A 57671-nucleotide genomic window follows, 5' to 3' on the forward strand; every position below is an offset into this window, starting at 1 on the left:
TTGCTGGAAGAGGACAAATCCTCTCAGGATGGTATTGCTTTAAAAAGAATGAAAGCTGCTCTTTCTACTCAATACTTAAGAAAAGTGATTGGTTTTTAAACTTTGATGAAATCGCCCTGGTATTTAGGCCTTATACATTTTGAGTTCATATTTAAATCATAATAAGTTGTTATACTAAGAATAGATAGATATTTTTTTATTGGAATAATTATGTTTTTTGATGAAAATGAAATTGAACTCGAAGATTTTTCGATAAAGCATTTAAGAAAAAAATTAAAATCAATGAAAGGTACTAAAGCATCCAAAAAATCTATTGCGCAATCAATATTGAAAATACTTCCGTTTTTTAACAAGTTTATTGATTCTGCAGAGGGGGCCGGGAGTACTATTACAAGTATGGTACAAATCCAAGGGCATCTCACTCATGCTTCAGAAGCAGCAGGTAGTGCTTTTCTAATCATTAGGGTAGTGAATGCTGCAATTGATTTTATTAGGATTCCATGTATTTATATCGCTGCCTATATAGCGAATCAAGAATCACCGATTACCTTGTCACGTAATGCCCGTTTTTTATATTCAGCAGTGCTTTTAGGTCTTACTATAACCGCTTTAGCATTTCCTCCTTCAGCCCCTATTATTGCCTTAGTGCTCTCAATCGCTGCATTGGGTTTAAGTGTCGTCACTCTAGCCAAGCTATATTACAAACGTTATGAAGTAAAAGATCAGTTAGCACAAATAGAAAAAGATATTGATATCAAAAAAAATCGAATAGCGGCTCTAATTGATAGCCTAGAACAATTAGAGGGCGAAGCAAAAAAGGCGAAGCTTGAAGGGCAAAGAGAGAACTTTAATAACTTGAAAGACAAAATCAAAACGGAACGACATGAAATTCAGGAACAGTTAAACGAGTTGCAAAAATTATATGATAATCAGGAGATTGGTAAGGAAAAATTGGCAAAGCTGGGTACTATAGCTACTTTGGATAAAACAGCAGGTGTTGCGTTCACTTCGCTGGCATTAATTGGTGCTATAGTCAGTTTAGTATTCCCTCCAGCAGGACTGCCAATAATTGCTGCCGCTGCTTCTTTGGCGGCCATCTATGTAATTGGACGTGTTACCTATCCTATATTTAAGTTTCTTGCAGAAAAAATAGTTAATGCTAGTACCCCAAAAACAGAGTTCGCAAAAAAAGATGAGGATCAAGGAGCGAAAGACGATTTGACTGAAAATGAAATTGAAATTGAAACTTCAGCTAGTAAGGTTAAACGAGATATGGATAAAATAATGGAAGATGCAGAACGATTAAAAAAAATTGTGGCCAAATTTCCAATTACTAATACTCACGCAGAATCAGAAGTAACGATACCAGCTCCCACTTTAAAAACCACAAGTGCTAAAAAGAAAAAGAGTGATGAGGAATTACAAGAAGAGGATGAACATCCATCAATGTGATAAGAATGATTTTAGAAAGTTAGATATGGCGCAATTGTTCACGTGCACGTCCCCTTCGGTGGAGTTAACAACTGTGGCCTCTAAGTCAATCTCGCTATTCTGAGGCGTTTTCTATGAAGGATCTCCTGTTTTAAAGATTATTAAAATACCGCGCCATTTGCTGGAGATCCCTCGCTGCACTTGAGGGCTGAAGTATCGTCACTTTTTGTACCTTTTTTCGAGTCACTAATGGGCAAATTGTTTATATCTGGATTCCCGCCTGCGCGGGAATGACATCAATTTAGGGCGTGGTTCCACGTATCAAACGGGGTTAATCGGCGGGAGAGCATGTTCATTTTGTTTTTTACTCGGATTATTTTTTTTCAGTTGCTGAACACTGCGCCATAATTCATCGCCTCGCCACAAGGTTTTTTCTTTATTTTTGTATAAAACTTGAGAAAGGGTTTGAACTTGTTTTTTGAACGTTGCGTCAGTCGTAAGGCGTGTTAAATCAGTTAAATTTAATATGAGGGCATCTGGCCAGTAAAGGTTGGCCCACTTTAATAAGGCATCTCGTGTTTGTTGGGGATTGGCTTGTGCACACGCTTTATGAAGATTATTTAATGCGGTTTTGTATTGACCTTTCCCGGTATTTTTATTGCGTTTTTGCCATCCCCATAAACCTAAAGTAACAATCCACGCAAATGCAAAAAGTGCGGCGACTATCCAAGCCCTATCGAATTTTGGTCTAGAAGAAACAGGCTCGCTCACTTCTTTTGTTGGTTGAGTGATATGCTGATTTTGAGATACGGCAGGTTGGGGGGTATTTGTTGCAGGTGCGGTGTTTGCTGGAGTTACTTCAAAGGTTTTTGCAGGTAAGGTAGCTATTTCTTCCTTTCCTGTTTCTGTATTGAACCAAGGGAGTTTTAGTTCAGGAATTGTTATTTTTCCTGCTTTATTGAATAAATAGGTCACTTTGATTTCTGTGCGGCCAATCAATTCACCATATGTAACTCGGTTTTTATCTTTACCTTTCTCCGGATAAACATTAACCCCGTCTGGTTCTGCAAAATTGAGTGTAGGTAAAAGTTGCGCTGGAATTCCTACTCCTTCAAGAATTACAGTACGAATTAAGGTGTTGCCTTGAGCAATAGTTTTTTCGGAGTTTTCATATTCTTCCATTAACTTAACTTGTTTTGCTGGCAGCCATATTTTACCTGAATATTCTTTAGGAATTGGTTGTACGTCGAGGCTAATGGTTTTGTCCTGGGCTTTTACTCGCACCGGATTAAAATCATAGATCAATGCAGTAAATACAGGTGATTTTATTTTTAAAGTACCACTCTTTTGTGGAAAAACGGCATAATTTTGTTCTTCTACAAGATAAGTCACATTATTTTTTTGGATCTGGGAGCGTTTTTCCTCACCCAAAGGGATGAGCAGAGCATTTTCTACTTGCGGTCCTCTATAATCCGCATCTAAAAGATGTTTTGAGTTGTATAAAGTTACTTTATAAATAATTTGCTGATTCACATAAGGTTTTTTTTTGTCCACTCCGGTGGTTAAATAAAGATCTTGATTCTTTTGATTGGCAGAATCGTTGCTGGATGTATTTTGCGATGTTGTACCTGTGGTTACTTCAATTGTCACAGGTTTTGAATAGTCTCTACCAATTTTAATCGCGGGAATTGTTACTTTACCTTCTTTTTGTGGCTTTAAAGTAATAGTCCACTCACTAGATGATTGTGCTTGGCCATTAATAATCGAATAATTCATACGACGTTCAGTGCCAAGAATCATAAAATTCTTTTGTAGCGGGGTTAGATCTGGAATGCCCCCATTTTGTAAATTATCTTGAGTTAAAATTAACCTGAATGAATCATCAATGCTTACTTGAGAAGAATCAACTTGCACTTGTACTTCAGCATTGACCAATGCACTGAATAAACAAAAGAAACCAATAATTATTATTTTTTTCATTGATACCACCCGCGTTCTCTTCGTAAATGGTCACGTAAGAATTTTTCTCGCATTAACCCGCCTGGATCATCTGGAATCAAGCGCAACCATTGTTCTTTGGCTTGTTGTTTTTCTCGTTCTGCTTCAGATTGAGCTTCGTTATTCTGTTGATCTTTGTTCTGTTGATCTTTGTTCTGTTGATCTTTGTTCTGTTGATCTTTGTTTTGTTGATCTTTGTTCTGTTGATCTTTGTTCTGTTGATCTTTGTTCTGTTGATCTTTGTTTTGTTGATCTTTGTTTTGTTGATCTTTGTTTTGCTGATCTTTGTTTTGTTGATCTTTGTTTTGCTGATCTTTGTTTTGCTGATCTTTGTTTTGCTGATCTTTGTTTTGTTGATCTTTGTTTTGTTGAGCTTTGTTTTGTTGATCTTTGTTTTGCTGATCTTTGTTTTGTTGATCTTTGTTTTGCTGATCTTTGTTTTGTTGATCTTTGTTTTGGTTTTTATCTTTATCTTTTTTCAAAAGATCTTCAACTAACTTACGATTATAAATGGCATCCTGATTTGCTGAATTGATTGCCAATGCCTTGTCATAGGCTTTAATTGCTTCTTCATATTGTCCCATATGAGCCAGTGCGTTGCCTTGGTTATAATAGCCTTGTTCATTTTTTAAATCCCGATATAACTCGGCAGCTTTTTGATAATCGCCTGCACGATAGGCTGCGGCTGCAGCCCAATCGCTACGTGTAAAGGTTTCCTTGGCTTGTTTAAATTGATTTTTTTCCATCAACGCTTGCCCTTGTTGATCCGAGGTAGACCATAAGTCTTGCCAACTAAAGGCATGGGTAGCTAAAGACAAAAATGAGGTGAATAAAAGAATAATAAAACGTATCATACAGCGATCCTCTGTATCCAACCACGTCGAAACACAGGCAAAAGTAACAGCAGCGCAGGTATTAAAAACCAACGTCCTTCATCACGCCAAAGGGGAATATCTTCATTTTTACTTAGGGCATATTCATTGTTATCACTGGATTTAAGCCACTGATCCAAGTCACTAGAATCAGAAGAGTATTTTACCAATTGTCCATTACCTGCATCAGCAAAACGCGAAAAAAGAGGATTCAAATTCTTATCTGCTTTGACTGGCATAATAGATGAGTAAATACCTGAGTCAGCTAATTTTTTCGCTAGGGCGATTGATGCACTGGAAGGGGCATCAGCCGTTAATACTAAAATTTGACCCTGGTTATAACCCGCTTGTTTGATTAAATTACTGGCTTCATTCAAGGCGCTATCAAGGTTTTGTCCAGCTACTGGCATGATATCTGGAGTTAATGACGAAAGTAAGGAGGAAATAGTATGCCCATCATCAGTCAGCGGAGAGACAACAAAGGGCTCACTAGTAAAGACAACAAGGCCAAATTGACCAACATCTTTGTGGGCAAATAAATCATGCAATTTAAATTTGGCACGACTTAGACGATTGGGTGTTAAGTCATTAGCCATCATATTGTCAGACATATCCAAAACTAGAACTCTAGGTTGTATTGGTTTATAGGTTGCTACAGGCAGCTTATACCAGACCGGACCGGCAATACTAAAAATCATAAACAGAATACTTAAAAACAAACAAAGCAGGGAGCCCACACGTTGTCCTTGCCCTTTTTTTTGTAGTAGATGATGAAGCAAATGTTGATCGCACACTTCCGACCAAGCATGTAATTTAGGTTTTTGCCGCCATAAAACCAAAACTAATCCTATCAAAGGTAAAATCATTAACAGCCACCAGGGCCTTAAAAAATGAAAAGTTGCAATCATGGCTTTAAGGCCTCCCGATCTGTCATCGTAGCTCGTATGTTTAATCTCAAATCTGCTTTTCTCAACAGCCAAGAGAAACACAGCAATAATGCAAAGCCGACAAACCAAGGGTAATATTCCTTTTGGGGACGCACTGTAGCCTGTTCTTGATTTATAGTTTCCAACTGATTAATTGTTTTATAAATTGAATTTAATGTTTCAGTATCTGTAGCGCGGAAATAGCGCCCCTCAGTCATGTCAGACATTTTTCTTAGGGTTTCTTCATCCAAATCTGCTGAAGCATTTTGCATTATAAAATCACCGACTAAGGCTCTTGAATCGGCTTCGGATCCTAAACCTATTGTATAGATTTTGATTCCTTCTTCTTTGGCCAATTCAGCCGCTTTTAACGGAGCAAGTACACCAGAGTTATTTGCTCCATCGGTCAATAAAATAAGAATTCTTCCTTTTTTGGGTACATGATTTAACCGTTTTACAGCAAGGCCAACGGCATCACCAATCGAGGTTGTTTTACCAGCAAGCCCTGCAGTAGCATCTTCAAGTCGTAAGAGAATGCTATGTCGATCATAGGTAAGAGGGGTCTGTAAATAAGCACGAGTACCAAAGAGAATTAACCCAATTTTGTCCCCAGTTCGTTCTTGTACAAATTGTTCAGCAGCATTTTTTACAACACTTAAACGGCTTACGGGGCGTCCATGTAAGAGCATATCGGGAATTTCCATACTGCCAGATAAATCTAAAGCCATCATAATGTTAAAACCCTCACGAGAGATGGGTTTGGGAGCGCCAATCCAGCGAGGGCCTGCTAAAGCAACGACCAATAATAACCATATTATGGCTGGGATGAGCAATGAATATTGGGCAGAAACAGAACGCTTTTCTTGATCTGCGATGTGAATCATGGCAGCAAAGAAAGGTACTTTCAACGCAGCAGGCGATTGTACTTTGGCTCTTGGCATCAAAAACCAGAAGATTAAAGGTAAAGGAATGAGTATTAAAACCCAAGGGTTAACTAATTCGAACATGGCACCCCTCTTTGTTTAATCCAAAGTTGCGCCGCATGGAATAATGGTTTGAGATCCATGATTTCTCTTGTTTTAAAAGGGGCATCGAGTAGTAAGTCCTTTACCAAATTGAAATCAATATTTTTACTGGTTTCATTTAAAAATTTAAGCCATTCTTCCCCATGTAAACTCGCAACTTGTTCTCTTGGATAATAGACAAGGGCGACTCGGCGTAATAATTCTGAGATATGTGCACTGGTCAGGGCGCCATTTTGTTCTTTCTCATATTGGCTTTGATAGTTATCTAATAAAAGCAGGGCTTGCTTTTTAGCGAGAGCATTTCGATGTTTTTTATAAATACCATAAGCGAATGTCATTGCTAAAAATAAGATAAGGCCAATCAAAATATACCACCCAGGAGCAACCGGCCACCAACCAATTGGGGTGGGTAGATGAATGTCTTTTAACTGCGTCAGAGGATCAGTATTAGCCACGAGACCTCCTGGGAAACGTCTGGCGCACTAAAGGAGCCAAATCGACATCGGCTGTAACCTGAACATACTGAATGTATAAGCGTCGCAATTGAGCTTGCAAGAGCTCTATACGTTGCTGACAATACTGTTCATATGCTGTGCTCACGGATCGTAAGCTGGTATCAAGTATTATCTCTTGCTGTCCATTAGTTATGGCATATTGTTGTGGTTTAGGCGGAGAAAGCTCCACGCGGTCACAAATATGATAAGCCAGGATGTCATTATGATAGCGTAATCGATTTAAATGTTTTTCACACTCACTATCCATAGAATAGAAATCACTGATCAAAACCAGGATACTTCCTGGCCTAACTACGCGATGTAAGCGTACCAATGCATCACTAAGTCGCCTTGGTTGCGCTTCGCGTTGTTCATCAGTTTGATCGGTATAGCGACTTAAAGACGCTAATAAGGGAAGTACGCCCATGTCACGACTGCGTGGAGTAAATTCACTGTGATCCGTAGCCGAGAAGAATACTCCTCCTACTCTATCGCCTTCTTTTATTACAGTCCAGGCAAGAAGCGCTGCGAGTCGGGCAGCAATGACTGATTTAAATGCAATGCGCGTACCGAAAATCATCGAGGGGTTGAAATCCGTGAGAATTACCACCGGTCTTTCTCGTTCTTCCTGATAAATTTTGACGTGTGGCTTGCCGGTACGCGCAGTAACGCGCCACTCCATATGGCGTATTTCATCGCCTGCCTGATAATTTCTTACTTCGGCAAAATCCATTCCTCGACCACGTAATTGGGATAAATGATTTCCTGATCGTATTGCTTTACCTTCGGGCCGATAATGAATGGATTGCACATAACGTCTTAAGTCAATCAATTCATTTAATTCTGCAATAACGCCATTAGCCATAAAAACCTCGTGCACCTCATATGTCTCTGAAGATTGGGGCTAAATTCATCAGATTCAAGGCTATTATTTGTTGGGTCCAAGGCCCAACCTGCCTGTTTTCTACGGAACAGCAACTAAACGCAATAAGGAGTCAATAAAATCGTCGCTATTGATTCCTTCTGCTTCAGCTTCAAAGCTTAATAAAATTCGATGCCGTAATACATCATGGGCAATCACATGAATGTCATCCGGAGTAACATAGTCTCTCCCACAAAGCCATGCATGAGCTTTGGAGCAACGATCTAAAGCAATCGTAGCACGGGGACTTGCACCAAAACGCAACCAACGACCCAATTCTTCACTGTATACGCCAGGATTCCGAGTTGCTACTACTAATTGCACTAGATAATTTTCCAATGCATCGCTCGTATGAACATTCAGCACTTGTTTACGCGCTTCAAATAATGTTTTTTGTGAAAGTTTTTCCGTGCTAGCAGGTTTAGTAGCCATAGCCGCGCCTAAAGCTTCTTTGCGCGACAGGGCTAAAATATCATGCTCTATTTTGGCATCAGGATAACTAATTTTTACATACATCAAAAATCGATCCAATTGTGCTTCCGGTAAAGGATACGTTCCTTCCTGCTCAATTGGGTTTTGTGTTGCCATGACTAGAAATAATTCAGGTAGAGGATAGGTTTTACCTCCTATGGTAACTTGTCTTTCAGCCATTGCCTCAAGAAGTGCAGATTGTACTTTTGCTGGGGCACGGTTAATTTCATCTGCCAAAAGCAAGTGATGGAATATAGGGCCTGGTTGAAACACAAAGGAACCATTTTGTGGATGGTATACATCGGTACCGGTTAAATCACCAGGCAATAAATCAGGTGTAAACTGGATGCGATGAAAATTACCTTCAACACCATCTGACAGTTCTTTAACTGCTCGTGTTTTTGCTAATCCAGGTGCTCCTTCAACTAATAAATGGCCATCTGCAAGTAAGGCAATGAGTAAACGTGAAATTAATCCATCCTGACCCAAAATTTGCGAATTTAAGCGATGACTTAATTGTAATATTTGGCGTTGCACAGCATTTCCAGTCTTACTGTCTTCTACTTGCTCCATAATTTCTACCTTAATCTAAATAACATCAAACAGAGTTAAATAAAAAAACTTATCCTAGCGTGAATTGTATTCGCTGCCAAGTGCTCAAGTGTATTTTTGTGCAATAATTAATCATTTTCAGAGGTGAAGTAACCCAAGAATTCGAGCATGGGCGAAGTCGTAACACGGGTTCCATTGTGTTTCACCCAGACTACACTTATTGTTGATAATCCGGATGGAGCTCCAGGGGCATCATCGTTTGTAGCTTTTGATAAAGCGATAGAATCTCTTCACAAAATACCTGGAATTGCTGTTGGTTTTCCCATAAATCATAATCAGCTCCTTTAAGGAAAACCTGTTGCTTTGCCAGCGTCTTTAATAAAACGAGCTCCTGACGTGAAAATCCCAAGTGACTATTTAATTCAACCAGCTCCATGAGTTTTTTGTGTTCTTTGATTGGGCGGTGTTCATGCAAACAATAAGCTTTTAAGGTCAATAGAAAAGCTTGATACATCAATGAAGTAACAGGAGTCAATACTGCAAGTGGATCAGTTTGCCTGAATGTCCAGTCGGTGATTTGCTGCAATAGATAATCGGCAGCATAGGCATGTTGTGTCGCAATATTAAGCATTTCCAATGGGGATAAATAACGTTTGTCCATAAAGGATTTTTCCTATTTGATTCAGTGTCTTTTAGCGTGCACAGTCGAGCTCAACTGCTTTTTCTGGTTTAAAGTATGTTAAAATTGGCCCTCATTATATCTATGAATTAAATTGATGCACGCTTTTATTAACAGTTCTTTGCAAATAGGCTCTTTGACATTGTCCAATCGGTTAATCCAAGGCCCTTTAGCGGGTTATAGCTGTGCACCATTCAGAACATTATTTAATCATTATCGGGCACCAGCGTATTGTGTAACGGAGATGAGTTCCGCAACGGATATTCTTTATAAGCATACCGCAAATTCACGTTATATTTATCGGGCACCACAGGAGCAGATTCTTGCGTATCAGATTGCAGGTACAGAACCAGCTATTTTGGCGCAAGCAGCGCACCGATTACAGCAAAATGGCGCGGATATTATCGACATTAATTGTGGCTGTCCAAAACCTAAAATTCGTAAAAAAGGTGCAGGAAGTGCTTTGCTAGAAGAGCCAGATCACCTAGTGCGAATTGTTAAAGAAGTGCGCGCAGCGATTTTTATTCCCTTAACTATAAAAGTTCGCATTCAAGGTGATGCAAAGGATGTTCTGCTGGCGAAAAAAATTGAAGAAGCAGGAGCTGATGCGCTGATTGTACACGGTCGGCGTTGGATTGATGATTATGATGTTGCTTCTGACTTGCAACAAATCGCAAAAATAAAACAAAGCATTTCTATTCCGGTGATTGCTAATGGAGATATTAACAATATCCACAGCTTGCATAGGGCAATAGAGTTAAGTGATTGCGATGCTTATATGATCTCGCGTGCTGGTAGTGGTAAACCCTGGCTCTATCAAGAGTTATTGGAACAGCAAAGTATTACGATAACCCTGGCAGAAAAAATCAATCTGTTTATGACGCATTTACAAGGGTTGGCTGCACTGGAAGATGAGTATAAGGCGGTTTTACAAAGTAAGTCCTTGGTTCGTTATTATTTTGGCAAATTACTTGATGAGTCGTCATTAAATCGTTTTTACCTATTGGATTCTTTGGAGGCGATTCAATCTTTTCTGCGATCTTTGGTTCAAGGCCATTCTCATCCAGAATTCGCGTGATTAAATAAAAAATTAAATTAAATCACTATAATCTCGATTATAAATCCTGTAGGTATGAATAAATTAGCCAAGCAAGCTTCTGCCCCCGTCCACTTTGAGTATTTGTCCGGTAATGTAGGGGTTTTCGGCTAAGGCTAAAATCGCCTGGGCAATATATTCTGGATCCCCATGTTTTTTTAGCGGTGTTTTCTCGATAATTTGTTCTTGAATTTCTGGAGTCAACGTATTGGAATGTTCAGGCCAAATAATGGCGCCTGGAGCGACCGCATTGACCCTGATTTCAGGAGCAAATTCGCGTGCCAGGCTTTGGGTCTGCATTTCCAAAGCGGCTTTACTTTGGCAATAAACAGAGTATCCTTTCAATGGTTTTTCTGCATGGATGTCGCTTATATTTATAATGACCCCGGATTGCTTTGCCAATAAAGGGCGTGCTGCGAGACTCAGTAAGAACGGTGCTTTAACATGAATGTCAAAAAGAGCACGCCAATCTGTTTCAGCAAATGTAGTGAATTCAGTGCGGATGAATACAGAAGCATTATTGACTAATAAATCCAAACGCCCGACCCAATCCTGAATTGTAATCATCATTTCATCTGCTGCGCCTGGTTCAGATAATTCTCTCTGTAAAACAAAGGCACTATTAGGCCGTTGTTCATTTAAGCCTACGGCAAGGGCATGAGCCTCTGGCAATGATTGATGGCAATGAATCACTACTTTATATCCTGCTACATGTAGTTTTTTGACAACCGCGGCGCCGATGCGGCGCGCCCCACCGGTGACTAAAGCAACTTTCGCTTCTTGTTTGTTTGTCGGATTCAATGTATGGTTCCTATTCTCGATTATTCTGGGTGAAACGAAGTCCGTGCTTTGGGGCTTACATCCCGCGGACAAGCCGCGGGACCTAGAACCAAGATATGTTGCTTCGGTTTTTTACCCGACTAAAGTTTTTAAAGTATGACTATGAGTATAATACAAACCTTACACGCGCTACTGGCCGAACGCCAGGCTATTCCCTTCGTAGAATTCATGCAACTTGCATTGTACGCTCCTGGAGAAGGATATTATAGTTCCGGGTTGCAAAAATTAGGGAAGCATGGTGATTTTATTACCGCTCCTGAATTGACTCCTTTATTTGGTAAAGCGCTAGCGAATCAATGCCAGCAAGTATTAATGGAACTTGAGTCGCCGATGTTATTCGAGTTTGGTGCAGGTTCGGGCGCTCTTTGTGTTGCTATATTAGAACATTTGGCGGAACATAACGCGTTGCCAGAAACCTATTGCATTTTGGAGGTCAGCGCTAACTTACAACATCGTCAACGCGAGCTCATAGCACAAAAAATTCCTCATCTGGCTCATTTAGTTACCTGGCTCAATAGCTGGCCCGAAGTTCCTTTTAATGGAGTGGTTTTGGCAAACGAAGTCCTGGATGCTATGCCGGTACATCGATTCATGAAAACCGAGCAGGGCATTATGGAAAGTTATGTCGCTTTGAACGAACAGCAACAATTAACAGAACTATTTAAACCCTGTCAAAATCAACGTTTGCTGGATTACATTGATAATCGATTATCGCTACAAAATACCCCTTATCTTTCTGAAGTGAATCTTTTTATCGATGACTGGATCTTAAATAATTATCAGATGTTAAAACAAGGCGTGGTGTTTTTGATTGATTATGGATTTCCTCGTCATGAGTACTATCATCCTGATCGTAATCAGGGCACTTTAATGTGTCATTATCAACACCAAAGTCATCCGGATCCGTTTTTGCATCCAGGAGAGCAAGACATTACCGCACATGTGGATTTTACGCATGTAGCAGAAGCTGGGCAACAAGCCGGTTTTCACATTGCAGGTTTTACAAATCAAGCCTCTTTTTTGCTGGCCAACGGTTTGCTAAGCTTAATCAATACACTGGATAATGAATTGGAACAAGTACGGGCAAAACAAGCGATAAAGCAACTCACCCTTCCTAGTGAAATGGGGGAGTTATTTAAAGTAATCGCCTTAAGTAAAAATGTGGAAATTTCCTTAAATGGATTTCTATTAAATGATAAACGAGTGAGTTTATGAACATAAAAAGATACCTGACAACCGTGGAATTACAAAAAGAATCCATGAAATTTTCTGCTGGTCATACTACTATTTTTTCTGCAACGGAAAGAGAACCATTACACGGCCATATGTATGGAGTTTATTTGGCACTCACAACTTGGGTTGAAGAAAATGGGATGACCTTTGACTATCGCTATTATAAGGAGCGCGTCCATAAGTTATGTCGTTATTTGAATCAAACTTTTCTGATGCCGCAATTTTCTCCCTTTTTGGAATATGCAGAGGATGAGGAATACTATTACTTTACCTTTAATCATAAAAAGATTCCCTTTCTTAAAGAGGATGTGACTTTATTACCAGTGACAAATATTACGGTAGAGGAATTATCGCGTTGGTTTGTGCAAGAGCTGATTAAAGATAAAGCCGAATTGGATCGGCACCGTATAGAGCATGTGGTGGTCAAAGTTTTTTCAGCTCCAGGACAATCAGCCAATCATCAATGGCACAGAGCGCATGAATAAAAGCGAGCAAGACCCTTCTATAGACCATCCTCACTCATCAATGCCTACTGAAGTCTCCCTGGATATGATGGAGCACCATGATGATGGGGAGCCTACGACACAACACATTGAGCAAAATGGGAATACTGTGTATCAAGTTTGTATTCCCCATACCCATAGAGATTATTTTGATTATGTTGGTGAAAGACTTACTCCTCGCATTGGCACGCGCGTCTGGGTTCCATTTCGCAAACAAATACGTTTAGGTTTAGTAGTCGGCAAAAATAAATCCTCATACGATGTTGCCTCATTAAAAAGCATCAGCACAATTATTGATGACCAGCCATTAATTGATAAAGCAATGTTGACGTTATGCTCCTGGATTGCCAATTATTATCAGTCCCCTTTGTCTGAAGTATTGCCACTCGCCATACCTAAAAAATATCGATTAGGACTGCCTTGCCAATTACCTATGAGCGATTTTTATCAACTGGCATTACCTCTGGAAGAGGCCAAAAAGCTTATTCCGGCTCGAGCTCGCAAACAACAGGAGCTGATTGAATTTCTGAGTACCCAAAAAGAACCCGTTGCCAAATATTGTTTGACAGAAAAAGGATTTAATTCCACCCAACTCTGTAGCTTGCTTGCGGCTCAGGTTCTTTCTTTATCTCAGCAAATTATACTGCCAGAACAAGCTAATGCTTCCCCATCTTCTCCATTAATACTTAATGCTGAACAAGCTGAAGCTGTTGCTGCAATTAAGGAAGCACTCCATCAATATCAGTGTTTTTTATTACAAGGAGTTACAGGAAGCGGCAAAACAGAAGTTTATTTACATGTTATCGCTCAGGTACTTGAGCAACAAAAGCAAGTGTTAGTCCTGGTACCCGAGATTGGGTTAACTCCACAATTGGTGACGCGATTTACCTCACGCTTTAAACAGTCTGTTGCAGTGATTCACTCCAGCCTGAACGAATCAGAAAGACAAATTGCTTGGCAATTAGCAAAAGAAGGCAAGGTTAAAATAGTGATAGGAACTCGAGCGGCAATTTTTACACCTATGCCTGATTTAGGGTTAATTGTAATTGATGAAGAGCATGATGCATCATTAAAACAAATGGAGGGGGTGCGCTACTCAGCGCGTGATACGGCGTTAATGCGGGCACATTTAATGAACATACCCATCATTTTGGGCTCCGCGACTCCCAGTTTGGAGAGTATGTATAATGTGGCGCAAAAAAAATACACTTTGTTGCGCTTGACTCATAAGGCACTGTCGACAACTCCATTACATTATCAACTGATCGATCTGCGCTCACAAACACTTCAACATGGTTTGGCAACTCCAACCTTACATATTATCAAAGAGCATTTACTCAAACAAAATCAGGTTTTGGTATTTATTAATCGCCGAGGTTTCTCTCCTGTTCTTTTATGTCATCAATGTGGTTGGATGGTTGATTGTCGTGCTTGTGACAGTCATCTGACTCTGCATAAACAGTTAGGACAGATGATTTGTCATCATTGTGGATTGACCCAAAAAACTCCGGAACGATGTCATAATTGCCACAGTAAGGAATTAATTCCGGTTGGAGCCGGTACGCAACGTATACATGAGTTTTTAAGCACATATTTTCCAAATACGGAGGTTGTGCGAATTGATCGTGATGCAGTTCGCAAAAAAAATTCTCTTGATGAGCATTTGGACAAAATTCATACTGGTGAGGCACAGTTAATTGTTGGCACGCAAATGTTAGCTAAAGGTCACCATTTTCCGCGCCTTTCTCTGGTTGTGGTGCTCGATGCTGATGCGGGACTTTATAATCAAGATTTTCGGGCCCTGGAGCATTTGGGGCAATTGTTAATGCAAGTTTCGGGACGGGCCGGTCGAGAGGAACTCGCTGGCCAAGTTTTGATTCAAACCCACTTACCCAATCATCCCCTACTTAATTTATTGATTCAACAAGGATATGATCCATTTGCAGATGCATTATTAGCTACACGCCAAAAAGCACAACTGCCTCCTTTTCACTATTTGGCTGTAATTAGGGCGCAAGGAAAAGTAGCGGGCAGCGTATTAAAATTTTTGCATGCAGCTAAAGAGCATATCCTGACCCCATCCATTACTGTAATGGGACCAGCGCCTGCCCCTATGCCTCGAAAGGCCAATCAATACCGCATGCAGTTATTACTTAAATCTTCTTCCAGGAAAATACTGAAAAACTCTTTAACGCAATTGCGTGAATGGTTAACAGGTAATAAATTAGGTAATGGTGTGCGTTGGAATGTGGATGTCGACCCTATGGATTTATCATGATGGAGATAAAATGACTGATTTGAATATTGAAATACATAAAAAAGTTTTTTCCGTTGCTTGGGGCGATATGGATGCACTAGGCCATGTAAATAACGCCCGCTATTTTGATTATTTTCAAGAAGCACGCATTGAATGGTTAAGACAGTTGAATATTAGTATGACTGAAAAAACTGGTCCCGTAGTAATTCACGTTGCGTGTACCTTTTTAAAACCAGTGATTTATCCTGCAATAGTAACTTTGCGCTCGCGAATACATAGCCTTGGGAATTCAAGCATGATGATGGATCATGATCTGTATCAGGATGATGTCATCATGGCGCAAGGCAGCTGCAAAATTGTATGGGTGGATTATACGCAAAACAAATCTGTGCCTTTACCTGATGAGATCCGTAGACTTTTTTGAAAGCAAGTAAGCGGAGGAAAGGGAGCCTGGCAATAAAAGTAGGGATTTTTGTCATTCCCGCGAAGGCGGGAATCTATTCTTATAGTAGCACCATGCTTTTCTGGAGATGGGTTCCCGCCTTCGCGGGAACGACAGTTTTTTTTAAGGGAAGTGGGAACGGAGCGCGAAGTCTGGGTTTAACTGAACCTGAGATTTCCTGGGTTCCGCTTCGCTGATTCAGCTTACAATACATTTAAACCGCAATAGGCGCTTTGATTGCAGGATGGGATTGATAATTTACGAACTCGAAATCATCATAAACATATTCAAATAACGATTGCGGCTTGCGTTTGATATTCAGGGTGGGCAATGGTAATGGCTCCCTGGCTAATTGAGTGCGCGCCTGTTCCAAATGATTGAGATACAAATGGCAATCGCCACCGGTCCATATAAAATCACCTACATTAAGATTGCATTGCTGAGCAACCATGTGAGTGAGCAATGAATAAGATGCAATATTAAAAGGTACACCCAAAAATACATCAGCAGAGCGTTGATATAACTGACAAGAAAGGGTTTTATTTGCTACATAAAATTGGAATAGGGCATGACAGGGCATTAAAGCCATTTGATCCAGTTCCCCAACGTTCCACGCACTGACCAACAAGCGGCGTGAATCAGGATTGGTTTTTATTTGTTGTATGACGTCACTGAGTTGATCAATGGTGCGGCCATCGGGTATTGGCCAATTTCGCCACTGCTTGCCATAAATAGGCCCCAACTCCCCATTGCTATCAGCCCATTCGTCCCAAATAGTAACCCCGTTTTCATTTAAATAGGAGATGTTAGTATCTCCTTTTAAAAACCAGAGTAATTCATGCACAATACTTCGCATATGTAATTTTTTGGTAGTGACTAAAGGAAACCCTTGGCGTAAATCAAATCGCATTTGATAACCAAAAACCGATAAAGTTCCTGTGCCGGTGCGATCTGCTTTTTGGTTGCCGTGCTGTAAAATATGTTCTAACAAGTTTAAATAAGTTTTCATCGTTTAACCCACCATAACCAAAATCCCAGTAATAACATGGGAATAGATAAGATTTGTCCCATAGTCAACCATCCAAAGGCAATATAGCCGAGTTGTGGATCAGGTTGTCGGAAAAACTCAGCAATGATACGACAAATCGCGTACCCTATTAAAAAAACAGCGGATACTCGGCCCGTAGGGCGGGGTATACGCGCATAAATCCAAACGAGAAGGAACAAGCCAATGCCTTCCAGGCCAAATTCATATAACTCCGAAGGATGGCGGGGTTGATTATCAACATGGCTATATACCATACCCCAAGGCATGTCAGTAACCCGTCCCCATAATTCACCGTTAATAAAGTTACCAATTCGCCCAGCGCCTAAACCTATGGGAACCAGTGGGGCAATAAAATCCCCTACATCCAGGAATGATTTGCCACTTTTTCGAGAAAAGTACCAGAGTGCAACCGCAACACCCAGCAGGCCACCATGAAAAGACATTCCTCCTTGCCAGATTTTAAATAATGCCAATGGATCATGTACCAATTCCGTGAAATTATAAAAAAGCATATAGCCGATGCGTCCGCCAATAATGACACCAAGGGCTGCGTAAAAGATCAAATCACTGATTTGTTCCGAGGTCCAATCCAGTTGATAGTGCTTTGCACGCCAGTGAGCAAGTAACCAGCCACTAACAAAGCCAATCAAATACATTAATCCGTACCAATGCACTTGTAACGGACCTATTGAGAATGCTACAGGATTTATATAAGGAAAAGTGAACATATCTTTTTAAGTTCCTTTTTTATTTACATGCACATAAAAATGAAGAGAGTGCACCCAAGCTATATTGTTCAATCAGGTTTCTATTCATAAAGACTTTCCGGCTCTGATGAGACCACCCAATCCTTCATCTTCCAGGGCTTTTTGTAAATGAAAGCGTATTTGTGCAGGATGTTCAAATTCCAGTACTTCAGCAAGAATCTTACGGGCATTTGCAATGGCGAAATTACGAATAACCCATTTTACTCGCGGTAAGCTCGAAGAGTTCATACTTAAAGTATCAAAGCCCATAGCAATTAGCAAAATAACTGCTAAAGGATCGCTGGCCATTTCGCCACAAATACTGACCTCTACTCCTGCTGCATGACCGCCTTCAACAACCTTTAGCAAAACACGCAGCATGGCTGGATGCATCGAGTCATAAAGGCCTGCAACTCGGGCATTGTTTCTATCTACAGCCAGAAAATATTGCGTCAAGTCATTACTGCCCACGGAGATAAAATCAACTCTCTTGGCAATTTCGCGCGCTAAATAGGCGGCAGCAGGGACTTCGATCATGACGCCTAATTTGGGCTTTTCAATGACACACCCTTCTTCTAATAATTCAGTAAATGCTTGATCAATAAGATAAGAAGCTTCCTCAACTTCACTTAAATTAGTGACCATAGGTAGCATGATACGCAAATTATTTAACTCTTCACTCGCACGCATCATCGCACGAATTTGCATCAAGAAGACATCAGGATGATCCAGAGTGACGCGAATCCCTCGCCATCCTAAGTAGGGGTTATCTTCTGCCACAGGAAAGTAGGGCAATACTTTATCACCGCCAATATCCAGCGTCCGCATGGTCACCGGACGGGGGGCAAAAGCTTTCAGGGTTTGTCGATAAATAATAGTTTGCTCATCTTCTGAAGGGAAATGATCGCGGCTCATAAACGGAACTTCTGAACGATATAGACCAACTCCTTCTGCGCCGACACTCATGGATAAACCGGCGTCCATGGCTAAACCCGTGTTTACTTGCAACGATACTTTATAGTTATCAATCGTTTCTGCAGGTTTATCTCGTAAACTTACCAGGCTCTGAGTTAATGCCTGCTCTTCTTGCTCGAGGAGTTTGAATTCTGCGAGCACTGATTTCGATGGTGAAATATAAACTTGTCCATAATATCCATCAACAACAATGGCACGGCGAGAGATCAAATCTAATTTTAAACCACGAACACCCATCACTGTGGGTATGCCAAGCGCGCGGGCTAAAATAGCGACATGAGAGTTATTAGAGCCCTTGGCCGATACCACTCCCGCCAGATATCCTTCAGGGACTTCTGCTAATGCTGCGGCGGTTACTTCCTCTCCGACCAGGACCGTTCTTTTGGGGTAAACAATTTCTTCTTGTTGTGACCATTGTAATGCGGCTAAAACGCGCCGTCCCAAATCACGAAAATCACTAGCCCGTTCACGAAGGTATGAATCTTCCATGCTTTCAAATTGGGCGATGTGCTTTTTAATCACAGTCGCCAAGGCTGCCTGAGCCCCAATTTTCTCGCTACGAATCACATGTTCTACTTCAATGCCCAAGCTGTCTTTATCAAGAATACGCAAGTAGACATCGAATAGAGCATGCTCATCTTCTGCAACAACGGATTTCATGCGTTTGCTTAAGCGATGCATGTCCTCTCTAGTGGATTCCAGTGCTTCATAAAACGCATTAATTTCCTCATCCAAAGTCTCGACAGGATTTTGTGGAACTGCATCGATATCTGCTTGTGGGTATACAACCACTGCAGTACCTATCCCGATACCTGGAACAGAACCAATTCCTGCCAGTGCTGCAGGGCTTAAGTCGACTTTTTTAGTAACCCCCATAGGCTTGGGTTGAGTTAACTCAGCCAATTCGCCTGTTGCTTCGGCATGAGCGATAATTCCACCAAGTTGGGCTGCCAGGGTAATTAAAAAAGATTCTTCCGTATCATCGAAGTAACGTTGTTCTGTTTGTTGAACAATGAGCACACCATAGAGCTTTCTATGTTGAATAATCGGCACGCCTAAAAATGCCTTAAGGTGTTCTTCTCCCAATAAGGTATTATGATAGAAATCAGGATGAGAGGGTGCATCTTCGAGATTAATCGGTTCTTCGCGTCGTCCGACAAGACCTACCAGGCCACTATCAAATGCAATGCGAACTCGGAATTGAGCTTGCTTGTTTAAACCTTCGGTTGCAATAAGAACGTATTCGGCATGTTTGGTATCGATGAGGTAAACGGAAGCGGCCTCTACATTAATGGCTTTATTAATTTGTTGCACCAAAATGCCAAGGGCCTCTGAGAGCTGCTTGGCAGCAGTGACTTCTTGAACTATCCGCTTAAGTACTTTGAGCATCTATGCCTATGATTACCTCTTTTTGTAAATGGTCATCGGAATTGTAAGATCATTATATCTCGCGTGACCTATGGCCTTTCTTTCGTTTCATGCCGTAAGGTGTACGGCGATTCTTTTTTAATAAAGGTTCAAGCTCTTTTAACGCTTGCATGTAAACTTGGCGTTTAAAAAAGATAACCTGTCCTTCTGGCTCGTGAAAATCAACCCAACGCCAGCTGTCAAATTCTGGTGAGTCACTGAGATCCAGTTTGACTTTTTGCTCACTGGCAATGAGCTTTAACAAGTACCATTTCTGTTTTTGCCCTATTACTAAAGGCTCGCTGCCATGACGTAGATATTGTTTTGGAAGTCTGTACTTAAGCCAACGCTTGGTCGAGCCAATGACTTCAACATCTTCCTTATCCAAACCTACTTCCTCATGCAATTCCCGGAACATTGCTTCTAATGATGTTTCGCCTGCGGCCAAGCCGCCTTGCGGAAATTGCCAAGCATCATGACCAGTTCTTCTACCCCAAAAAACCCTATTCTGTGCGTTGACAAGGATAATACCTACATTCAACCGATAACCGGCACGATCAATCACCATGATGTCACTGTTTAGATTAAACCGCTAATAGCTCGATTTTTCCATAAACTGCAAGACCTTGGCAATTAAATCTGTAATTATTATTGAAAAAAGGTAACTACTCAATAAAAACTATCATGTTCTATTTCTGAATATTGGCGCTATTGCCATTAAGCTGATCGATTTAAGCTGTAATCTTGGTCATCTCCGCGAAGGCAAAGATCCATTTTTAGATTGGCTTAGTGCTCTAAGTCGAAATAGAATCCTACCTGCGCGCTTAGGAATGACAAAAATTCTCAACTGACGGAATGTCAAGATCCTTAACTTAAGAAAGCACAGCGAAGCAACCAGAGAAATTTGAGATCAGATTAACCCGGATACCTGGCACCATATCGCATTTAATAAAAATTATACACTATTTGCAATTTTTTAGTTATATAATTGGAACAAGTATTTCAATTTACAATCATATGAAAAAGAGAATCTTAATTATTAATACGGGCGGCACGATTAGCAGCATTAAAACAAAAAATGGATATGAGCCTGCTCCGGGATATGTGGAAGCTGCATTGCAACAAATTCCTTTGTTGATGCATCAAGACATGCCTGAGTATTCGATAAAGGAATATCATCCTTTGCTTGATTCATCCAATATGACGGTGCATGACTGGAATCGAATTGCCCGAGATATTGCCGATGATTATGCGCATTTTGATGGTTTTGTCGTATTCCACGGTACGGATACCATGGCTTATACTGCATCAGCTTTATCTTTTATGTTGGAGAATTTAAGTAAACCAGTGATTATCACAGGATCCCAAATTCCTTTATCAGAAGTTCGTAATGACGCAATAGATAATGTGGTTACTTCATTATGGCTTTGTGCCAATCAACCCATACATGAAGTATGCATTTACTTTAATCAGCATTTATTACGTGGGAATCGAACCCAAAAAATTAGTTCACAGGGATTTAAAGCGTTTGATTCACCGAATTATCCTCATCTAGCGGCTATAGGAATAGATATCAAGGTACATAAAAACCTTTTGCTCAAAAAACCGCAGCAGTCATTTCATTTACAAACGATTGAACCCCAATTTATAGCTAACTTCAGATTATTCCCGGGATTTGCCACCGATGTTTTGGCTTATATTTTAAATCAGCCCCTATGCGGTTTGATTTTGGAAACCTATGGTGCGGGTAACGCTCAAAATAACGATCCTCGTTTTTTAAAATTGCTCCAAGATGCTTGTGCGCGAGGAGTGATCATTATTAATTGTACTCAATGCCAACAAGGTGGAGTAGAAATGAGTCAATATGCTACAGGACATTCCTTAAAAAATGCGGGGTTAGTTAGTGGTCATGATATGACTCCTGAGGCAGCACATTGCAAATTATTGTATTTGCTGAGTAAACGATTAGAAATTGTAGAAATAAAGAAGTTGATGGAAACAGATCTATGTGGTGAATTGACTTCATAGGCAAGCGTTCATGTTTTTTCTTCGTCTATGATAGGCATTTAAATTTAGAGGCAGACTTTATAATATAATTGTCAGCAACTTAAGGGCTATGCCTGTAAAACCCAGGTATGGTTTCCCGGGTTATACTCATGGCAATTGGTATCATCTAGTGCAGCACAAATATTAATTTAGCTCTTTTTGTTTTGAAACTGAATTTTCAGGTGATGCTTCAAATTTCTCGAGAGTTATCTCATTAATTTTTCTAATGGCCAAATTCAATTGTTCGCCTAAACGCCCTTCGCTGGGAGAAAACCAATCTGTTGGTAATGTTAGTGCTACTCCATAGAATGAGAAGTAAGGCAGTGTATAAGAGCTTTTATCTTTTTTTAACGTTCTTTTATTGTCTTCTGCCAAGTCGCCTAAAACCTGAAGGGTTCGTTTTTTTTGTTCTTCGAGGTTATGAGAAGGTTTAATTAATTCAAATAAGGACTGAAGTCTGTCGCCCAATTTTTTTTCTTTTTCCGCTCGGAGTTTCACATCAATACCTGATTTGGGGCAAAATATTTCTTCACCGAAATAATAAACAGCATGATAATAAACAATATGTTCAGGATTATTCTTAAATTCTTTATCAATTAAATTAAAATCATATGGACCTGACTCTTTGAACGCTTTCAATTTGTCATGAAAGCCGCTGATATGAAAAACCAGGTCATTGAGGCACCCGATGGTTTCGCCTTTATCTTTGGGTTCTCCATGCGATTCTCTTTTTATTTGGACACTTGAACGATAATCTGTAATCAATTGAGTAATCTCTTTAACATTTTCTTCATCTGTGCCGCTGCTTAAATATTGGACTACTTTATCTGATAATTCATCTATAAGGTCTTTTTGTTCTTTGGATAGTATTTTATTATGTCCATAAGTTTTAGATTTACTATCTAAGCTTGCACTGAGAGGGCTCAATTGTTCTTTGATTAATTTTTTCAGAACCATTAGAAAAATAGTCATTGCTCTACTCCTTGAACTTTAATTTAGTTATCATTTACTAATTTTTATATTAAGCAGATTATCTCATTGCAAACCTGTTATTGTTTTTAACTTAGGAACTCATAACTACATGAACTTACAAATTATTATTTTAGCTGCAGGCCAGGGTAAACGAATGTATTCCAGTACTCCTAAAGTACTTCACCAAATTGCTGGGAAGCCTATGTTGACTCGGGTAGTGGAAACAGCACAGCAACTAAATCCTGATGTAATCCATGTTATATATGGTCATGGTGGTGAACAACTTAAGAACTCACTCCCTGACTTACCTGTGCATTGGGTATATCAGGCAGAACAATTAGGTACAGGTCATGCTGTTATGCAGGCATTACCTTTTATTCCACCACAAACACAAGTTCTTGTTTTATCTGCTGATGTACCGCTTATTCAAGCAAGCACGCTGCGAACTTTAATTGAGTGCAACACTTCAGCAAATTCTTATAAATCCGTTTTGACACTATTGGTTGCTCATCTCGAAGATCCTAGCGGACTTGGGCGTATTATTAGAGACAACCAAGGTGAAGTTTCCATCATTGTAGAAGAAAAAGATGCAAATGAGCAAGAAAAGAATATAAAAGAAATTTATTCAGGTATTTGTTGTGCAATGTCTGATGATTTAGGAAGATGGTTGCCCATGTTGAATAATGATAACGCTCAATCTGAATACTATTTAACAGAAATCATTGCTTTAGCTGTTGCCAGTCAAACCCCAATTCGAACACTGAGTGTAAAAGATAGCGCAGAAATCCAGGGTGTAAATAACCGCCTGCAACTCCAACAATTAGAGCGAATCTGGCAACTAAGACACGCTGAACAATTGTTGCTGCAAGGAGTAACCCTTGCTGATGCACATCGCTTTGATCTCCGTGGTGAGTTAGTCTGTGGCAAAGATGTATACATAGATGTCAATTGTGTGTTCAAAGGTAAAGTGGTTATTGGCGATGGTTGCTCTATTGGACCTAATTGCATCCTTACTGATGTGAGCTTGGGTGCTGGCTGTGAAATTTATGCTAATAGCGTATTGGAAGGTTGTAACATAGCAAATGATTGTGCCATTGGTCCTTTTGCCCGTTTAAGAGCCGGCACTGAATTAGCTGCAAACTGCAAAATAGGTAATTTTGTGGAAACCAAAAAAGCTGTATTTGATGAAGGAGCCAAAGCAAGTCATTTAAGTTATTTGGGGGATGTCAGCCTGGGGAAAAAAGTTAATGTAGGAGCAGGTACGATTACGTGCAATTACGATGGGGTTAACAAACACAAAACCGTTATTGAAGATGGAGTTTTTATTGGTTCAGATACCCAGTTGGTTGCTCCAGTGATAATAGGTGCAAATGCAACGATAGGTGCAGGTAGTACCATCCGGAAGAATGTTCCTCCCGGTGAGTTAACGCTAACTGAATCAAAACAAAAAACAGTCTATGGCTGGAAAAGGCCCTTGAAAAAGGAATGACCTGAAAACTTTTGCTTGGTACGTTCTTTCTGAATCCTCAATGCATCGCTGAACAACTAGTCCATCTCTATCCCACGGCTTGTCCATGGGATAGAGAAGATCTGCCCGGAAAGTTCTTTGTAGCCAGGATGAAACGCAGCGGAATCAGGGTTGTATGTTGGATTTTCCCAGGCACATTTAGCCCATCAGTCATACTGCAGAGTCAACGCTTTATTTTTCTCCATATGAGTACAAAACCATAGAATAAAAGGTAGGAGAATTAGCGTCATTAATAATTTGTAATGCCAAACATTAACTACCAAATCAATAACTTGATCATAAGGATAAATGCCACCGAATAATAAGCTGTAGTCAATTAAGCATAATAAAGAATTCGAACAAAAATTAGCAATCAAGATACGTAATGGACGATGCAAATTCCACTTGCAGCATTTTAAATAGTGGAGCAGCAAGGCATTACTAATAAAGGCAACAAACAACGCTACCGAAGCCGTAGGCAGTCTTTTTAGCATGATGTAATTGTAAAAAGGATTCAAATTAAAGAACGTTGGAGATGGCAAAGCAACGAGTCCTATAAGCAAAACGTCAAATGTAAATTGGGTTGCAATGAGTATCAGGCATAATTTTAGGTTAACTCGATAGCCCCAAAGTTCACCGAGGATTGTGCTAATCATCAGAGTAAAGGGAAAAAATATAGAGCTGGCTGATAAAACCATATATTTATTGATAATAGTTACGATTCTATATTCACAAGCCAGGCAAATAAGCATGATGACGATCGCAACACAAATAAAGTAATGATATAAGGGTAATCCTTCTCTGCCATGTTCTGGATTGAAAAAAGAACTCTGATATTTGAGCAAAAAAGTTAGATAAAACAAACCAATTAGAAGCAGTATGAGTGAGGCAATCATGAAGGAGTCAATAAAAATTTGTTTGAAACTTTGAAGATGAACTCCTGAAAACAAGAGGAAGAAATCGAGTCCAAAAAAACTAATACCGCCTAATACCGCAAGGAGCATACATTGTTTTGGGGAAGGTAACATTTTACTGGACTTAGGATAAAACAAAAGATGCGGTAGGTAGAAACTAAGAGCAAATGAAATGGTAGTTGCAAAGAATTTCCTGGGGAGGTCTTCAAAAATAATTTGATAAACGGGGTTGTCATGCATGTATTCAGCTGCGGGTAAATGTATCAGTACATAAACCCCTATGCAAAAAACATATAAAGTCATTAACGAAATATTTAGCAAATGTCTATGTTCTTTAATCGTACAATTTCTTAATGCTAATAAATATAAACCGGCTATTAATGGAGCGATTAAGCAGTTCACAGAGAATATTAATCCATCGATGAGAACGATTTTAAACGATACATTGATTAATAGGATAAGAGAGGTAATAACACTTACAGTCAGAAGTAAGAAACAGCGAGAGCGCTGGGAAGGCAATGATTGATTCATTTGTTTAGGATTTCCATAACTTTGCCTTGGTTTTTATTGAAATTTGCTTTGTAATAAACTAATTCGCGCGCAAATATAACACCATTGTATTTAATATGGCAAGTAGTTGTGCAATCCAACTTGGCGAACGTTTGTAGCGCGGTGGAACGAAGTGAGAACAGGGGGGCTCTACGCAGACAACGACGTCAGCCTGAGGAGCTTATGACCAAGGATCTCTAATTGGGTATTATCATAATGTCGGACCATCTAGTTGAGATCCCTCACTTCGTTTAGGCTGACGATGTTCGCCCAGACGTAGACATAACTCATAACCCGGGAGCTCTTTGCCAAGAAACGCGGATTCCACATTACTCCATCCTGGCTATACGCTTAAGTTGATGCTATTGAGGGAGCCGTACCTTGTTTTAAAGAAAATAGGCATAAATCAAAATATTAGCGAGAGTAAGAGGAGCCCCTTTTTTTATAAATTCAAGAAAATCAAAACCTCTTATGCCTCGTTTTTCGCAATTTTGAATAATGATGATGTTACTCGCTGCCCCCAAAATTGATAAATTACCCGCAATCGTACTTCCTGCTGCTAAAGCTAATAAACTGGTGTCAGAAACTGGATGTTGCATAAGAAGCGGTAAATATAAAGCGACCATAGGTACATTCGATATAAATTGACTAAGAATGATGCTGATAATCAAAATAACTGGAATCTGGGTAATCGTAAGATGAAAATGATTGATGCTGGTTTGAAAAAATCCACTATCCCAAACACTTTGCATTAATACAAAAGTACTTGCAAAAAAAGCCAAAGAACCCCAGTCCAGGCGGGTGATGAATTTTTTTCGATATGAACTCAGTAAAAGTGGCAAGGATGAGACAATTGCCATATGACTGAAATTTAAGTGGATGGATGATTGTAAGCAATCCAACATGATTTTAACAATTATTAATAACAATAAAATGATTAAGCTCAGTTTGACCAGCATGACGGTATGAGAGTCACTGACAGGAGAAGGAATTGGTTTCTCAATGGGCTCGTCTAAGATAGTTCCATAAAAAAAGCAGATGAATAAATAAGTAACTCCAAGATTTATTAATGTGGGGAGCGCCAGTAGTTTAACAAATTGGAAAAAAGGTGATGGCATCTCACCTTTTACCGCAATTAATAAATTTTGCGGATTGCCAATTGGACTTAGTGTACTGCCGATGGTGATAGAAAATGCCAATGCAAAAAAGCAAGGGTTTGATTAGCTTTTTATGGGATTGGCACAATTGGATGATAATGGGTGTGCCTATGATTGCAATGGTATCATTCATCAACAAGGAAGAACTTAATCCAAGAACAAATAGAATTATGAATAAGGCTTGTTTTCCTGTATGTGCATGATAGAACAATTTATCAGTTAATTGTTCCAGATAGCCACTGTCTTCTGCTGCTTGTGCGATGAGAAGAACGCCAAACAAATAAAGCATCACGTCTGGTTCAATTGCTGCAATGGCGTGCAGGGGGGAGATTTGGTTCAATAATAGTGCAGCAGTAGCGCCCGCAGTTGTAATAAGCCAGATTGGAATAAAGACTGGGGTCATTCGGCGAAAAGCAATTCCCACCAAGGTGATCGAAAGAATCCAAATCGCTACAGGCATTCTTTCGACTCCTCAAGTTGTTAATTGTGTACAACCGCTGCAGAAAGTTCATCTTGGGATGACGAAGGGAGATCCGCTCTTTGTGGTGGCTGATTGCTCATCGGCCTAGATCGCTGTTTGGTAGAAAATAAACTATTTGCGGTTACTCCGGTCAAAGTTTTTGAGGGAATTAATTGCCTGGCCTCAGTCACTGTTGGCGTTCTTGGTGTTTTTAATTCATTTGCTGAAGGTACAACTTGGGTTTTAGGCTCTTCTGGAAGCTCAATAATCCTGTTCGATTCATGTAAGCCTGCACTGCGAGTTCCTTTTGCCAAATTTACCGCATAAGATACATTATTGCGTTCAAGCCATAATTTTAGTGCGGTAACAAAATCCCAAAAATCTTCTTTTTTACTCAAAGATAATAAGAACTCAGACAGTTTTATAGGTAAACCAAAGCGGTAGTTTAATACGACTGGGAGTGTATATTTAACGGTAGACGCGATTGCTGTGGGTGCTGTAGTTAACGATTTAACCGGTTTTGTAGCTTCCACGATTTCTATAATATAGAGTAAATCACTGCGTATATCAGGCCAAAATTCCTTGATCACGGGATCATTGACTGCATTTTTGGGGCCATGAAACATACTGGGTAGGAGATAATTTGTTGTTTTCTTAAAAAATCCAGGTGGCGCAGGTTTAACTTGCTCTAAATCACTTTCAAGTACCTTGGTTAGGAATTTGAAAACGGTTGATAAAGGAATAAAGGGTTTGGCGCCTGGAGGCGGTTTAAAATCAATAGGTATTCGTTGCATCAATCCTGCAAATAGAACATCAACTGCGAATCGCTTGGTACGATCATAAATTACTAAAGGATCAATCGGAATTGTATCTTTTGTTGAACGTACCAAAGGCAAAGTCATATGCGATGCCACATTAATATGTGCTAAGAGTAATAAATGGCGCAATGTCCTGAGGTAAAGATATGGAGGCATACCTACGGTAGACTCAAGTGCATAATCCATCAAAGCCGAGGTTCCTGTATAAGCTAACCCTAATGACAGTATGGATTCAGATTTCATCGCCTTATGTCGCTCACAGCGTTCTGGTGTTGCCATGCGTGTGATGTATTCACCATAAAAAAAGATACCTAATATCCATGCAACTTGCTCTCCATAGGGAACAAATTTACTAATCCCCAGAAGCACAAGATCATTAACAGCCAATACAATAGGTTCGCGTAGTGAACCTTTAAATTTGCGTTTGAAGTTACAATCTTCCTCTTTTTCGCTACAGAGTGTTGGTGGTGCTGGATTGAGTTTTCCTTTATGCTCGTTAAAAGCAGATGAACCTAATGCATCAAGAGCTAAAGTATGGACAACTACTTTTGATGCTTGTCTATAAGTAAATCCCCATACCGCATAATTTATTAAAGTTAAAGTAGGTGCAACCATATAAGATGCCAACATTCCCGTTGGGTCTTCTGGGCGTAAATAATTTTGAATGCTATTATTTGCATAGTGTGCCCCCACCACAGGCAGGACATCATGCACGAGTATATTCCCTCCGCCCTTGACGATTTTCATGACGGGGGGAGTGACCACTGCAGGAATTGCCTCGCGCAAGGCTAAGACTTGTTCGGCTACATAAAATGCAGTATTTGCAGCATAACCTACGGTTTGCTTTATGGCGTTATTCCAAACCCATGTTGCCCCATCACCAACTGACTTGGTTCCATCAACTACTGAAGTCCACCAGTTCATAGTATTGCCCTCCCTGCAACAACGAAATTTTATTGTATGAGTAAAATTTCGGAAATGCCAGTCTTTTTCTCATGAAGTGCAGGAATATTGCATCTTGCTACGATTCTATTAAACCTTTTATCTTACAGAAGACAATGTGGCTTATTTATATTCTTTCAGTTCAACTATCCCGATGTCATCACTAATAAATTGATTGTTGCAGGCTTACCGAAATCTATTTCTTAGGACAAATTCTTATCAGGGTATTCACAAAGATCCTGAATGATGCAGCTTTTACATTGAGGACGTCGTGCGGTACATACATAACGTCCATGCAGAACAAGCCAATGATGAGCGTCCTTTAAAAATTGGGGTTCGATGTTGTTTAGGAGCTTCTTTTCAACCTCTAAAGGTGTTTTGCCTTTGGCAAGACCCGTACGATTAGCTACCCGAAATATGTGGGTGTCTACAGCTACAGTGGACTCACCAAATGCTGTATTAAGGATCACATTAGCCGTTTTGCGACCTACTCCAGGCAAAGACTCCAATTCCTCACGTTTATTGGGGACTTCACCATCATAATGTTTGATCAGTAGGTCACAGGTTTTCATAATATTTTGTGCTTTGCTGTTATAAAGGCCTATAGATTTTATATGCTCTTTAAGCTTATCCAGTCCTAAGTCAAGAATGCCTTGGGGGGTGTTTGCTACTGGAAATAATTTGGCTGTTGCCTTATTCACTCCAACATCGGTTGCTTGTGCTGAGAGAATGACAGCAATTAATAATTCAAAAGGAGAGTGATAAGCCAACTCCGTAGTTGGATGTGGATTTTGTTCATGAAAACGCACAAAAATTTCATGGCGTTGTTGTTTATTCATGGTTCCTTTTCGCTTTCACACGTGCCAGCGCTTGTTGAATATAGTCCTGCTTGGCTTGCATGTCTTGGGTTTTATCCGCTTTTAATGCAAGCTGTCGCTTTTCTCGATATGCTTGCTGCTGTTTATGTTCTTCACGTAACAAACGTGTTTGTTTGGCATTATAACGTTTACGTGCCAAGTCCTTATCGTAGTTTACATTAGGTAAATTAACCATCTCAATACAATCTACGGGACATGGGGCTACACATAATCCACAGCCTGTACATTCATGGTTGATTACCGCATGCATTAATTTGCCACTGCCAATAATTGCATCGACCGGACATGCTTTGATGCATTTAGTACAACCGATACATTCTGCTTCACGAATGACCGCAACCGATGGCGCCCGGGTATTTGTAACCGCTTCTTCCAAATAAGGAGTAGGATCAACATTCAGCAAAGCACCGAGTGCTTTGACTGTGTCAACTCCACCAGGAGGGCATTTATTAATGGTATCTGTCCCTTGAGCCAGGGCTTCGGCATAGGGCAAGCAGCCAGGATAATCGCACTCGCCACATTGGGTTTGTGGCAAAAGTGCGTCAATTTCTTTAACTGAGGCCATTGTTCACCTGTTTGGATTGCTCCAGCATGGCTTGTATTTTATCTCTTTCAACACGAACCATTAAGGGTTTGAAGGGGTTGAGGCAATGATCTAATAAAGGATTATCAATTGATTCCCAAGTCAGGGGGGCACAATTTAAAAACTCTTCCGCGGCTTCTGCCATTAAGGGCAATACGGGTTTTAAGTAGGTGATTAAGATCCGGAATAAATTAATCCCCATGGTGCAGATGGCTTGGACTTCAGGTAACCGTTCTTCTTCCTTTGCCAATACCCAGGGTTTATGGGTATCGATGTATTGATTCACTTTATCGGCACAATCCATAATGTGGCGAATAGCACGTGCATAATCGCGAGCAATAAAGGATTCAATGACTTCGGTGCGCAGTTCAAGCAGTTCTGCATACAATTGTGGATCACTTAAGCTGCTACTTAATTGATTCGCAAAGCGTTTATTGATAAAACCGGCGCAACGACTGGCAATATTGACTACTTTGCCGACAAGATCTGCATTGATTCTATTGATGAAATCCTCAAAGTTTAAATCGAGATCATCAACACGACCATTCAGTTTGGCTGCAAAGTAATACCGTAGGTATTCCGGATGCAAATGCTCCAGATAGGTACGTGCTTCAAGAAAAGTTCCGCGCGATTTTGACATTTTTTGGCCATCAACAGTCAAAAAGCCATGGGTATAGACTGCTGTAGGCATGCGATGGCCACTGGCAGCAAGCATGGCCGGCCAAAATAGAGCATGAAAATAAACGATGTCTTTGCCAACGAAATGATACAACTCGGTGGTAGAGTCCTTTTCCCAAAATTCCGCAAAAGAGGCTCCATGCTCATCACAGTATTTTTTAAAACTGGCCATGTACCCAATGGGCGCATCAAGCCAGACATAAAAATACTTATCGGTGGTTCCAGGAATTGGAAATCCGAAATAGGGTGCATCACGTGAAATATCCCATTGCTTTAAACCGGCAGCAAACCATTCATCTAGTTTGTTGGCTACTTCAGCTTGCAGATGGCCGCTTCGAGTCCATTCCTTTAATAGATGTTCATAACGAGGTAAGTCAAAGAAGTAATGCTCCGAATCTTTTTCTATGGGTTTGGCTCCAGAAATAGCAGATACCGCATCGAGTAGATCCGTTGGCGAGTAGGTTGCGCCACAAACTTCGCAGTTATCGCCATATTGATCTTTGGCACCGCATTTGGGGCATGTTCCCTTAACATAGCGATCGGGTAAAAACATTTGTTTTACCGGATCATAAGCCTGACGTATGGTGCGTTTAATAATCGAACCGTTTTCCTGTAAGGCTTCATAAATCGCCGCAGCCAGAGCCTGGTTTTCTGGGGAGTGGGTAGTATGATAACAATCATAAGCAATCGCAAAAGCCTTGAAGTCACGTTCATGGCTTAGCTTAATTTGCGCAGTTAACGCTTCTGGAGTAATCCCCATTTGTTCTGCTTTCAACATAATCGGGGTGCCATGTGCATCATCACCACAGATACTGATGCAATTGACCCCAGACATCTTATGAGTGCGCACCCAAATATCTGTTTGAATATGCTCTACTAAATGTCCAAGATGTAAATGTCCATTTGCATAAGGCAAGGCGCTGGTAACCAGCATTTTACGTTGTTTTGCCATCAATTAGATACCTGCTTATCTGAAAATGACTGATTATAACGCATATGAATAATAAATGCTGTAGGTATGCGAGTTTTGAGTGATGGAGTCTAGGGAATGATAATTAGTTTAGGGAACTATTTCTAAATTTTAGGGTGGGTTGGATTTCTTTATCTGCCTTATAAAGAAATTCATTAACATGAGAAATGAAAAACGCGGCCTGGGCCGCGTCTTAAATTTTTACTTTACTCAAGCAGAGTTTAATTACTGCTGCCAAGTTTAACAGATTTATCTAGAACCACAGTCTCTTCTTCAGCGCTTCTTCTTCTCTCAACTACAGTAGTTTGGAACGGAGAAGCATGATGATCTACATCGAAATGATGAATTGTAGCTGTATCACGTTCTTGAGATCCTTTAGAACGTAAGTCTTTACGAGCATAAAGGTTTCCTTGGGTCTGTTCCGCGTCGAAATCAAACTCTACTTCGCTAGATGAAGTATGATCGTGTGTAACACCGCGATCTTCTGTAGTCTTGAGGTCTTTTTGCTCTTCTTCTTTTTCTTCATCGTCATCTTCAAAAGCGGGATTTCCTTCAGGAGCTTTGCTTTTAAGACCTTTGCAGCAATCAGCCAACCATTTAACGAAATTACCAAAACCAGCACCTACGTAGGTAACAGCAGAAACAGCAGCAGCAGCTAATACAGATGCAAGACCGATTTGTGCAAGAGCATTAGCGCCAGCGATACCTGCAATAGAAACACCGTAGATTGAGAACGAAGCAACTGCAGTTAAAGCAGCAGGCCACAAGAATAAGGTCAATGCAACAGCACCAGCGGTAACTAAAGAAAGCCATGCAGCAGTAGCAATTGCCTTTTTATGTTCAGACAAGAAATCAGCGATTGAACGGCCAACAAACTTAATGCCATCAACTGCCAAACCTAATAAACCAGGATTTACTTTGTCTTCTACAAACTCAACTTTACCGCTCTGCTCGTTAACGTGCTCAACTTTTTCTGTAGAGCCCAATACTAATTTAACCAGACCAGTAAAAGCATTAGCTGGTAAATAACCAACGCCCTGAATAAATTCTTTAAATGTCATATGTTACTCCAAGGTTATAAATCAGGGCGAATAATAGCAATGATTTTGCAATATGTGAATCAAAAATGCTCAGATTGTTGTAACAAAAGTGTAAAGTAATTTGCTTTTTTTGTGTTAACAGTATAATAAATGAACATGTTTATTATTAATAAATCCTTAAGGTTAAATATTGTTCAGTTGGGTATTTAATCTTCGAAAACCTGCCAAACGAATCGATTTCCCTTAATTGCAATGGTTATTTAGGCTCGGAAGAGCGATACAGCGTAGGATCATCAACCCCTGCTCCAATAAAGCCGCGTCGTCTAAACGTACAACTATCGCATTGGCCGCATGCTTCGCCAGCATCATTGGCCTGATAGCACGAAATGGTTAAGCTGTAGTCTACACCCAGACCTACTCCAAGCTGAATGGTTTGTACCTTGCTTAAATGTTGTAATGGCGCATGAATCGTAAATCGCTCACCTGTTACTCCTGCTTTGGTAGCTAAATTGGCTAAAGTTTGAAATGCCTCAATAAATTCCGGGCGGCAATCTGGATAATGGGAATAGTCAACAGAACTTGCTCCAATAAAGATATCTCTCGCCCCAATTGATTCTGCAAAACCCAAGGCCATGGCCAGGAAAATGGTATTACGCGCAGGGACATAGGTAACTGGAATATCAGCGCCACCCTGAAAAGCCGGTACTTCCAAAGTAGAATCGGTCAAAGCTGAATTACGGAATAATTCTGTATCTAAGGTGACAATCTGATGTTTTACTACATTAAAATGTTGCGCGATACGTTGGGCGGCGAGCAATTCAGCAGAGTGTCTTTGCCCGTAAGAAAAACTCATCGCATAACAGGAAAAACCTTTTGATGCAGCTAAAGCCAGGCAAGTTGTTGAATCTAACCCGCCAGATAATAGAACTACTGCATTTTTTTTCATAATAGATATGTCTCCATAGAATTACTTATTTTATGTGGAAGATTGAAGTGTTCCAAGTTTGATTGAAAAGTTACCTTTTTTTAGCTTAAAAATGCTGTTAGAATGCACTGATTATGCCATAACATGGAACTTTATGACGACTACTCTTTATCCCGTTATTCTTGCAGGAGGTTCTGGAACTCGTTTATGGCCTTTATCTCGTAAAAATTATCCAAAACAATTTCTGGCCTTAAACGGTGAGTTATCCCTTCTGCAACAAACTGTAAAAAGGGCACAGAGCTTAATAAGTACTCATTCCCTTATTGTAAGTAATGATGCTCATTATTTTCTTTGCCAGGATCAATTAAATCATTTTACACAGTCAATGACTTATTTGCTGGAGCCTTGTGCACGAAATACTGCCCCGGCAATTGCCTGTGCTGCTCATTATTTATCCCAAATCGCTGGCCCTGATGCGATAATGTTGGTACTTCCTTCAGATCACTGGATCGCTGATGATCAAGCATGGCAAGAAGCGATGTTAACAGGAGCACAGTTTGCTGCAGAACACCACGCGTTGGTTACTTTTGGTATTCAGCCAGATAGTCCTAAAACGGGTTATGGCTATATTGAGGCAGGGTTGCCGATCGCGGATAAGGTACAAAAAGTTTTAAGTTTCAGAGAAAAACCGGAACTTGAGCTGGCAAAAGAATTTATTGCCGATGGAAATTATTTTTGGAATAGCGGCATGTTTGTTTGTCGTGCGGATGTATATCTAGAGGAGTTAGCAGAATACCACCCCGATATTCATTATTTTAGTCAACAAGCCGTATTAAAAGCAAAGAATCATCATGATTTTTTACGTCTCGATTTAGAATCGTTTTCTCGTTGCGAGGCGGAATCCATTGATTATGCGATTATGGAAAAAACGAATAAAGCAGCTGTTATTCCTGTGTCCATGCAATGGAGTGATTTGGGGTGTTGGTCTGCGGTGGCAGATGCTAATACAGCCGATCAAGATGGAAATACTGTTACTGGTAAAGTGATTGCACAAAAGAGCACGAATTGCCTGATTCATAGTACAGATATTCTCGTCACTGCTATTGGCGTGCAAGATCAAATTATTGTTGCTACGCAAGATGCTGTTTTGGTCGCTGATAAGCAATATTCACAGCAAGTTAAAGATTTAGTAACTTCTTTAAGTAAAGATCACCATCAATTAACTCAAGATCACCAGCGTGTATCTCGTCCTTGGGGATATTATGAAATTTTGGCTGAAGGCGCTTCTTTTAAAGTAAAACGACTGATGGTAAAACCTGGCGCTCGTTTATCTTTGCAAATGCATCAGCATCGTGCGGAACATTGGGTTGTTGTTTCCGGAAAAGCAGAAGTAATCAATGACTCGCAAACGATTTATTTATCAGTAAATCAATCGACTTATATAGCGCAAAATACGCTTCATCGTTTAAGTAATCCGGGTAATGAACCACTGTATGTTATTGAGGTCCAAAGTGGTGCATATTTGGGGGAGGATGATATTAAACGTTTTGATGACATCTATGCGCGCGATCTCTCCGAATAATTGTTGTCCTAAAAAATAATAACTTGGGTGATGCAAAGCGTTACCCGGGTTTTTCCAGTACAATTGTCCAGCTTAGGCCTTACGGCGCCTAAGATTACCCTAAGCGTTTAATTTTTTACTAAAATTCATCCTTTTTATGAAAATTTTGGTTTCAATAGTGTAAATCAATCAATGCACATCTTGTTTTTAAAATCAATATTATGTTATAAAAAAGAACATATAATTTTTTTTTACTGTGATCCAATGAATTAGTCGCCAAAATTCATGAACACAGAGGTGACACTATGGCAACGAGTAGCGCAATTCTTCAATCATTTCTCCGAGATGCACTAAAAGAAAAAAAGGAACTTGCTGATTTGAGCTTCGAAGAGTTGCTGAATTACAATCGAGCCGAATGCGGTCTCATTGAGATTAATTCTCTACCAAAAAAATTTTCTGACATTGCTCTGTTAACAGGAAGTAATAATGCAATTTTTTTGTATGAAGGCACGCTTTATTATGCAGAAAAAAATACAAATCAAAAAGATGAAATTCGTAAGCTGGAAAAACCCACGAAACCTAAGAAACCTGTAGCGACTAAGGATCTCAAAGCTAAGAAAGAGATAGGGGATCCTGAGTACAATGAGTACATCAAGGAACTTATTCAGTATAGAAAAAAATACACACAATACATTATATATAAAAGCAAATATGATGGCCTCAAACAATCATGTTCTCAAACCTATAAGCGGGCAAGCGGAGAAGAGCTGGAATGGATTCGGTCTCTAACAGGTCGCGCGTATACCGAACATCGTAGTGATGATTTTCTTCCTTCATTAAATTTTTATTTAGGCCTATTAGCTAAAACTGATGCCGTTATGTTCAGATATATGGACGAGGATAAAAAGAAAGCGTTAGCATTTAATCTAAAAATTACGCTGTTGCTTTTGTTGGCACAACAAAATCATGAAATAGAGTATCAAAAAACTGAAAACGTAAAAGCATATAATCAACATATTAAAAGATGCTCCGATTTTCTTAATCTACTTGATTCGGAATATAATAAACGAGTTAACCAATTTTTATTCCAGGCAAAACTAGCGTCATCCGATGCGCAACCGATAAAATATCTGGGTATTCCTGTGGGGCAATTATTAGGACAAGGCATTGCTGATTTATCCGGCGGTACCACCAAGACAATTAAAGAGTACATGGGGAAATTGAATGAGAAGAGATTGTCTTGGGTATGGGATTCATCTTTACTAAAAACGGTAATTGGTTTGGTTCCAGAAGATCGTTTTTATGCAGGACAAGCGGCTGAAGCGATAAAAGCGCCGGATCCTTATACGGGTACCCTAAGCTGGGCTTTATATTATGCTCGTTTTGGACTGAATTTGTATTTATTACTTAAGCATACCATTAAGCATCCCTGGATGAGTGATGAGGAAGCAAAAACACCTTGGCAAGAGCGATTTCAAACCCAATGGTCACAAAGGAAATTTACCTTATTGAATGATTCCATTTGGGGAACCGCTAACTTAGTTTGCTTTTTCTGGCTTACTGGAAAAGGTGCATTGGGTGCTGCGGGAGATGTGGTTACTATTGTGCTTTTAGCTTTTGATATTGCTATGGCTGTATGGGACTTTGAGGAACAAAGAATAAAGCATAATAAGGCAATGAAGCAATATGATGAGGATATAGAGCAATTAGTAAAACGACTCGCGGCATTGCAAGCAATAGAAAAACAACAGCTGAGTGAAGATGAGAAATATGAAATCCGCCAAGTAGAAATACAACTACGGACATTGCGCCAAGAAAGATCGCGATGCGAAAGAGATTGGCAACTTGATAAGATATCCTTAATCAATAATATTGCCTATGCTGTTGGTTTGATGCTGGCTTTTGTTATTTTAACCATGCCATTCATGCCTATAGGGGCCCCAGTTTTGGCGACTATGGTTATTGTTGGTGCAGTATTGTGTTTTGCATTTACCGTTATTAACAATGCAATCAAAGGGGGCATCGAGCTGTATAAAACTTACAAAACAAGGCAAGAGCAAATAGATCAAGAGAAAGCTTTAACTAAAGATTTAAAAGAAAGATTTAATACGCTTAGCGAGGATGAAAAGCGACTTAGTTTCCTGGAAATTAAACAATGCCAAGCAGAATCAGAATATCAAAAGCAGATGATGCGTTATCAGTCAGCGAGTTTGGTGCGCAGTATTATGATTGATGCCTTAGTTCCTGCAGTTGTGTTTGCAAGTTTAGTATTCGTACCGTTGGGGATCGGTGTGCCTATGATTATTGCTGCAGTGGCACTGGCAATTGCAACTCATTGTTTGGTGGAGGCACTATTTAAACCAGAGGAAAAAGAGACCTCACAGATATACGAACTCGCTTTAATGTCCGAATTACCAGATAATGATTCCAAATTGGCACTAGCTGGTAAAATCTATCTATCTGACAATGGTGACTATATTGTTCGCGACCAAAATGGAACAGTGCGGAGGGGTAGACTTGACGCTACAATTGATTTAAGCAATTTAGCCGATAGACTTAATGATCTTGCACTTAAAAACAGCATTCTGGACTGCACATCAAAAACAGGTCACACCTCATTGGAGTTTAATGAGGAAGAATATAAAACGTTTTGTAACAATCTCTTTGAGAAACCTAAAGTGCCCAAGGGTTTTTTTGGTGTGAAGAAGGGGGATGCGGGAGAAGAAACAGAGTCTTTGTTGCGCAATGGAGCGGGTTCTTCAAATGTTTGCGTCTGGGAATGATTCGTGGAGGCTTTGCTTTTATTTAAGCTGTTACATTCGCCTGGTTTTATTTGGTGTTATGAAATAAGCATTCTAATTAAAATTTTTTCATTAAGATTCAATATAGTTACATGAAATAAAAAACTGGCTTTCATTATCTTCTACTGTATAATGTTTCGAAAGAAGCTTGGCCGGAGTGTCTTAATGAAAAAGCTCACTACTCTGTTGTTGCTGGTTTTCTCTATCAATGTTGTTGCTTCTGTTGTGTTCGGTGATTCTTGCGATACGCAGGCAGGGATGTCCGACTCTTATGTTTTAGCGCTCAGCTCGCAGCCTGGGTTTTGTCAAACGTATGGATATGAAGCCGGTAAGCCGGAATGCATGCATCTATCTAAAAATTCCTATCAAGCAAAGCATCTTACCTTACATGGTTTATGGCCGAATCAAAATGCCTGTGGCCAAAGTTATGGGTATTGTGGTGTAGAGCAAAAATCCAGGCATTGTGCTTATCCCCCGCTTAATTTATCACCACCAGTTTCTGAACATTTAAAAAAATTGATGCCGAGTTACAATTATGGGAGCTGTTTGGAGCGTCATGAATGGAATAAGCATGGCAGTTGCCAAATTTTATCTGCAGATGAGTATTTTTCACTGGCGATGCGTTTGACTGAGTCGGTTGATAATTCTGTCTTAGGACATTATCTAGCGGAACATCAAGGACAAAAGGTACCCTTAACGGTCCTGCGTGAGATGGTAATCAAATCATTTGGTAAAAATAATTCTGGAAAAGTTTATTTAGGTTGCAGGAATGGTATATTGGTTGATATTTATATTCAGTTGCCGGCATTAATTCCTTTTGATGAGTCTTTAGAATCATTAATCGAAAATGCTCCTGACTCTCAAGTTCATGATACTTGTCCTGCCAAGGTCATACTTTCAGATTTTAATAAAGGCTCTTGGTTTTAAATTGTAATAGCCTGGGTTAAGCGAAGCCCGGGTTTTCAGGAACAATATTCCCGCTTCTTCGCTTCATCCAAGCAACTGATAAAGAGTTTATGCATTTTAACTTGGCCTTGCACATTGTTAGAACTTCCTCTAATGTAGAGGAATTATTGATATGGGAATGAAGTCTATGCAAAAGCGGTGTTACTTATTGATTATAATTGTCTTTTTATTAACTGCTTGTGTGCATCATGCGCCAAAAAATCAGCCTCTAACTGCTCCGACACAAGTATATAAGACAAAACAAATAAGACGAGTACCCGCTTTTAATCAGGTTAATGTGCAAGGGCCATTTAATGTAAGTCTGCATACAGGTTATAAAGAGCCCCAGGTGATTTTATCTGGCGATGCTCGTGATTTGGCGATCGTAAAAGCAGAGGTTGTACAAAACACATTGTATTTGGCTATAGCAGGGAAAGGTCATTTAAATGGCCCAATTTATGCGGAGATAAGGGGACAATTCCTTAACCGTTTGACGGCAAATGGTACACCCATGATTACTGGAGATCAGATTCGTACTCGCTTGTTGGATGTGTATTTGCTAAATACTGGAAAGGTTAGATTAGCTGGATCCATCGGCTTACGAGTTCTGGACATAAAGGGTAAAGGGCTCACTCAAATTGGTGGAATATCCAGTCCAGGCTTACAGCTCCATTTAGAGGGAAGCCCAAAAGTACAACTTTCAGGCGTTGCAAATCTAGCAAATTTAACCATGCAAGGAAATGCATGGCTTAGTTTGTTTTGGGTTAAAACGGACACTTTGACTGTGCGTGCGAAGCAGAAAACGACCATTCAATTAGCTGGAGCAGTAAATAGGCTCGACGTTGAACTTTGGGGTAATGCACGATTTAAAGGTCGTTACTTACGTGCACAACGCAGCTTTGTGAAGACGCATGACCACTCTGTTGCAGAAATTTCAGTAGCGAAACATCAGAGTAATTTAGCGACGGATGCCAGTGACATTTATTATTTTAATTTGCCCTCAACACGAGCAGATTTCATGGTTTTTGATGGCTCAGTATTGGATATGCGTGAGTGGAATCAATCCGAATTGAAAGATTTCAATCGCTATAATAAGCAACTCCCTTAAAGTAATGTTTCAATTTTCCCTCATCCTGCCCCTCTCCCATAGTGTGGCAAAGCGAAGGTTTTATCAGGATAATTTTCCCTTCTCCCAGGAAGGGAGAGGGTACCCGTAAGGGGCGGATGAGGGTAGCGATCAACGCTTAATTTTATTCTAACTCTCTCCCATCAACACAAGAGAGGATTTTTCATTCAGATTAGATGCGATACGTTGGTTAATACACTGAACAATCTGATCCAAATCATTATCTAATGGCAAAACATGGGCTGAGTTTGCTAGCCAGTGTATGGTTGTATTCGGTAAATGAGCGAACATTTTTTCTACCTCCTTGGAGGCAACAACAATATCGTGAGCGCCAAAAAAGAGGTCAATTGGGCACTTTGGCGTAATCCACTGATATTCGTAAATCATGGTAAACAGTTCAATAAGTGCTGGAATCGGAATCCTTCGATATGATATTTCAGCATGTTGGTTGGTTGCAAGATTACCCGCTACGCCTCGCAGTTCGCAAAACCCTAGCTTTTTAAGTACATTTAGAAGTTGCAGATTACGATAAATATTCATCTGTAATTTTAAGGCAGGGGCTAAGAGAAACATATGATTGAATGCAAAAGTTGTACTCAACGTGCATGCCAATATGCCACCCAAGGAGAGTCCCAGTACATCTACTTTTTGGTATTCTTTAAATAATTTCTCACATTCTTGTGTTGCACATTCAAGCCAATCTGTGACCTTTACTTGTGCAAAAGCCGCAATGCTATCTGCATGTCCTGGTAATGCAGGACAAACTAAAGCATCATAATGATTTAATTTAGGAATTAAATAGCGATAAACCGCTGGCGAGGAAGTAAATCCATGTAAAAGGAGCAGGGCTCTATCTGTTTCTGCTCCCCGCCGTCTAATGGGTTCAAGGAGTGTATAATCTTTCTTGCTTAAATCAAACAGTTGTTTGCCACGGCGCATGTAGCGAAAATCGTTAAGATTCATAGTAACATATCATTCCATATAGGTTGCATTTGTTTTGCAAAATTATTGTAAATTATGGTTAAATACAATTCATCAAGGAACACATCTTGATAAGATTAGTGTATCTGAAAATATTCGATCTACGCCATCTATTTAAAGGCAATGTTTCTTACGATGTGCTATCTTTAACTTAATAGGGGTAGATACTACAGAGGTTAAGATTTATGAGTACAGGAAAAACTGAAAAAGACAAGCCGACTCCACAAGAGAACCAGGCAAGTCCTCCTCCTCCCCCGAAGCCAGATGTCATTACTCCAGATATCAGTGAAGGGCCTACGCCAAAATCAGCAAAGGATGAGGACAAGAAACCACAGCAAGAGGAAGCTCAACCTAAAAAGCCTACTCAACAAAAGGGAGAGGGTAAGGAAAAGAATCCTTATCTTGAGTTGAATGAGCAGCTCAGTCAGATGGTTTCGGAGATTAATGGAGATATAAATAGTGCCTTGAAAGCAGCCGGGTCTAAGGCTTTAGATAAATTTTCACAGACCGAGTTGGGACAAGCTTTAGGTGGGTTGAAAGATGCACTAAATGATAAGGCCGGAGAAATTAAAGATCAATTATTAGATAAGGCTGATGAAAAGCTCGATGATCTCAAAAATACTAAAGCAGGACAAGCTGCGCTTCAGTTTAAAGAGATGGTGAGTTCTATCCAGGACGTAGTTAACTCCGGACTTGTTAATGCTATTAAAGGAGCTACAGCCAAGTTAAATTCCACTGATACTCAGGAATTAAATCCCAGTTCCCAGGAGCAAGTTTATGAATCAGGAGAAAATGAAGATGAGGAATTGGCGGATGAGAACGAGGACGAAATGAGTCTAAGTGAACCAAATAATAGTACTTCTTCTAATTTAATGGCGGAATTTAATGAAGCATTTGAAGGAATGGACTTTGATGCGCTTATCGACAAATCACCTAATTCGAAATCTACTCCAGCACCAACCGAGAGCGAGGAATCAACATTTGATATGAAAGGGCCATAGTAATCGGTACATGAAGCAAAACCCAGGTTTTGCTTATAAACTCCCTGGGTTTCGCTTCACCCACGCTTCAACTCATAATTGATTGACTTTTAACCCATTAATTTATGCGGTAAACTTTCAATACGCCCTGCTTGGGTTACTACGACATAATTTAATTTACGTTGTAGTTCGCTAATTGTATCAGCACCAGCATAAGTCAGACCGGATCTTAATCCTCCCACTATATCAGCAATAATCGCATCAGGATTTTCTTTATACGCTACTTCAGTTGCAACGCCCTCAGCAGTTTTCCACTCATGCATTTGTCCTAAGAAGTTTTCTTGCGCTTCTTTAGATGCCATGCCTCGGTAACGTTTTACTTTGGTGCCATCTTGCTTTTCAATTACCTCACCAGGGGTTGGCGCGGTACCTGCTAGCATGCCACCTATCATGACAAAATCAGCACCGAATGCTAACGCTTTGACTATGTCGCCTGATGTTCTGATTCCGCCGTCCGCTACAATAGAGCGATCAGAGCGTGAACAATCTTGAATACAGGTTAACATAGGGACACCAAAGCCCGTTTTAATGCGAGTACTGCATACTGAACCACCGCCAATACCGGCCTTAATGATGTCTGCGCCACATGAAGCAAGATAATCAGCTCCAGCATAGGTGGCGACATTTCCAGCCATAATACATCGATCCGCAAGCAAATGGCGTAAACTTTTTAGAGTTTTTCCCACATATTTGGCATGAGCATGGGCAACATCCACACAGAAATAATCAGCCCCTGCATCGCGTAATGCTTCTGCTCGCTCCAATTCAGCTGCAGTACAACCAATCGAGACAAACACCTTGCTTTGACATTTTTTAAATTCTGCGATGTTTTCTTCGATGGTCATAAAACGGTGTAACGCACCCATAGCACCTTTAGAGCCCATGAAATTAGCCATAGAACTTTCAGTAATGGTGTCCATATTGGAGCTGATTACGGGAAGCTCCAATGTTAATTTGCCCAGTCTGTCAGTACTGGTTGTTTCCACGACTCTTCTGGATTCGTGGTGGTTGTATGAAGGAACAAGCAGAACGTCATCAAAAGTGATGGCATGGTCAGTCATGGTAAATCCTTAAAGTGCATACTATAAATGCTCCGCAGCATAAAATGCAAGTCTTGAGCGCTCCCCACGAGTTAAACTCATGTGTGCACTGTGTTCCCAGTGTTTAAATCGATCTACCGCAAAAGTTAGACCGGAAGTTGTTTCACTCAGATAGGGGGTATCTATTTGTTTAATATCCCCAAGACAAATAATTTTCGATCCTGGACCAGCACGTGTGACCAATGTTTTTATTTGCTTAGGAGTTAGGTTCTGTGCTTCATCAATGATAATGTAGCGATTTAAAAAAGTACGGCCTCGCATGAAGTTCAAGGAGCGAATTTTAATTTTGTTTTGTAATAAATCTTGAGTTGCGCCACGTCCAAAACTACCACCTACCTGTGAACTGTGCAGAACTTCGAGGTTATCCATTAAAGCGCCCATCCACGGTGTCATTTTTTCTTCTTCGGTTCCAGGTAGGAAGCCTATATCCTCGCCTACAGGAATGGTCACGCGCGTCATAAGAATTTCGGTGTAACGGTTTTGATCGAGTACCTGAGTTAGGCCTGCAGCAATGGTGAGTAAGGTTTTTCCGGTTCCGGCGGGGCCTTGTAAGCTTACAAAATCAATATCAGGATCCATGAGCAAGTTCAGGGTAAAGTTTTGCTCGCGATTTTTAGCATGAATTCCCCATACGGAATGTTTGGTGTAATCACGAATTAACTGAATCACCGCATGGTCACGTTCAAGCTTTTTCACGATAGCTTGAAATTGATCATCTTCTGTACTGATGCAATCATTAGGATTCCATTGACTGATTAATGGCCCCGCTACTTTATAAAAAGTCTTGCCACTTTCTTGCCATGACCCCATATCTTTAGCATGCGTATCCCAGAAATTCTTATCAAGAATATGTAGTCCTCTGTGCAAGAGATTGACATCATCAAGTACCTGATCGCTGTAATAATCTTCAGCAAGAATGCCAAGTATTCCTGCTTTGATACGCAAGTTAATGTCCTTTGACACAATAATTACCTGCGTTTTTCCGGCATACTTTTTTTGTAGACCTAGGGCGGTTGCAAGAATTGTATTATCAACTTTATGCCCAGGAAGTGTAGATGGGACTACCTGGTCGAATTCATCTGTTTGGAAAAATAGCTTTCCGCTGCACTTTTTCTTATTTGAATTAAGATAATTGGGTATAGCCAATCCGGATACGATTTGTTCATGTGATGCATTACTCATGAGCTCTACCAACATACGGTTGGTTTGGCGGACGTTGCGTGCTACTTCCGATGTACCGGTTTTATGACTGTCTAATTCTTCCAGAACGACCATGGGCAAATAGATGTCATGCTCTTCAAAATGATAGATGGCTGTAGGATCATGCATTAAAATATTGGTATCAAGTACAAACAGCTTCCGATGGGTATTGCTATTATCCATAAATTCACCTTGTGATTAAAACGTGTAGCCTGGGTGAAGGCAGTTTCACTGTCATTAAGTTAATAACTTTGCCCTTATCCTACAAGATTCTTCGCTTCTTAACTTAATGGTAATGAGACAAGCCATAACCCTAAAATTATTTGATTGCATCCTTCATTCTGCTTAGGGGATGAGATTCAGTCAAGGATAAAATTGATGTAACTATTCATCATGTTCATCGGAAAGCCATTTTTGGTGCATCGTACACTCAAATCTGACTTTTCCTCTAAAGCATTCAAAATGTGGTGAATAGATACTAAATTATTTTAGTGCGTTAAGTACTTCGGCTATATGTCCTTTAACGCTCACTTTGCGCCATTCTTTGATTAGTTTTCCCTGCGGATCAATGATAAATGTACTGCGTTCAATACCACGGACTTGTTTACCATACATGGATTTCATTTTTATCACATCAAACAATTGGCATAATTGTTCATCATGATCGCTAATGAGTTCGAAAGGAAAATTTTGTTTTGCTTTAAAATTCTCATGCGATTTCAAGCTGTCCCGGGAAATTCCAAATATTTGGGCGTTTAATGCCTGAAACTGAGGATATGCATCGCGGAAATCTTGTCCTTCTGTAGTACATCCTGGGGTTGCATCTTTAGGATAAAAATAAAGGATTACATATGTTCCTCGATAATCACTTAGATGAGCATTGAGCCCACTTGTTGCTGCGAATGCAAAATCGGGTACCAATTCATCTACATTCATTAATCTCTCCCTGCTTTTTTCATTATACGGGAACGGTCTCTTTCCCATTCACGATCCTTAATGGTGTCGCGCTTATCATGTTCCTTTTTACCTTTAGCTAAGGCTATTTTTATCTTTATCTTATTTTTTTTCCAATATAAAGAAAGTGGCACTATGGTATAACCTTGCCGTTCAACACTCCCAATCAGTTGATTGAGTTCTTTTTTATTTAATAATAACTTGCGTGTACGTATTGGGTCAGGAATAGAATGGGTCGAGGCGGTTATGAGTGGTTGAATCTGGGCTCCAAGCAAAAAGGCTTCGCTGTTTTTGATAATGATATGAGCATCCGACAAATTTATTTTCCCCGCACGCAAGCTTTTGACTTCCCAGCCTTCAAGCACCAGGCCGGCCTCATATTGATCCTCAATAAAATAATTAAAGCCGGCTTTTCGATTCAACACAATAGTTGAATCGGATTGTTTTTTATTTGTCATATTTATTCTTTATTACGATCGTGTTTGTAATCCAGTGGTAATTGAGGATAAACCCGATTTAATTGATCATCAACCGCGACGCGGTTATCAAAAACAAAGCATTGTCCTTCCCAGAGCGATTCTTCCTTAGGCATTTGTTCAATATAATTGAGAATGCCATCGTGCAAATGATAAACATTTTCAAAGCCTAAATCTTTTAAATAAGCGGTCGATTTTTCACAGCGTATTCCGCCTGTGCAAAACATTGCAATTTTTTTATCTTTTTTATCGAGAAGCTGCTCGTGCACGTATTGCGGAAAATCTCTAAAGTTTTCTGTAGTGGGATTAATCGCATTTTTGAATGTGCCCAGTTCAAATTCATAATCATTACGGGTATCGATTAACACGACGTCAGGATCTTTAATTAATTCATTCCATTCTTGAGGACTAAGATAAGTTCCCACTATTTTCAATGGGTCAACGTTGTTTATACCCATAGTGACAATTTCTTTGCGAAGTTTGACCTTGGATTTTTCGAATGGGTTTTCATCATCAAAAGTTTCTTTAAATTTTAAGTCAGCTAACCGCTCATCTTGGCGGATGAATTGATAAAATAGATCCATTTGCTCACGCGTACCAGCAAAACTTCCATTAATTCCTTCAGCGGCTAATATAATAGTTCCTTTGATTTTGATTTCATGCATTTGCGTAAGCAAAGGCTGTCGCATCATTTCAAAATTATCCAAGGGAACAAATTTATAAAATGAAGCAATCACGATTTTTTTCATTGTACTACCTAGAAATATAAACAAAAATATTTGGCAAAAATTAACATTTACACAGAATTTAATCAATAGGCTTGAATTCAATGCACCCCCGTCTACGTTTAAATATTAAGCAAAATTAACTAAATGCGTTGACAAAAACTAACCAGCGATCATACTGTTATATACTAAAGCTATCTGTGCTTTGATTCCGCTGGCTTTTTATAAGGAGATAATATGGCCTATTACATTCGGAAGTTGCGGTGGTTCCTAATCGCTTGTTTATTTGTTCCATTTATGAGTTTCGCTGCTACTCCAGTAAAATCGATGGTTGTTTTTGGCGACAGTTTGTCTGATACAGGGAATACTACTCATTTACTTAAAAGTTTGCGTCAGGAAGAAGATCCTGCTTTTTTAGTAGCACCTTTTAAAACATTCGTGCTCAACAAGATGGTTGAGTTTGCTGAAGAATATTATGTGCCACAAATGGTTTTGGATTCAGGGATCGCCATTGTTACTGATTTTTTTGATAATCAATTAGGACCTTATGTTGCTAATTTGGTAAGTAAAATCAAATTGGTACCTGTATTACCCGGTAAACCTTATTGGAATGCACGCTTCTCCAATGGCCAAGTATGGAATGAATATTTAGCAAAAATGATATCCATTTCTCCAGATGATGAAGAAGTTTACTTAAATCGTGCATTTGGGGGGAGCTGGACTGCAACTTATGATTATCAGTTAACGGTATGGAATTTGATACGTCATCCATTAGGAACAATCAAAAATCTGATTGTAGGCAAGTTGGTTCCACCCAGTCTTGGGTTAACTGTCCAAGCTTATTTGCTGGAGCATCCAGCCTTAAGCGATGAAACGGTATTTTTTATTTTCTCAGGCAGTAATGATTACATCAATGTCTTGTTCTTTGAAGACAATTACAACACCGAAGTAATGAGTACCTATGTTGATAACGTCTTATCTGGTGCGGGCTCTGCTGTTATGAAATTAATGCAAGCCGGTGCGCGTCGTTTTGTTATTATGGGACTGCCTCATATAGGCGATACCCCCCGCATGGTGCAAACCACCGATAGAGAAGTTTTGAATAACGCCATTGATATGCACAATGAGCGACTTCGAAATCGCATGCAAGAATGGGCAAAAATTTATCCCGATTCAAATTTCCTCTACATCGACATGGGCGACTACCTGGGACGTGCTTTAAAAAATCCGGAAAATTATGGATTTACTAATACTACGGAAGCGTGTATTGATGTGAAGCTTCCTATGTATGATGCATTCCGCAGCTCGCCATTTGCTAATAACTACGTATTACGCTATGCGCAAGTACTCCAATATAGGGACGCAAGCTTTGCTGCAGGAGACAAAAACTATCAAGTATGTGATACTCCTGAAAGTTATTTATTCTGGGATGAAATTCATCCAAGTACTCGTGCTCATGGGTTGCTTGCTTTTGAAGTGTGCAAGGCCATGAAGGACCACGGATATGATGTAGCGTGTAAAAATCCTATAGAGTAAAAAAGTTGTGAGTCGTTAAGCGTTTTTTCTAGCGTGGCCTGGGTGAAGGCGCAGCCATTAACCCGGGTTTTCTTTTTGTAGAATTCCCGGATGCGACTGTGATTTCACTGAGCCTATAATTTTAATCTTTAAATCTTTAGAGGATTAACTATGAAACATCGTCCTCTGGAGTGAGTTTTCTGTACGGAACATGTTAGTGATTTATAAATGTTTATGGCATAATTGCCCTTTTTTTATTGATAAGTCGTTCATGTGCGGTTGTTGAAGCGAGGAGCAGGTTATGTGTGGGATTATTGGAGCTGTATCTGAAAGGGACATCAGTAAAATTTTACTGGAAGGGTTACGTCGTCTAGAGTATAGAGGTTATGATTCTGCTGGTATTGCAGTAATTGATAATGACAAACGTTTAAATCGTGTAAGGATCCAGGGTAAGGTACAAAATTTAGCTGATGCGATGCAAGAAACAGCTATTGCTGGTAATACAGGTATTGCCCATACACGATGGGCCACCCACGGTAAGCCTTCAGAACAAAATGCACATCCCCATATATCCCACGGACAACTTGCATTGGTACACAATGGGATTATTGAAAATCATGAACAATTGCGTCGTGAATTAGCAATGAAAGGGTATCAGTTTACTTCCGAAACTGATACCGAAGTGGCGGCTCATTTAATTCATTACTATTACCTTCAGAGTGAAAATTTGCTCCAGGCAGTACAAACCGCCGCCGCAGAAATGGAAGGGGCTTTCGCTTTAGGTGTTATCCACCAACAAAATCCCAAAGAACTTATTGCTATTCGTAAAGGTAGCCCTCTCGTTGTCGGCATAGGAATCGGTGAGAATTTTATTGCTTCTGATGGATTGGCGTTAAAATCTTTCGCACAATCAGTAATTTATTTGGAGGAAGGCGACAGCGCTGTTATTACCTCAAAAAGTATCGCGATTTATGACGCCTCCAAATCATTTGTCGAGCGCCCCCTTCATCCCTTAACGAGTGATTCCGAGACAGTAAGTAAAGGTCCTTATCGGCATTTTATGCTCAAGGAAATCTTCGAACAATCTAAGGTACTGAATGATACTTTAGAAGGTCGTGTTAATAGTGTGGAGGTACTTAGATCCAGTTTTGGGGAACGCGCCTCTCATATATTTCCTATGGTGAAACAAATCCATATTGTTGCTTGTGGCACCAGTTACCACGCCGGGCTAGTTGCCAAATATTGGTTAGAGTCATTGGCTGGGTTGCCAACCCAAGTTGAAATTGCCAGTGAATATCGTTATCGTGACGTGGTAGTTCCTAAAGATACTTTATTCATTACCGTTTCCCAGTCAGGCGAGACTGCAGATACTCTTGCTGCACTACAAAAAGCAAAAGAGAAGGGATATTTGGCCAGCTTGGCGATTTGTAATGTTGCAACAAGCACCTTAGTCAGAGAAGCTGATTGTGTTTTTCTAACACGCGCCGGAATTGAGATTGGTGTGGCATCTACTAAGGCATTTACAACTCAGTTGGCTGCTTTTTTGATGTTAGCGGCAGCGTTGTGTCATGATAATCGCGCAAACGAAGTATTAAAACAATTGCAGGAGCTGCCTGCATGTTGCGAACGTGTATTAAAGATGAATGAAGAGGTTGAAGACCTGGCATCACTGTTTGTACATAAAGCACATGCTTTATTTTTAGGTCGCGGTGTTCAATACCCAGTAGCCCTAGAGGGTGCGTTGAAATTAAAGGAAATTTCTTATATTCATGCTGAGGCATACCCCTCCGGAGAGTTGAAACACGGTCCTTTGGCTTTGGTTGATGAAAACATGCCTGTTGTTGCGGTTGCCCCTAACGATGAGTTGTTGGACAAATTAAAATCCAATTTACATGAAGTGAGTGCTCGGGGTGGCCAGTTGTTTGTTTTTGTTGATGACTCCCAAAGTTGGCGAGCAAATGGGGCTCGTTTGATTAAGGTCCCTTGCTGTGGTTTATGGGTGGCTCCCATTATTTATACAATTCCTTTACAACTGTTGGCTTATCATGTTGCTGTTGTAAAAGGGACTGATGTGGATCAGCCACGTAATCTTGCCAAATCTGTGACTGTTGAGTAATAATGTGGCGTTTTTTTAACTAATCACCCTTGACATTCTTCTCTATGTATATAGAGAGAACTTAAGATAAGAACTTATAGTTTATAGTAGGCAAAAGCAGCGCGTAACTCAAGAATAGGATTACCGAATCTGGGTTGCGCTTTGCGACACCCAGGTTACATTTTCCTTATATTTCTAAGGTGAAGTAATCAATTGTTATATTTTTTATGTTTTACGGGGATGTAAATGACTCAAGAGATGTTGAGATTAGCTGCGATTATTGCGCAAGAACTCAAAGTTAAACCAGCGCAGGCAGAAGCAGCCATTCGTCTGCTTAATGAAGGGGCAACAGTTCCTTTCATTGCTCGTTATCGCAAGGAAGCTACCGAAGGACTAGATGATGTGCAATTACGCTTTATTGATGAACGTGTACTTTATCTGCGTGAATTGGATGAGCGTCGAGCCGTAGTTTTACAGTCTATCCGCGAACAAGAGAAACTCACTCCTGAACTTGAAAAAAGCATTTTGGCAGCAGACACTAAAACTCGTCTTGAAGATTTATATTTGCCATTCAGACCAAAGCGTCGTACAAAAGCGCAAATTGCCATCGAAGCAGGCTTGGAGCCTCTTGCGCAGGCACTTTGGAAAAATCCTATGTTGGATCCCGAAGAAGAAGCTGTTCAATTTATCAATCCTGAGGCAGGCGTTGAGGATGCAAAAGCAGCATTAGAAGGTGCACGCCACATATTAATGGAGCATTTTGCTGAAGATGCTGATTTGATTAATGAGCTACGTGAATACTTGTGGCAGCACGGCATCGTCAAATCAACAGGAAGCTCTAAGAAAAAAGAAACCGTCAATAAGTTTTCAGATTACTTTGATTATTCTGAAGCAATTAAAAAAATCCCGTCACATCGTGCTTTGGCGTTATTCCGCGGCCGACGAGAAAGTGTTTTGCAAGTGAGCCTTATTTTACCTGAACATGATTTATCGTATGGTGAAAATAAATTAGCAGCTCATTTCAATATTGTTGATCAACAAAGAAAAGCTGACAGTTGGTTGCTTGAAACAGTCCGTCTGACCTGGAAGGTAAAATTATTTACCAAGTTAGAGTTGGAGTTGCTGACTCGCTTACGAGAAATTGCAGATGAAGAAGCAATAAAAGTATTTTCCAGAAATTTACGTGACTTATTACTCGCCGCACCTGCAGGTCCACAAATTACTATTGGACTTGACCCTGGAATCAGAACCGGAGTTAAAGTGGTTGTGGTTGATGCAACTGGTAAATTGCTGGATTACACCGTTATTTTCCCATTAGCGCCACAAAATGAATGGCATCAGGCAATTACTGATTTAGCTAAATTGGCAGCAAAATATCAGGTTAATCTGATAAGTATCGGTAATGGTACAGGATCTCGTGAAACAGAACGCTTGGTCACTGAATTAATAAAAATGTACCCTGATTTAAAACTGACCAAAGTTATTGTAAGTGAAGCGGGCGCGTCTGTTTATTCAGCTTCAGAAATTGCTTCACAAGAATTCCCAGATTTGGATGTTACGTTAAGAGGGGCTGTTTCTATTGCGCGACGTCTCCAGGATCCGCTTGCGGAATTGGTCAAAATCGAAGCTAAATCTATTGGAGTGGGACAATATCAACATGATGTGAATCAAACTCGCCTGGCTCGGAGTCTTGATGGTGTTGTAGAGGATTGCGTGAATGCCATAGGTGTTGATGTAAACACGGCTTCAGCTGCGCTGTTATCTCATGTTTCAGGTCTTAATGAGGCTTTGGCTAAAAATATTGTGCTTTATCGTGATGAACATGGTGCATTTAAAAACCGCATGGAATTAAAAAGTGTACATCGCATGGGCGAAAAAGCGTTCCAACAAGCAGCAGGTTTTTTACGCATCATGAATGGTGATAATCCACTCGATGCCTCTTGTGTGCACCCGGAAGCTTACCCTCTGGTAGAAAAAATCATTGAGAATAGGAACATTGATATTAAGAAGCTGATCGGTAATAAAGAACTATTACACAGTGTGAATGCTGAACAGTTTGTTGATGAACAATTTGGTTTACCTACAATCAGAGATGTGTTGCGTGAACTGGAAAAACCAGGTCGCGATCCAAGACCTGAATTTAAAACGGCACAATTCAAGGAAGGTGTCGAAGACATCGAACATTTACATGAAGGAATGATCCTGGAAGGAGTTGTGAGTAATGTGACTAATTTTGGTGCCTTTGTGGATATTGGTGTACACCAGGATGGATTGGTACATATTTCAGCGATGACCAACAAATTTATTTCTGATCCACGTACTGTAGTGAAGGCCGGTGATATTGTGACGGTCAAGGTTATTGAAGTGGATAAAGAAAGAAAACGTATTGGTTTAAGTATGAAATTGGAAGACGAGCCTGCAAATCAGCCCGTTAAAAAAGTTGCAAAAGCATCTGAAGTGAAAAGACCACCTCAAGTAAAAAAAGCTGAGCATAAGAAAAAATCCGAGGTTAAAAAAGTTGAGCCAGCCAAAAAAACTGTGTTTAATACAGCAATGGCAGATGCATTGGCAAAATTAAAACGTAATTAAAAAGTATGGGATGAATTAAGTTCATAGCCCCTCCCTAGAATGGGCGAGGGGCAGGGGACACTACCATTAAATTATGGATTTTTGTCATTACCAAGCAGCTGGGATCTATTCTTTAAGTAGCACTGCATTTTGTTAGAAATGGGTTCCCGCCTTCGCGGGAACGACAGTTTTTTTCTTGGCTTCATGGCAGTGGGGACAAGGGTGAAGGTTTCATTGGCCGAAACCAATGTCCTCATCCGTGCGTAGGTACCTTCTTCCCCTAAGGATTACTACCATTAAGTTAAGGATTTTTGTCATTCCCGCGAAGGCGGGAATCTATTCTTTAAGTAGCACTGTATCTTGTTAGAAATGGGTTCCCGGTTTCGCGGGAACGACAGTTTTTCTCTTAGCTTCATCGCAGTACCCCTAGGGAGAAGCTAATTTAATGATAATACTGCTGCGTTACATCATGTATAACATAGGTGAATCATGACTTATACTCCACAAGGAGAGCTTGCTATCCAGACTTTGGCAATGCCAGCAGATACTAATGCCAATGGCGATATCTTTGGTGGTTGGATTGTGTCACAAATGGATTTGGCTGCAGGAATATTGGCAAAACGATTAGCATTGGGGCGTGTTGTTACCGTTGCCATTCATTCTATGAGTTTTTTAAAACCAGTCCATGTGGGGGATCTTGTGAGTTGTTACGTAACTTTGGTAAAACAAGGTAATACCTCTATGACGTTCCGGGTTGAGGTATGGGCACATCCTGCCACTCAAAATGAAACCTATCAAGTCACCGAAGGTGTTTTTGTTTTTGTTGCCATAGATGAAAAGGGCAAAGCAAGACAGGTACCTAAAAAAATATGACCAATAATTCGACAGAGTTGTATCATTTACTTACTGAAATGGCTACCCTAATTGAACAAAATGCGGAGCCAGATCCCCAATTATATATTTTATTTTTCCAACAACCCGAACTTGCATTTAAGATAATAGATATCATTGGTAATTTAGAAGAAAAACTGGATGAAGGACTTTCAGTATATTCTGCCTGTGTTTTTGCTTTGGATATTTGTGTTGCTCAGTTGCAAGGTGCGGCAGAATCCAACAATAAGATCACTGCAAAAACCTTGGTTCAGTTGATGGATCACTTAGCCGAAATGATCAATTTACGCAAACATACACTGAGTTTTTGGTTGCCTGTATTAAATTCTTTTTATGAGTCACACGTCGAATTGACGGAGGCTTTAAAAGATGCCTATTATGAACTTGCCAGTGATGAGGAAGAATCTATTCAAGAAGGTGAACCCATATCGCATCTCGATGCAATTCGTGACTTGATTCATGAATTAGCGGATCTTAATGTTTTTGAAATCGCCGAAAATTTTTTCGCCCAAAGCTATGCAATGCCGGCTGATTTTTTTGTCGACCTCATGGTTGACTTATATAACATTGAAGAAGGCGCAGATATTGCCTTACTTATTTTATTACATCCTAAAGCGGATGTTCGCGAAGTTGCTGTGAACACGCTGAGTCAAATTATGGAGATGGTTACTCTATCATCAATATCTCTTTCACGCTTAAAGACGATCAAATATTGGTATCCTGAGAGTTATTATGCCCTCTTTGATTCCTGGATAAAAATTCAACGCAAAAAAGGAGTGGTATTCGCACCAGAACCTGAGGTGGCCAAGATGACCGTTAGAGCTACTGAAGTAGATGGTTCTGGCTCGCAGGGTGTTTTTCTACATGTTCGTAAAAATAGGAAAAACCGACTTTGTGGTTTGTTATTAAAGTATGAGTTAGGTCTAAAAGATGCATGGATAACGCCTTCGCTTTCATCAAAGGATGTAAAGGATTACTACCATCAGGCTTTTGATGAAAATATAACTTTGCGGGAAGTGGATTTAGCTTATTTCACAATGATGGTAGAACATTTTTTAGCGATAACAATCGAAAAAGGCGAGATTCCGAATGTCCAATTTTTAGAAATCCAAGAGCAATTGGGGATACGCTTACGTCCTGTGAAGTTGGATTTAGATTATCTGTTTGAACAATTGAGTATCCAAATTACACCTTTTACTCAAGAGGCTATTTCCGAATCTTTGCGACGTTCAAAGTCATGGCTCAAAACCAAATCATTTACTGAATCCTGGTATTTGGAAAATCCTTTGGTTGATAAAATCGTTAACCATAACAGTAGTTTTGTTGAGGGGATTAGGGTGTGTCGCATGGAAGAAGCTATGGAGGCTGTATTTTCTGAAGAAATGGAATTGCATCGCGACAAATGGCAGTTTCACTTTTTATGGATTGCTTTATGGATGAAATCCAAGGAAAAACGAAATGAAAAACTATGGCGCGATAGTTTTTTGATTGCCTATACCATTCATGAAGGAAAACCTCTGAAAGAGATTCCCGTGATGCAGGAAATTTGTCGGCAAACGGTGATTAATAGTGCAGAAACCATGCAAGAGCGGCGAACACATTTGAGTCAGGAATGAGAGAAATCTATGTTTACCGGAATTATTGAAAGTAAAGGTACCGTGATTAGCAATACCGAGCATGATGGTGCAAATCGATTGATTATTTCATCGGTCTTCAAACAATTGCAAACAGGTGAAAGCATTGCTGTAAATGGGGTCTGCCTAACTTTATTGCCAATGGAACACAGCAACTTGAGTTTTGATGTTTCCCCAGAAACTTTGCATAGAACGACTTTAGGGGGACTCAGAATAGGTGATGAAGTCAATTTAGAACGAGCCATGCTTGCATCGACACGTTTTGGTGGTCATTACGTAAGCGGGCATGTAGATGCCATTGCTCAAATTCATTCCGTTAAACATCTTAATGAATTTATTGAGGTGGAGTTAAGTGGATTTGATGCAAATGCAATGTTGTATTTAATCCCTAAAGGTAGTATCACTGTTGAAGGGGTAAGCTTAACGATAAATGAGGTGACAAATCAACGCATTAAATTAATGCTTGTTCCACACACATTACTTCATACAACACTGGGCTTCTTAAAAAATGGCCAAGAAGTTAATATAGAATTTGACTACCTGGCACGTATTGTTGCTCATCAATTGCAGGTTGCAGGAACGTTAAACAATCAGATCCCGTTATGAATTAAGGAGTAGTTCATGACCAAACAATTAACATCCCGATGGCATCGTCTTTTTTTTGCCACAATCGTTATCGGAATTGTTGCTGGTTTTGGTGGGATGTTTTTAGCCTTGTTATTGCATTTTCTCCAGCACTTAGCCTATGAACATACTGTATTTCCTATTATTGAAAATGAGCGTTTTCTTGATGTTGTTAGTGGTTCATCTTCCTCAAGAAGGGTGATTACGCTTCTACTGTGTGGTCTCATTGCAGGTTGGGGGTGGTGGGCTGTTTTTCGTTATGGCAGGCCTTTGGTGAGTATTGCTAATGCAATTAAATCACCCAGACCCTATATGCCTATAAAAACCACTATAGCGCACGTATTACTGCAAATAATTACAGTTGCTTTGGGGTCTCCTATGGGACGCGAAGTGGCTCCACGGGAATTAGGGGCAACATTTGCGTGTTGGTTGACCAATAAAATGAAGTTGCGCCCTAAAGAGAGTCAAGTACTGGTGGCCTGTGCCGCGGGAGCAGGGCTAGCTGCCGTCTATAATGTTCCTTTTGGTGGGGCGCTGTTTACTTTAGAAGTCCTACTTGGTACTTTTCGATGGTTTGCAGTGATTCCCGCAATAACTACTTCTGCGATTGCAGTGGTTATATCCTGGATTGGTCTTGGTAATCAGTCGCTGTATCATATACCTGTTTTGATACTTGATTCTTCAATAGTTATTTGGGCTATTCTCGCTGGTCCCATTTTTGGTTTTTCTGCTTATTGGTTTAAAGAGATTACAAATAGAGCTCAAAGTCGAGCACCAAGAAATTGGAAAATCATCATCTCGTGCCTATTCAATTTCTTTATTATCGGCTTATTAGCTATTTATTTTCCGGAGATATTAGGGAATGGTCGCTCTGCAGCCCAGTTAGGATTTGATGGGAATATGTTAGGACTAGGTATTGCAGCAGTTGTATTAATACTTAGGCTTTTAATTGTTTGTACCAGTATACAAGCGGGTGCCGCAGGTGGAATATTAACTCCCTCCCTTGCAAATGGTGCGTTAATGGCCGTCATTCTAGGCATTCTTTGGAGCCATTTGTGGCCAGGTATCTCAATATCTGC

Annotated in this window: 50 protein-coding genes and 1 pseudogene (1 of these 51 running past the window's edge); 22 read left to right on the forward strand and 29 right to left on the reverse strand. The window is 40.1% G+C overall.

What is annotated here, in order from left to right; all coding sequences use genetic code 11:
• Together ELY20_RS16980 and ELY20_RS07055 are read left to right on the forward strand one after the other, a co-directional pair.
• Positions 1–99, forward strand: a 99-nt coding sequence (locus tag ELY20_RS16980) for a hypothetical protein (RefSeq protein ID WP_233590492.1), incomplete at its 5' end; no start/stop codon positions are given.
• Between the two features lie 111 nt (positions 100–210).
• On the forward strand, positions 211–1452 hold the full coding sequence (locus ELY20_RS07055; RefSeq protein ID WP_110141926.1) for a hypothetical protein: 1242 nt from the start codon (positions 211–213) through the stop codon (positions 1450–1452).
• A 300-nt stretch (positions 1453–1752) separates the two neighbouring features.
• On the opposite strand, the gene ELY20_RS07060 is transcribed toward ELY20_RS07055, so the two are convergent.
• Positions 1753–3411 (reverse strand): BatD family protein, encoded by a 1659-nt coding sequence (locus ELY20_RS07060; RefSeq protein ID WP_110141927.1) that lies wholly within the window; start codon positions 3409–3411, stop codon positions 1753–1755.
• On the opposite strand from ELY20_RS07060, the gene ELY20_RS17145 reads away from it, so the two are divergent.
• Positions 3359–3964, forward strand: coding sequence for a pentapeptide repeat-containing protein (locus ELY20_RS17145; protein ID WP_407656319.1), 606 nt, complete (start codon positions 3359–3361; stop codon positions 3962–3964). The two genes, ELY20_RS07060 and ELY20_RS17145, sit on opposite strands and share 53 nt — an antisense overlap.
• On the opposite strand, the pseudogene ELY20_RS17150 reads toward ELY20_RS17145, so the two are convergent.
• The 7 genes and pseudogenes from ELY20_RS17150 to ELY20_RS07095 form a co-directional block, all read right to left on the reverse strand.
• Positions 3942–4283: pseudogene (locus tag ELY20_RS17150) on the reverse strand (tetratricopeptide repeat protein); the annotation flags it as partial. The gene ELY20_RS17145 and the pseudogene ELY20_RS17150 sit on opposite strands and share 23 nt — an antisense overlap.
• Positions 4280–5209: a vWA domain-containing protein gene (locus ELY20_RS07070; protein WP_110141928.1), complete on the reverse strand. Its 930-nt coding sequence runs from the start codon at positions 5207–5209 to the stop codon at positions 4280–4282. The pseudogene ELY20_RS17150 and the gene ELY20_RS07070, both read right to left, overlap by 4 nt.
• Positions 5206–6234: a vWA domain-containing protein gene (locus ELY20_RS07075; protein ID WP_110141929.1), complete on the reverse strand. Its 1029-nt coding sequence runs from the start codon at positions 6232–6234 to the stop codon at positions 5206–5208. The genes ELY20_RS07070 and ELY20_RS07075 overlap by 4 nt, the downstream gene beginning before the upstream one ends.
• Entirely contained in the window at positions 6222–6707 is a 486-nt protein-coding gene (locus ELY20_RS07080) for a DUF4381 domain-containing protein (protein WP_110141930.1), read from the reverse strand. The genes ELY20_RS07075 and ELY20_RS07080 overlap by 13 nt, the downstream gene beginning before the upstream one ends.
• Positions 6700–7611: a DUF58 domain-containing protein gene (locus tag ELY20_RS07085; RefSeq protein WP_110141931.1), complete on the reverse strand. Its 912-nt coding sequence runs from the start codon at positions 7609–7611 to the stop codon at positions 6700–6702. Before ELY20_RS07085 ends, ELY20_RS07080 begins: the two co-directional genes overlap by 8 nt.
• Positions 7612–7710: 99 nt before the next feature.
• A complete protein-coding gene (locus ELY20_RS07090) occupies positions 7711–8712 on the reverse strand; it encodes an AAA family ATPase (RefSeq protein ID WP_110141932.1) in 1002 nt (333 codons plus the stop codon).
• Between the two features lie 196 nt (positions 8713–8908).
• Positions 8909–9352, reverse strand: coding sequence for a hypothetical protein (locus tag ELY20_RS07095; RefSeq protein ID WP_110141933.1), 444 nt, complete (start codon positions 9350–9352; stop codon positions 8909–8911).
• A 115-nt stretch (positions 9353–9467) separates the two neighbouring features.
• On the opposite strand from ELY20_RS07095, the gene ELY20_RS07100 reads away from it, so the two are divergent.
• Entirely contained in the window at positions 9468–10448 is a 981-nt protein-coding gene (locus ELY20_RS07100; RefSeq protein ID WP_110141934.1) for a tRNA dihydrouridine synthase, read from the forward strand.
• Between the two features lie 63 nt (positions 10449–10511).
• Here the strand turns inward: ELY20_RS07100 and ELY20_RS07105 are convergent, their stop codons facing one another.
• Positions 10512–11267 (reverse strand): pteridine reductase, encoded by a 756-nt coding sequence (locus tag ELY20_RS07105; protein WP_110141935.1) that lies wholly within the window; start codon positions 11265–11267, stop codon positions 10512–10514.
• A gap of 141 nt (positions 11268–11408) precedes the next feature.
• Here ELY20_RS07105 and ELY20_RS07110 point away from each other — a divergent pair, with 141 nt between their 5' ends.
• The 4 genes from ELY20_RS07110 to ELY20_RS07125 all read left to right on the forward strand — a co-directional run bounded on the left by ELY20_RS07110 (position 11409) and on the right by ELY20_RS07125 (position 15723).
• Positions 11409–12521 (forward strand): class I SAM-dependent methyltransferase, encoded by a 1113-nt coding sequence (locus ELY20_RS07110; protein ID WP_110141936.1) that lies wholly within the window; start codon positions 11409–11411, stop codon positions 12519–12521.
• Positions 12518–13024: a 6-pyruvoyl trahydropterin synthase family protein gene (locus tag ELY20_RS07115; RefSeq protein WP_165831581.1), complete on the forward strand. Its 507-nt coding sequence runs from the start codon at positions 12518–12520 to the stop codon at positions 13022–13024. The genes ELY20_RS07110 and ELY20_RS07115 overlap by 4 nt, the downstream gene beginning before the upstream one ends.
• Positions 13025–13091: 67 nt before the next feature.
• A complete protein-coding gene (locus ELY20_RS07120; RefSeq protein WP_233590521.1) occupies positions 13092–15320 on the forward strand; it encodes a primosomal protein N' in 2229 nt (742 codons plus the stop codon).
• Between the two features lie 10 nt (positions 15321–15330).
• Positions 15331–15723 carry an acyl-CoA thioesterase gene (locus tag ELY20_RS07125; protein ID WP_110142054.1) on the forward strand — a complete coding sequence of 131 codons (393 nt, stop codon included), beginning with the start codon at positions 15331–15333 and terminating at the stop codon, positions 15721–15723.
• Positions 15724–15955: 232 nt separating this feature from the next.
• Here the strand turns inward: ELY20_RS07125 and thyA are convergent, their stop codons facing one another.
• From thyA to ELY20_RS07145, 4 genes are all read right to left on the reverse strand, one after another.
• The gene (gene thyA / locus ELY20_RS07130) at positions 15956–16750 is read right to left on the reverse strand and encodes a thymidylate synthase (RefSeq protein WP_110141939.1); all 795 of its coding nucleotides are present in this window, start codon (positions 16748–16750) and stop codon (positions 15956–15958) included.
• A complete protein-coding gene (gene lgt, locus ELY20_RS07135) occupies positions 16747–17517 on the reverse strand; it encodes a prolipoprotein diacylglyceryl transferase (RefSeq protein WP_110141940.1) in 771 nt (256 codons plus the stop codon). The genes thyA and lgt overlap by 4 nt, the downstream gene beginning before the upstream one ends.
• 84 nt (positions 17518–17601) lie before the next feature.
• Entirely contained in the window at positions 17602–19899 is a 2298-nt protein-coding gene (gene ptsP / locus ELY20_RS07140) for a phosphoenolpyruvate--protein phosphotransferase (protein ID WP_110141941.1), read from the reverse strand.
• A gap of 52 nt (positions 19900–19951) precedes the next feature.
• Positions 19952–20485 (reverse strand): RNA pyrophosphohydrolase, encoded by a 534-nt coding sequence (locus ELY20_RS07145; protein ID WP_110141942.1) that lies wholly within the window; start codon positions 20483–20485, stop codon positions 19952–19954.
• A gap of 449 nt (positions 20486–20934) precedes the next feature.
• Between ELY20_RS07145 and ansA the strand changes: the two genes are divergently transcribed.
• Positions 20935–21945 carry an asparaginase gene (ansA, locus tag ELY20_RS07150; protein WP_110141943.1) on the forward strand — a complete coding sequence of 337 codons (1011 nt, stop codon included), beginning with the start codon at positions 20935–20937 and terminating at the stop codon, positions 21943–21945.
• A gap of 162 nt (positions 21946–22107) precedes the next feature.
• Here ansA and ELY20_RS07155 read toward each other — a convergent pair whose 3' ends face one another.
• Entirely contained in the window at positions 22108–22935 is an 828-nt protein-coding gene (locus ELY20_RS07155) for a hypothetical protein (RefSeq protein ID WP_110141944.1), read from the reverse strand.
• A gap of 109 nt (positions 22936–23044) precedes the next feature.
• Here ELY20_RS07155 and glmU point away from each other — a divergent pair, with 109 nt between their 5' ends.
• Positions 23045–24424 (forward strand): bifunctional UDP-N-acetylglucosamine diphosphorylase/glucosamine-1-phosphate N-acetyltransferase GlmU, encoded by a 1380-nt coding sequence (glmU, locus tag ELY20_RS07160; RefSeq protein WP_110141945.1) that lies wholly within the window; start codon positions 23045–23047, stop codon positions 24422–24424.
• Between the two features lie 185 nt (positions 24425–24609).
• On the opposite strand, the gene ELY20_RS07165 is transcribed toward glmU, so the two are convergent.
• From ELY20_RS07165 to queC, 9 genes are all read right to left on the reverse strand, one after another.
• The gene (locus tag ELY20_RS07165; protein WP_110141946.1) at positions 24610–25887 is read right to left on the reverse strand and encodes a VUT family protein; all 1278 of its coding nucleotides are present in this window, start codon (positions 25885–25887) and stop codon (positions 24610–24612) included.
• Positions 25888–26291: 404 nt separating this feature from the next.
• Positions 26292–27104 carry an SLC13 family permease gene (locus ELY20_RS07170; protein WP_233590519.1) on the reverse strand — a complete coding sequence of 271 codons (813 nt, stop codon included), beginning with the start codon at positions 27102–27104 and terminating at the stop codon, positions 26292–26294.
• A complete protein-coding gene (locus tag ELY20_RS16985) occupies positions 27025–27522 on the reverse strand; it encodes an SLC13 family permease (protein ID WP_233590520.1) in 498 nt (165 codons plus the stop codon). Before ELY20_RS16985 ends, ELY20_RS07170 begins: the two co-directional genes overlap by 80 nt.
• Before the next feature lie 20 nt (positions 27523–27542).
• Positions 27543–29264 (reverse strand): hypothetical protein, encoded by a 1722-nt coding sequence (locus ELY20_RS07175; RefSeq protein WP_110141947.1) that lies wholly within the window; start codon positions 29262–29264, stop codon positions 27543–27545.
• A gap of 221 nt (positions 29265–29485) precedes the next feature.
• Positions 29486–30121, reverse strand: coding sequence for an endonuclease III (gene nth, locus ELY20_RS07180; RefSeq protein WP_110141948.1), 636 nt, complete (start codon positions 30119–30121; stop codon positions 29486–29488).
• Positions 30114–30725 carry an RnfABCDGE type electron transport complex subunit B gene (locus ELY20_RS07185; RefSeq protein ID WP_110141949.1) on the reverse strand — a complete coding sequence of 204 codons (612 nt, stop codon included), beginning with the start codon at positions 30723–30725 and terminating at the stop codon, positions 30114–30116. Before ELY20_RS07185 ends, nth begins: the two co-directional genes overlap by 8 nt.
• Complete coding sequence (gene metG / locus ELY20_RS07190) at positions 30712–32373, reverse strand: methionine--tRNA ligase (protein ID WP_110141950.1); 1662 nt, start codon at positions 32371–32373, stop codon at positions 30712–30714. Before metG ends, ELY20_RS07185 begins: the two co-directional genes overlap by 14 nt.
• Before the next feature lie 239 nt (positions 32374–32612).
• Positions 32613–33452: a hypothetical protein gene (locus tag ELY20_RS07195; RefSeq protein ID WP_110141951.1), complete on the reverse strand. Its 840-nt coding sequence runs from the start codon at positions 33450–33452 to the stop codon at positions 32613–32615.
• A gap of 235 nt (positions 33453–33687) precedes the next feature.
• The gene (gene queC, locus ELY20_RS07200; protein WP_110141952.1) at positions 33688–34377 is read right to left on the reverse strand and encodes a 7-cyano-7-deazaguanine synthase QueC; all 690 of its coding nucleotides are present in this window, start codon (positions 34375–34377) and stop codon (positions 33688–33690) included.
• Positions 34378–34510: 133 nt separating this feature from the next.
• Here queC and ELY20_RS07205 point away from each other — a divergent pair, with 133 nt between their 5' ends.
• The 4 genes from ELY20_RS07205 (at position 34511) to ELY20_RS07220 (ending at position 40771) form a co-directional block, all read left to right on the forward strand.
• Complete coding sequence (locus tag ELY20_RS07205; protein ID WP_110141953.1) at positions 34511–35938, forward strand: mannose-1-phosphate guanylyltransferase/mannose-6-phosphate isomerase; 1428 nt, start codon at positions 34511–34513, stop codon at positions 35936–35938.
• Positions 35939–36222: 284 nt separating this feature from the next.
• Positions 36223–38700 (forward strand): hypothetical protein, encoded by a 2478-nt coding sequence (locus ELY20_RS07210; RefSeq protein WP_110141954.1) that lies wholly within the window; start codon positions 36223–36225, stop codon positions 38698–38700.
• Positions 38701–38883: 183 nt separating this feature from the next.
• Positions 38884–39645, forward strand: coding sequence for a ribonuclease T2 family protein (locus tag ELY20_RS07215; protein ID WP_110141955.1), 762 nt, complete (start codon positions 38884–38886; stop codon positions 39643–39645).
• Positions 39646–39811: 166 nt separating this feature from the next.
• A complete protein-coding gene (locus tag ELY20_RS07220) occupies positions 39812–40771 on the forward strand; it encodes a GIN domain-containing protein (RefSeq protein ID WP_110142055.1) in 960 nt (319 codons plus the stop codon).
• A gap of 147 nt (positions 40772–40918) precedes the next feature.
• On the opposite strand, the gene ELY20_RS07225 is transcribed toward ELY20_RS07220, so the two are convergent.
• The gene (locus ELY20_RS07225; RefSeq protein ID WP_110141956.1) at positions 40919–41752 is read right to left on the reverse strand and encodes an alpha/beta hydrolase; all 834 of its coding nucleotides are present in this window, start codon (positions 41750–41752) and stop codon (positions 40919–40921) included.
• Between the two features lie 203 nt (positions 41753–41955).
• On the opposite strand from ELY20_RS07225, the gene ELY20_RS07230 reads away from it, so the two are divergent.
• Positions 41956–42771: a hypothetical protein gene (locus ELY20_RS07230; RefSeq protein WP_110141957.1), complete on the forward strand. Its 816-nt coding sequence runs from the start codon at positions 41956–41958 to the stop codon at positions 42769–42771.
• Positions 42772–42860: 89 nt separating this feature from the next.
• On the opposite strand, the gene ELY20_RS07235 is transcribed toward ELY20_RS07230, so the two are convergent.
• The 5 genes from ELY20_RS07235 to trhO form a co-directional block, all read right to left on the reverse strand.
• Positions 42861–43871, reverse strand: coding sequence for a guanosine monophosphate reductase (locus ELY20_RS07235; RefSeq protein ID WP_110141958.1), 1011 nt, complete (start codon positions 43869–43871; stop codon positions 42861–42863).
• 21 nt (positions 43872–43892) lie between these two features.
• Positions 43893–45293, reverse strand: coding sequence for a PhoH family protein (locus ELY20_RS07240; RefSeq protein WP_110141959.1), 1401 nt, complete (start codon positions 45291–45293; stop codon positions 43893–43895).
• 300 nt (positions 45294–45593) lie between these two features.
• Positions 45594–46046: a peroxiredoxin gene (locus ELY20_RS07245; protein ID WP_110141960.1), complete on the reverse strand. Its 453-nt coding sequence runs from the start codon at positions 46044–46046 to the stop codon at positions 45594–45596.
• Positions 46046–46522 (reverse strand): SsrA-binding protein SmpB, encoded by a 477-nt coding sequence (smpB, locus tag ELY20_RS07250; protein ID WP_110141961.1) that lies wholly within the window; start codon positions 46520–46522, stop codon positions 46046–46048. Before smpB ends, ELY20_RS07245 begins: the two co-directional genes overlap by 1 nt.
• 2 nt (positions 46523–46524) lie before the next feature.
• Positions 46525–47289, reverse strand: coding sequence for an oxygen-dependent tRNA uridine(34) hydroxylase TrhO (gene trhO, locus ELY20_RS07255; protein ID WP_110141962.1), 765 nt, complete (start codon positions 47287–47289; stop codon positions 46525–46527).
• A 213-nt stretch (positions 47290–47502) separates the two neighbouring features.
• Here trhO and plaC point away from each other — a divergent pair, with 213 nt between their 5' ends.
• From plaC to ELY20_RS07290, 7 genes are all read left to right on the forward strand, one after another.
• Positions 47503–48801: a lysophospholipase/glycerophospholipid:cholesterol acyltransferase PlaC gene (gene plaC / locus ELY20_RS07260; RefSeq protein ID WP_110141963.1), complete on the forward strand. Its 1299-nt coding sequence runs from the start codon at positions 47503–47505 to the stop codon at positions 48799–48801.
• A gap of 280 nt (positions 48802–49081) precedes the next feature.
• The gene (gene glmS, locus ELY20_RS07265) at positions 49082–50896 is read left to right on the forward strand and encodes a glutamine--fructose-6-phosphate transaminase (isomerizing) (RefSeq protein WP_110141964.1); all 1815 of its coding nucleotides are present in this window, start codon (positions 49082–49084) and stop codon (positions 50894–50896) included.
• Positions 50897–51121: 225 nt separating this feature from the next.
• Positions 51122–53464, forward strand: a complete 2343-nt coding sequence (locus tag ELY20_RS07270) for a Tex family protein (RefSeq protein ID WP_110141965.1) — start codon at positions 51122–51124, stop codon at positions 53462–53464.
• A gap of 468 nt (positions 53465–53932) precedes the next feature.
• The gene (gene yciA, locus ELY20_RS07275; RefSeq protein WP_110141966.1) at positions 53933–54316 is read left to right on the forward strand and encodes an acyl-CoA thioester hydrolase YciA; all 384 of its coding nucleotides are present in this window, start codon (positions 53933–53935) and stop codon (positions 54314–54316) included.
• A complete protein-coding gene (locus ELY20_RS07280) occupies positions 54313–55950 on the forward strand; it encodes a hypothetical protein (protein WP_110141967.1) in 1638 nt (545 codons plus the stop codon). The genes yciA and ELY20_RS07280 overlap by 4 nt, the downstream gene beginning before the upstream one ends.
• Before the next feature lie 9 nt (positions 55951–55959).
• Positions 55960–56574, forward strand: a complete 615-nt coding sequence (locus ELY20_RS07285) for a riboflavin synthase (RefSeq protein ID WP_110141968.1) — start codon at positions 55960–55962, stop codon at positions 56572–56574.
• Positions 56575–56589: 15 nt separating this feature from the next.
• Positions 56590–57671, forward strand: the 5' portion of a protein-coding gene (locus ELY20_RS07290) for a chloride channel protein (protein WP_110141969.1). It continues 220 nt past the right edge of the window; only the first 1082 of its 1302 coding nucleotides appear in the window; its start codon is at positions 56590–56592; the stop codon falls past the right edge of the window.

The sequence above is a fragment of the Legionella qingyii genome, assembly GCF_003990155.1.
Classification (GTDB): domain Bacteria; phylum Pseudomonadota; class Gammaproteobacteria; order Legionellales; family Legionellaceae; genus Legionella; species Legionella qingyii.

Coding starts and splice junctions, on each gene's coding strand:
- ELY20_RS07055 (WP_110141926.1), top strand. CDS start 211: ATGTTTTTTGATGAAAATGAAATTGAACTCGAAGATTTTTCGATAAAG.
- ELY20_RS07060 (WP_110141927.1), bottom strand. CDS start 3,411: ATGAAAAAAATAATAATTATTGGTTTCTTTTGTTTATTCAGTGCATTG.
- ELY20_RS07070 (WP_110141928.1), bottom strand. CDS start 5,209: ATGATTGCAACTTTTCATTTTTTAAGGCCCTGGTGGCTGTTAATGATT.
- ELY20_RS07075 (WP_110141929.1), bottom strand. CDS start 6,234: ATGTTCGAATTAGTTAACCCTTGGGTTTTAATACTCATTCCTTTACCT.
- ELY20_RS07085 (WP_110141931.1), bottom strand. CDS start 7,611: ATGGCTAATGGCGTTATTGCAGAATTAAATGAATTGATTGACTTAAGA.
- ELY20_RS07090 (WP_110141932.1), bottom strand. CDS start 8,712: ATGGAGCAAGTAGAAGACAGTAAGACTGGAAATGCTGTGCAACGCCAA.
- ELY20_RS07095 (WP_110141933.1), bottom strand. CDS start 9,352: ATGGACAAACGTTATTTATCCCCATTGGAAATGCTTAATATTGCGACA.
- ELY20_RS07100 (WP_110141934.1), top strand. CDS start 9,468: ATGCACGCTTTTATTAACAGTTCTTTGCAAATAGGCTCTTTGACATTG.
- ELY20_RS07110 (WP_110141936.1), top strand. CDS start 11,409: ATGAGTATAATACAAACCTTACACGCGCTACTGGCCGAACGCCAGGCT.
- ELY20_RS07115 (WP_165831581.1), top strand. CDS start 12,518: ATGAACATAAAAAGATACCTGACAACCGTGGAATTACAAAAAGAATCC.
- ELY20_RS07120 (WP_233590521.1), top strand. CDS start 13,092: ATGGAGCACCATGATGATGGGGAGCCTACGACACAACACATTGAGCAA.
- ELY20_RS07125 (WP_110142054.1), top strand. CDS start 15,331: ATGACTGATTTGAATATTGAAATACATAAAAAAGTTTTTTCCGTTGCT.
- thyA (WP_110141939.1), bottom strand. CDS start 16,750: ATGAAAACTTATTTAAACTTGTTAGAACATATTTTACAGCACGGCAAC.
- lgt (WP_110141940.1), bottom strand. CDS start 17,517: ATGTTCACTTTTCCTTATATAAATCCTGTAGCATTCTCAATAGGTCCG.
- ptsP (WP_110141941.1), bottom strand. CDS start 19,899: ATGCTCAAAGTACTTAAGCGGATAGTTCAAGAAGTCACTGCTGCCAAG.
- ELY20_RS07145 (WP_110141942.1), bottom strand. CDS start 20,485: ATGGTGATTGATCGTGCCGGTTATCGGTTGAATGTAGGTATTATCCTT.
- ansA (WP_110141943.1), top strand. CDS start 20,935: ATGAAAAAGAGAATCTTAATTATTAATACGGGCGGCACGATTAGCAGC.
- ELY20_RS07155 (WP_110141944.1), bottom strand. CDS start 22,935: ATGACTATTTTTCTAATGGTTCTGAAAAAATTAATCAAAGAACAATTG.
- glmU (WP_110141945.1), top strand. CDS start 23,045: ATGAACTTACAAATTATTATTTTAGCTGCAGGCCAGGGTAAACGAATG.
- ELY20_RS07165 (WP_110141946.1), bottom strand. CDS start 25,887: ATGAATCAATCATTGCCTTCCCAGCGCTCTCGCTGTTTCTTACTTCTG.
- ELY20_RS16985 (WP_233590520.1), bottom strand. CDS start 27,522: ATGCCTGTAGCGATTTGGATTCTTTCGATCACCTTGGTGGGAATTGCT.
- ELY20_RS07175 (WP_110141947.1), bottom strand. CDS start 29,264: ATGAACTGGTGGACTTCAGTAGTTGATGGAACCAAGTCAGTTGGTGAT.
- nth (WP_110141948.1), bottom strand. CDS start 30,121: ATGAATAAACAACAACGCCATGAAATTTTTGTGCGTTTTCATGAACAA.
- ELY20_RS07185 (WP_110141949.1), bottom strand. CDS start 30,725: ATGGCCTCAGTTAAAGAAATTGACGCACTTTTGCCACAAACCCAATGT.
- metG (WP_110141950.1), bottom strand. CDS start 32,373: ATGGCAAAACAACGTAAAATGCTGGTTACCAGCGCCTTGCCTTATGCA.
- ELY20_RS07195 (WP_110141951.1), bottom strand. CDS start 33,452: ATGACATTTAAAGAATTTATTCAGGGCGTTGGTTATTTACCAGCTAAT.
- queC (WP_110141952.1), bottom strand. CDS start 34,377: ATGAAAAAAAATGCAGTAGTTCTATTATCTGGCGGGTTAGATTCAACA.
- ELY20_RS07205 (WP_110141953.1), top strand. CDS start 34,511: ATGACGACTACTCTTTATCCCGTTATTCTTGCAGGAGGTTCTGGAACT.
- ELY20_RS07210 (WP_110141954.1), top strand. CDS start 36,223: ATGGCAACGAGTAGCGCAATTCTTCAATCATTTCTCCGAGATGCACTA.
- ELY20_RS07215 (WP_110141955.1), top strand. CDS start 38,884: ATGAAAAAGCTCACTACTCTGTTGTTGCTGGTTTTCTCTATCAATGTT.
- ELY20_RS07220 (WP_110142055.1), top strand. CDS start 39,812: ATGCAAAAGCGGTGTTACTTATTGATTATAATTGTCTTTTTATTAACT.
- ELY20_RS07225 (WP_110141956.1), bottom strand. CDS start 41,752: ATGAATCTTAACGATTTTCGCTACATGCGCCGTGGCAAACAACTGTTT.
- ELY20_RS07230 (WP_110141957.1), top strand. CDS start 41,956: ATGAGTACAGGAAAAACTGAAAAAGACAAGCCGACTCCACAAGAGAAC.
- ELY20_RS07235 (WP_110141958.1), bottom strand. CDS start 43,871: ATGACTGACCATGCCATCACTTTTGATGACGTTCTGCTTGTTCCTTCA.
- ELY20_RS07240 (WP_110141959.1), bottom strand. CDS start 45,293: ATGGATAATAGCAATACCCATCGGAAGCTGTTTGTACTTGATACCAAT.
- ELY20_RS07245 (WP_110141960.1), bottom strand. CDS start 46,046: ATGAATGTAGATGAATTGGTACCCGATTTTGCATTCGCAGCAACAAGT.
- smpB (WP_110141961.1), bottom strand. CDS start 46,522: ATGACAAATAAAAAACAATCCGATTCAACTATTGTGTTGAATCGAAAA.
- trhO (WP_110141962.1), bottom strand. CDS start 47,289: ATGAAAAAAATCGTGATTGCTTCATTTTATAAATTTGTTCCCTTGGAT.
- plaC (WP_110141963.1), top strand. CDS start 47,503: ATGGCCTATTACATTCGGAAGTTGCGGTGGTTCCTAATCGCTTGTTTA.
- glmS (WP_110141964.1), top strand. CDS start 49,082: ATGTGTGGGATTATTGGAGCTGTATCTGAAAGGGACATCAGTAAAATT.
- ELY20_RS07270 (WP_110141965.1), top strand. CDS start 51,122: ATGACTCAAGAGATGTTGAGATTAGCTGCGATTATTGCGCAAGAACTC.
- yciA (WP_110141966.1), top strand. CDS start 53,933: ATGACTTATACTCCACAAGGAGAGCTTGCTATCCAGACTTTGGCAATG.
- ELY20_RS07280 (WP_110141967.1), top strand. CDS start 54,313: ATGACCAATAATTCGACAGAGTTGTATCATTTACTTACTGAAATGGCT.
- ELY20_RS07285 (WP_110141968.1), top strand. CDS start 55,960: ATGTTTACCGGAATTATTGAAAGTAAAGGTACCGTGATTAGCAATACC.